Annotated in this window: 49 protein-coding genes, 1 tRNA gene and 1 riboswitch (2 of these 51 only partly in view); of the genes, 32 read left to right on the top strand and 18 right to left on the bottom strand. The window is 72.7% G+C overall.

What is annotated here, in order from left to right:
• A protein-coding gene (locus OIE12_RS13415; RefSeq protein WP_329135039.1) for a sensor histidine kinase crosses the window boundary here: on the top strand, positions 1-161 show its 3' end. It extends 1,225 nt beyond the left edge of the window; only the last 161 of its 1,386 coding nucleotides appear in the window; the start codon falls outside the window, past its left edge; it ends in the stop codon at positions 159-161.
• Positions 162-257: 96 nt separating this feature from the next.
• Here the strand turns inward: OIE12_RS13415 and OIE12_RS13410 are convergent, their stop codons facing one another.
• The gene (locus tag OIE12_RS13410) at positions 258-752 is read right to left on the bottom strand and encodes an SUKH-3 domain-containing protein (RefSeq protein WP_329135037.1); all 495 of its coding nucleotides are present in this window, start codon (positions 750-752) and stop codon (positions 258-260) included.
• Positions 753-912: 160 nt separating this feature from the next.
• Positions 913-1,425, bottom strand: a complete 513-nt coding sequence (locus OIE12_RS13405) for a YwqJ-related putative deaminase (RefSeq protein WP_329135034.1) — start codon at positions 1,423-1,425, stop codon at positions 913-915.
• A gap of 274 nt (positions 1,426-1,699) precedes the next feature.
• Between OIE12_RS13405 and OIE12_RS13400 the strand changes: the two genes are divergently transcribed.
• The 6 genes from OIE12_RS13400 (at position 1,700) to mfd (ending at position 14,131) form a co-directional block, all read left to right on the top strand.
• Positions 1,700-2,722, top strand: coding sequence for an SMI1/KNR4 family protein (locus OIE12_RS13400; protein WP_329135032.1), 1,023 nt, complete (start codon positions 1,700-1,702; stop codon positions 2,720-2,722).
• A 9-nt stretch (positions 2,723-2,731) separates the two neighbouring features.
• Positions 2,732-5,485, top strand: coding sequence for an SUKH-4 family immunity protein (locus OIE12_RS13395; protein WP_329135030.1), 2,754 nt, complete (start codon positions 2,732-2,734; stop codon positions 5,483-5,485).
• Between the two features lie 256 nt (positions 5,486-5,741).
• Positions 5,742-6,614, top strand: a complete 873-nt coding sequence (locus OIE12_RS13390; RefSeq protein WP_443054042.1) for a cellulose-binding protein — start codon at positions 5,742-5,744, stop codon at positions 6,612-6,614.
• Positions 6,615-6,980: 366 nt separating this feature from the next.
• A complete protein-coding gene (locus OIE12_RS13385) occupies positions 6,981-7,769 on the top strand; it encodes an ABC transporter ATP-binding protein (protein WP_329135026.1) in 789 nt (262 codons plus the stop codon).
• Positions 7,766-10,345, top strand: coding sequence for an ABC transporter permease (locus OIE12_RS13380; protein ID WP_329135024.1), 2,580 nt, complete (start codon positions 7,766-7,768; stop codon positions 10,343-10,345). The genes OIE12_RS13385 and OIE12_RS13380 overlap by 4 nt, the downstream gene beginning before the upstream one ends.
• Before the next feature lie 255 nt (positions 10,346-10,600).
• A complete protein-coding gene (gene mfd, locus OIE12_RS13375) occupies positions 10,601-14,131 on the top strand; it encodes a transcription-repair coupling factor (RefSeq protein WP_329135022.1) in 3,531 nt (1,176 codons plus the stop codon).
• Between the two features lie 100 nt (positions 14,132-14,231).
• On the opposite strand, the gene OIE12_RS13370 is transcribed toward mfd, so the two are convergent.
• Positions 14,232-14,417 (bottom strand): antitoxin, encoded by a 186-nt coding sequence (locus OIE12_RS13370; protein WP_030377491.1) that lies wholly within the window; start codon positions 14,415-14,417, stop codon positions 14,232-14,234.
• A gap of 171 nt (positions 14,418-14,588) precedes the next feature.
• Here OIE12_RS13370 and OIE12_RS13365 point away from each other — a divergent pair, with 171 nt between their 5' ends.
• Complete coding sequence (locus OIE12_RS13365; RefSeq protein ID WP_329135020.1) at positions 14,589-15,317, top strand: HNH endonuclease family protein; 729 nt, start codon at positions 14,589-14,591, stop codon at positions 15,315-15,317.
• A gap of 78 nt (positions 15,318-15,395) precedes the next feature.
• On the opposite strand, the gene OIE12_RS13360 is transcribed toward OIE12_RS13365, so the two are convergent.
• Entirely contained in the window at positions 15,396-16,085 is a 690-nt protein-coding gene (locus OIE12_RS13360) for a hypothetical protein (RefSeq protein WP_329135018.1), read from the bottom strand.
• A 211-nt stretch (positions 16,086-16,296) separates the two neighbouring features.
• Here OIE12_RS13360 and OIE12_RS13355 point away from each other — a divergent pair, with 211 nt between their 5' ends.
• The 4 genes from OIE12_RS13355 (at position 16,297) to OIE12_RS13340 (ending at position 21,519) form a co-directional block, all read left to right on the top strand.
• The gene (locus OIE12_RS13355) at positions 16,297-18,324 is read left to right on the top strand and encodes an N-6 DNA methylase (protein WP_329135016.1); all 2,028 of its coding nucleotides are present in this window, start codon (positions 16,297-16,299) and stop codon (positions 18,322-18,324) included.
• A gap of 150 nt (positions 18,325-18,474) precedes the next feature.
• Positions 18,475-19,110: a hypothetical protein gene (locus OIE12_RS13350; protein WP_329135014.1), complete on the top strand. Its 636-nt coding sequence runs from the start codon at positions 18,475-18,477 to the stop codon at positions 19,108-19,110.
• Between the two features lie 65 nt (positions 19,111-19,175).
• The gene (locus OIE12_RS13345; protein WP_329141925.1) at positions 19,176-20,666 is read left to right on the top strand and encodes a serine/threonine-protein kinase; all 1,491 of its coding nucleotides are present in this window, start codon (positions 19,176-19,178) and stop codon (positions 20,664-20,666) included.
• A 223-nt stretch (positions 20,667-20,889) separates the two neighbouring features.
• Entirely contained in the window at positions 20,890-21,519 is a 630-nt protein-coding gene (locus OIE12_RS13340) for a SurA N-terminal domain-containing protein (protein WP_329135011.1), read from the top strand.
• Here the strand turns inward: OIE12_RS13340 and OIE12_RS13335 are convergent.
• Positions 21,516-22,469: an IS481 family transposase gene (locus OIE12_RS13335; protein ID WP_329135009.1), complete on the bottom strand. Its 954-nt coding sequence runs from the start codon at positions 22,467-22,469 to the stop codon at positions 21,516-21,518. The two genes, OIE12_RS13340 and OIE12_RS13335, sit on opposite strands and share 4 nt — an antisense overlap.
• A gap of 176 nt (positions 22,470-22,645) precedes the next feature.
• Here OIE12_RS13335 and OIE12_RS13330 point away from each other — a divergent pair, with 176 nt between their 5' ends.
• From OIE12_RS13330 to OIE12_RS13280, 11 genes are all read left to right on the top strand, one after another.
• Entirely contained in the window at positions 22,646-23,881 is a 1,236-nt protein-coding gene (locus OIE12_RS13330) for an IS701 family transposase (RefSeq protein WP_329131397.1), read from the top strand.
• A 340-nt stretch (positions 23,882-24,221) separates the two neighbouring features.
• The gene (locus OIE12_RS13325) at positions 24,222-25,214 is read left to right on the top strand and encodes a nucleoside triphosphate pyrophosphohydrolase (protein ID WP_329135007.1); all 993 of its coding nucleotides are present in this window, start codon (positions 24,222-24,224) and stop codon (positions 25,212-25,214) included.
• 176 nt (positions 25,215-25,390) lie between these two features.
• Entirely contained in the window at positions 25,391-26,698 is a 1,308-nt protein-coding gene (locus tag OIE12_RS13320) for a cytochrome P450 family protein (protein WP_329135005.1), read from the top strand.
• Positions 26,699-26,887: 189 nt separating this feature from the next.
• On the top strand, positions 26,888-27,910 hold the full coding sequence (locus OIE12_RS13315) for a transglycosylase family protein (protein ID WP_329135003.1): 1,023 nt from the start codon (positions 26,888-26,890) through the stop codon (positions 27,908-27,910).
• 257 nt (positions 27,911-28,167) lie between these two features.
• Positions 28,168-28,357: riboswitch (cyclic di-AMP (ydaO/yuaA leader) on the top strand.
• Between the two features lie 4 nt (positions 28,358-28,361).
• Positions 28,362-29,075 (top strand): transglycosylase family protein, encoded by a 714-nt coding sequence (locus OIE12_RS13310; RefSeq protein WP_329135001.1) that lies wholly within the window; start codon positions 28,362-28,364, stop codon positions 29,073-29,075.
• Positions 29,076-29,428: 353 nt separating this feature from the next.
• Entirely contained in the window at positions 29,429-30,709 is a 1,281-nt protein-coding gene (eno, locus tag OIE12_RS13305; protein WP_329134999.1) for a phosphopyruvate hydratase, read from the top strand.
• 111 nt (positions 30,710-30,820) lie between these two features.
• A complete protein-coding gene (locus tag OIE12_RS13300) occupies positions 30,821-31,300 on the top strand; it encodes an FtsB family cell division protein (RefSeq protein WP_329134998.1) in 480 nt (159 codons plus the stop codon).
• Positions 31,301-31,386: 86 nt separating this feature from the next.
• On the top strand, positions 31,387-31,953 hold the full coding sequence (locus OIE12_RS13295; protein ID WP_329134996.1) for a DUF501 domain-containing protein: 567 nt from the start codon (positions 31,387-31,389) through the stop codon (positions 31,951-31,953).
• Positions 31,950-32,894 carry a Ppx/GppA phosphatase family protein gene (locus OIE12_RS13290; protein WP_329134994.1) on the top strand — a complete coding sequence of 315 codons (945 nt, stop codon included), beginning with the start codon at positions 31,950-31,952 and terminating at the stop codon, positions 32,892-32,894. The genes OIE12_RS13295 and OIE12_RS13290 overlap by 4 nt, the downstream gene beginning before the upstream one ends.
• Positions 32,895-33,011: 117 nt before the next feature.
• Positions 33,012-33,920, top strand: a complete 909-nt coding sequence (locus tag OIE12_RS13285; protein WP_329134992.1) for a PRC and DUF2382 domain-containing protein — start codon at positions 33,012-33,014, stop codon at positions 33,918-33,920.
• 573 nt (positions 33,921-34,493) lie between these two features.
• Positions 34,494-35,882, top strand: a complete 1,389-nt coding sequence (locus tag OIE12_RS13280; RefSeq protein WP_329134990.1) for an NAD(P)/FAD-dependent oxidoreductase — start codon at positions 34,494-34,496, stop codon at positions 35,880-35,882.
• Positions 35,883-36,048: 166 nt separating this feature from the next.
• Here OIE12_RS13280 and OIE12_RS13275 read toward each other — a convergent pair.
• Positions 36,049-36,135, bottom strand: a tRNA-Leu gene (locus tag OIE12_RS13275).
• Positions 36,136-36,543: 408 nt separating this feature from the next.
• On the opposite strand from OIE12_RS13275, the gene OIE12_RS13270 reads away from it, so the two are divergent.
• Positions 36,544-37,314, top strand: a complete 771-nt coding sequence (locus OIE12_RS13270) for an ABC transporter ATP-binding protein (RefSeq protein WP_329134988.1) — start codon at positions 36,544-36,546, stop codon at positions 37,312-37,314.
• A 95-nt stretch (positions 37,315-37,409) separates the two neighbouring features.
• On the top strand, positions 37,410-39,938 hold the full coding sequence (locus OIE12_RS13265; RefSeq protein WP_329134986.1) for an ABC transporter permease: 2,529 nt from the start codon (positions 37,410-37,412) through the stop codon (positions 39,936-39,938).
• Between the two features lie 81 nt (positions 39,939-40,019).
• On the opposite strand, the gene OIE12_RS13260 is transcribed toward OIE12_RS13265, so the two are convergent.
• Positions 40,020-41,312 carry a class I SAM-dependent methyltransferase gene (locus tag OIE12_RS13260; protein ID WP_329134984.1) on the bottom strand — a complete coding sequence of 431 codons (1,293 nt, stop codon included), beginning with the start codon at positions 41,310-41,312 and terminating at the stop codon, positions 40,020-40,022.
• An 84-nt stretch (positions 41,313-41,396) separates the two neighbouring features.
• Complete coding sequence (locus OIE12_RS13255; protein ID WP_329134982.1) at positions 41,397-42,317, bottom strand: helix-turn-helix transcriptional regulator; 921 nt, start codon at positions 42,315-42,317, stop codon at positions 41,397-41,399.
• A 177-nt stretch (positions 42,318-42,494) separates the two neighbouring features.
• Between OIE12_RS13255 and OIE12_RS13250 the strand changes: the two genes are divergently transcribed.
• From OIE12_RS13250 to OIE12_RS13240, 3 genes are all read left to right on the top strand, one after another.
• Positions 42,495-43,187 carry an SDR family oxidoreductase gene (locus OIE12_RS13250; protein ID WP_329134980.1) on the top strand — a complete coding sequence of 231 codons (693 nt, stop codon included), beginning with the start codon at positions 42,495-42,497 and terminating at the stop codon, positions 43,185-43,187.
• 119 nt (positions 43,188-43,306) lie between these two features.
• Entirely contained in the window at positions 43,307-44,482 is a 1,176-nt protein-coding gene (locus OIE12_RS13245; RefSeq protein WP_329134978.1) for a 4-hydroxybenzoate 3-monooxygenase, read from the top strand.
• Between the two features lie 136 nt (positions 44,483-44,618).
• Positions 44,619-45,515, top strand: a complete 897-nt coding sequence (locus OIE12_RS13240; RefSeq protein WP_030377515.1) for a Bax inhibitor-1/YccA family protein — start codon at positions 44,619-44,621, stop codon at positions 45,513-45,515.
• Between the two features lie 121 nt (positions 45,516-45,636).
• Here the strand turns inward: OIE12_RS13240 and OIE12_RS13235 are convergent, their stop codons facing one another.
• Positions 45,637-45,867 (bottom strand): DUF4287 domain-containing protein, encoded by a 231-nt coding sequence (locus OIE12_RS13235; RefSeq protein WP_030377516.1) that lies wholly within the window; start codon positions 45,865-45,867, stop codon positions 45,637-45,639.
• Between the two features lie 101 nt (positions 45,868-45,968).
• Here OIE12_RS13235 and OIE12_RS13230 point away from each other — a divergent pair, with 101 nt between their 5' ends.
• A complete protein-coding gene (locus tag OIE12_RS13230; RefSeq protein ID WP_329134973.1) occupies positions 45,969-46,280 on the top strand; it encodes a hypothetical protein in 312 nt (103 codons plus the stop codon).
• A 59-nt stretch (positions 46,281-46,339) separates the two neighbouring features.
• Here OIE12_RS13230 and OIE12_RS13225 read toward each other — a convergent pair whose 3' ends face one another.
• From OIE12_RS13225 to OIE12_RS13215, 3 genes are all read right to left on the bottom strand, one after another.
• On the bottom strand, positions 46,340-47,128 hold the full coding sequence (locus tag OIE12_RS13225; protein WP_329141923.1) for a hypothetical protein: 789 nt from the start codon (positions 47,126-47,128) through the stop codon (positions 46,340-46,342).
• 311 nt (positions 47,129-47,439) lie between these two features.
• Entirely contained in the window at positions 47,440-48,660 is a 1,221-nt protein-coding gene (locus OIE12_RS13220) for an acetyl-CoA C-acetyltransferase (RefSeq protein WP_329134971.1), read from the bottom strand.
• A gap of 424 nt (positions 48,661-49,084) precedes the next feature.
• A complete protein-coding gene (locus OIE12_RS13215) occupies positions 49,085-50,107 on the bottom strand; it encodes an SGNH/GDSL hydrolase family protein (RefSeq protein WP_329134969.1) in 1,023 nt (340 codons plus the stop codon).
• Between the two features lie 182 nt (positions 50,108-50,289).
• Here OIE12_RS13215 and OIE12_RS13210 point away from each other — a divergent pair, with 182 nt between their 5' ends.
• Positions 50,290-51,681: a cystathionine beta-synthase gene (locus OIE12_RS13210; protein WP_329134967.1), complete on the top strand. Its 1,392-nt coding sequence runs from the start codon at positions 50,290-50,292 to the stop codon at positions 51,679-51,681.
• A gap of 319 nt (positions 51,682-52,000) precedes the next feature.
• Here OIE12_RS13210 and OIE12_RS13205 read toward each other — a convergent pair whose 3' ends face one another.
• Positions 52,001-52,411 (bottom strand): hypothetical protein, encoded by a 411-nt coding sequence (locus OIE12_RS13205; protein ID WP_329141921.1) that lies wholly within the window; start codon positions 52,409-52,411, stop codon positions 52,001-52,003.
• Between the two features lie 167 nt (positions 52,412-52,578).
• On the opposite strand from OIE12_RS13205, the gene OIE12_RS13200 reads away from it, so the two are divergent.
• Together OIE12_RS13200 and OIE12_RS13195 are read left to right on the top strand one after the other, a co-directional pair.
• A complete protein-coding gene (locus OIE12_RS13200; RefSeq protein ID WP_329134964.1) occupies positions 52,579-53,424 on the top strand; it encodes a MurR/RpiR family transcriptional regulator in 846 nt (281 codons plus the stop codon).
• Positions 53,425-53,625: 201 nt separating this feature from the next.
• Positions 53,626-54,147 carry a hypothetical protein gene (locus tag OIE12_RS13195; protein ID WP_329141919.1) on the top strand — a complete coding sequence of 174 codons (522 nt, stop codon included), beginning with the start codon at positions 53,626-53,628 and terminating at the stop codon, positions 54,145-54,147.
• Positions 54,148-54,206: 59 nt separating this feature from the next.
• On the opposite strand, the gene OIE12_RS13190 is transcribed toward OIE12_RS13195, so the two are convergent.
• The 5 genes from OIE12_RS13190 to OIE12_RS13170 all read right to left on the bottom strand — a co-directional run.
• A complete protein-coding gene (locus OIE12_RS13190; protein WP_329134962.1) occupies positions 54,207-54,581 on the bottom strand; it encodes a hypothetical protein in 375 nt (124 codons plus the stop codon).
• A 64-nt stretch (positions 54,582-54,645) separates the two neighbouring features.
• Positions 54,646-55,245, bottom strand: a complete 600-nt coding sequence (locus tag OIE12_RS13185; protein ID WP_329134960.1) for a roadblock/LC7 domain-containing protein — start codon at positions 55,243-55,245, stop codon at positions 54,646-54,648.
• Positions 55,246-55,283: 38 nt separating this feature from the next.
• Complete coding sequence (locus tag OIE12_RS13180) at positions 55,284-56,213, bottom strand: hypothetical protein (RefSeq protein WP_329134958.1); 930 nt, start codon at positions 56,211-56,213, stop codon at positions 55,284-55,286.
• The gene (locus OIE12_RS13175) at positions 56,210-56,608 is read right to left on the bottom strand and encodes a hypothetical protein (protein WP_329134956.1); all 399 of its coding nucleotides are present in this window, start codon (positions 56,606-56,608) and stop codon (positions 56,210-56,212) included. The genes OIE12_RS13180 and OIE12_RS13175 overlap by 4 nt, the downstream gene beginning before the upstream one ends.
• 143 nt (positions 56,609-56,751) lie before the next feature.
• Positions 56,752-57,671: the 3' portion of a diaminopimelate decarboxylase gene (locus OIE12_RS13170; RefSeq protein WP_329141917.1), read on the bottom strand. The gene runs 514 nt beyond the window's last position; the window shows 920 of its 1,434 coding nt (coding positions 515-1,434); its start codon lies beyond the right edge, outside the window; its stop codon occupies positions 56,752-56,754.

The raw sequence follows: 57,671 nt of genomic DNA, 5'->3' as shown, positions 1-57,671 counted from the left end.
CGGGCGCGGTGGACGCGGCCCGGTTGCCGAGCGGGGGGAACGGGCTGGTGGGGATGAAGGAGCGGGTGAGCGCGCTGGGGGGCGTGTTCGTGTCCGGTCCGACGGATGCGGGGGGTTTCCGGGTGTCGGCGGTGATCCCGGCGGGGGCGGCGTCGGCGTAGGGCGGGGTCCGCGGTGTCTGTCCGGTGGTCCGCGGCGCCCGCCGTTGCTGTCCGGTGGCTGCGTGGGCCGGCCGGATGCGGTCCGTGCCGTCCCGTTCAGGCCGTCGTGAGGCGGACCGGTGTCATGCCGGTGAGCAGGGTGGTGAGGCCCTGGTCGAGGTCGGCGCCGAGGTACCAGTCGCCGGTGTGGTCGAGGGCGTAGGTGCGGCCTTCGGCGTCGATGGCGAGGAGGGCGCGGCTGTCGGTCTCCTCGCCGAGGGGGCAGAGTTCGGTGCCGAGGGCGCGGCCGAGGTCGCCGAGGGTGCGGGCGAGGTGGAGGCCGTGCAGGGGGTCGAGGTGCAGGGGCGCGGGGGCGAGCTGGCGTCCGGCCTCCTGTGCGGTGAGCCGCAGGCCGCCGAATTCGGCCCAGGCCTCGACGGCGGCGGGGAAGACGGTGTGCCGGTGGCCGCCGGGCGTGGTGTGGTCGCGCAGGGTGTCGGCCCAGATCTCGGCCTGCTTTATGTCCCAGCGTCCCGGGGTCCAGCCGGCGGTGCGCAGCGCGGCGTCCACGGGGACGGCGAAGCGGGTGGTGGAGGTGCGGTCGGTGTGCATCTGCCTCTCGTTCGTCGAGGACCGGGACATCGGCGCGGGGGAGGGGCGGGGTGTCCGCCGCCGCGTGCGCCGTCGTGCGGTGTGCGTGTGCGTGTGCGTGCGTGTGTGGTGCGGTGTCGGTGGGTCTGCCGCCGGGCAGGCGTGCTTGCTGTGCGTGGCGTCAGTCCTGCTGGGTGGAGTCGACGACGCGGACGCCGAAGTGGGCGCTGAGCGCGGTGCAGGCGTGGCAGGGGGTGGCGAAGCTGCCGTGCAGGGGGTCGCCGTCCTCGCGGATGCGGCGGGCGGTGAGCTTGGCGTGCTTGAGGGCTCTGCGGGCCTCGCCGTTGGTCATGGGTTTGCGGGCGGCGCGCTTGCTGCGGGCGGCGTCGGCGGTGGCGAGGTGCCGGGAGATGAGGAGCGTCTCGGCGCAGCGTCCGGTGCGCCGGTCGCGTTGCCCGGTGGTGAGGGTGTCGAGGAAGTCCTGGACCAGGGGGTGCAGGGTGGGCGGCTGGTCGCCGCGGGCGGCGGTGCCGGTGAGGGTGGTGCCGCGGACGGAGAGGGCGGCGGCGATGGTGGGGAGGATGCCGTCGCGACGGTGGAGGAGGGCGGGGGCCTGTGGTGCCGCGGTGGCGCTCCAGCCGATGCGGGGATCTCCGGACGGGTTCGTCCGGTGTTCCGTCTGTGTCGCGTTCATGGTGGTGTACCCCTCCCTCGCATCCCCCCAACGGGACACAGATTGCCAAACGGTGGGGCCGCTGTGGAAGCTGGGGCGGTGTGACACGCCCGTGTCTCGTCGCAGGGTCACGACGGGGTGACGGCTGGTCACGGTCGGGGCCTTCTCCTCGATTCGCGTCGTCCGCCCCGAGGGCGGGCCGGGCGGAGCGCCGGTGACCGGTGTCGTCGTACCGCATAGGCTGTTGCGACAACGAGCCAGTGCATCACACAGATCGCCGCAGGGGGCTATCGCCATGACGACAGGTCGGCCCGGGCTGGGGGTTTCACCCGGTGGCCACCAGGTGCGGGGACACGCCGTGCCGCCGAACGTGGCCTACGCGGGGCAGGTCGTGCGGTTCCCGGATCCGGTCCGGGCCGCGCGGCACCCCGGTGGGGTGCGGGTGGACGGGCAGGGTTATCCCGACTTCTCGCCGTACGCGCGGGCGGCCGCGGAGATCGCGGAGCCGCCGGAGGGTTTCGGCGTGGACGAACTGCGGCTGACGGACTACGTGTCGGCGAACGCGGCGCTGGCGGCGTCGGGGCACGAGCTGTGGGACACGGTTCCGAACGTGGCGACGCCGCACGGCTGGACCTGGCACCACGTGCGGGGCGGCCGCCGGCTGGAGCTGGTGCCGGTCGAGGTGAAGGCGCTGCTGCGGCACCACGGCGGGATCGCGACGGCGCGGGTGGAGCAGGACAAGCGCGGGACACGGCCGTTGCAGGAGACGCGGCCGGCCCACTTCGGGCTGCCGAAGTCGGCGGTGGCGGTGACGGAGCAGGAGGTGCTGGGGGTCGAGGAGGACCTGGGGTACCGGCTGCCGGGCGCCTACCGCTCGTTCCTGAAGGCGGCGGGCGGGTGCGCGCCGGTGGGCACCGCGCTCGACGCGGAGCTGGGGCTGCTGGTCGACCAGCCGTTCTTCACGGTGCGGGACGAGGCGGCGGTGAACGACCTCGTGTACGTCAACAAGTGCCTGCGGGACCATCTGACCAAGGACTACCTGGGGGTGGCCTTCGTGCAGGGCGGTCTGCTGGCGGTGAAGGTGAAGGGCGAGCGGCTCGGCTCGGTCTGGTTCTGCGCGTACGACGACGCCCGGGACGTGGATCCGTCGTGGTCGCCGGCGGAGCGGGTGGAGCGGTTGCTGCTGCCGTGCGGGGACGACTTCGACGCGTTCCTGGGGCGGTTGGCGGGTTCTCCGCCGGAGTTGGAGACGGTGGCGAATCTGATGGTGGACGGCGGGTTCGCGCGTGCCGTTCCGGTGTCTTCCGCGGGGGAGTGAGGTCGGACGATGGTGACCTACGCGCAGGCGCAGGAGCGCGCCGAGGAGTGGATCAACGGCGACGTGCCCGCGTACCAGCACCGTGAGGTGCGGGTGCGGGAGTTCGAGCTCGGGTTCGTGGTGTGGGCGGAGGACCGGGCGGACGGGCCCCGTTCGGACGGGGGCGGTCAGCGGCTGGTGCTCGCGCGGGACAGCGGGGAGGCGACGCTGTGGCCGTCGCTGCCGGTGGGTGAGGTGATCCGCCGGTACGAGGAGGAGTACGGCCGGCCGGACGCGGTCCCGGCGGACACGCCGGCGGCGCCGCCGGCCCGGATGGACCTGAACCAGACGTCGTTCCTGCTGACCCCGCCGGAGTGGCTCCAGGAGGCGGCGGACCGCCTCGGCATCCCGGACCAGCGGAGGGATCGGACGGGGGGTGCGGGCGCGGCGGCACCCCCGCCTCCGGCGGATGGCCCGCCGGGGGACGACGGTTCCCGGGCGCCGGGCGCCGGGCGTGCCGTGGGGTCGGATGCGCCGGAGGCGCCCGGTGGGGGCACGCAGTGGCCCGCGCCCGTCCCCGGTGACGTACGGGGCTCGGGTGCGCAGGGCCAACTGCCGGGCGCGCCCCCCGGGGCGACGCCCTGGACCGGTACGGACATCACCGCCGACGCGGACGACGACCGTTCGGTCGCGCTGCCGGCGACGGTGTTCGCCCCGCCGCTGAGCGGAGCGGACGACGGCGACGCCGCGCCGGGGCCGGTGGCGGACGCCAAGACCGCGCTGATGTCGGGCGGCAGCGGCCTCCCGCCGACGACGGTGGCTCCCGCGCTGGACACCGACCCGCAGGGCCCGGGGGCCCCGCCGTCGTACGGGTACCCCGCGCAGACCCCCACCGGGGGCGCCCCCGACGCCGCGACGGGCGATCCCGCCGCGGCACAGCCGCCTGGTGCCCCCGGCGCCGGTGCGCCGCAGGCGCCCGGTGGTACGCCCGCCGGTGGTGTGCACCATGCGGCCACCGTGCTCGCCGGTCCGTCCATCGGCGGCCCGGGCGCGCCGCCTCCGCCGGGCGGGCCGGGCGGGCCGGGCAGTCCTGGTGCACCGCAGGCGTCGGGTGACCCTGGCGCCGTGGGTGGTCCTGGTGCGCCGAGTGCTTCCGGCGGTCCGGCCGGACCTGGCGTACCACCTCCGCCGGGTGCTCCGGGTGCTCCGGGTGCCCCGGCCGGTGCCGGTGTGCCGCAGGCGCCGGGTGGTACGCCCGCCGGTGGCGTGCACCACGCCGCCACCGTGCTCGCCGGTCCGTCCGTCGGCGGTCCCGGGGTTCCGCCCCCGCCCGGCGCTCCGGGCACCCCGGGCGCCCAGCCCGGTCCCGGCGCCCCGCAGCCGCCGGGTGCCCCCGGGGTTCCGGGGGCCGGTGCGCCGCAGGCGCCGGGTGGTACGCCCGCCGGTGGTGTGCACCATGCGGCCACCGTGCTCGCCGGTCCGTCCGTCGGCGGCCCCGGGGTTCCGCCCCCGCCGGCGGCCCCGGGAGCTCCCGGCGCTCCCGGCGCTCCCGGCGCTCCCGGCGCCCCCGGCGGCCCCCGTGCCCCCCAGCCGCCCGGCGCGCCGGGCACCCCCGGTACCCCCGGTGCCGTCCACCACGCCGAGACCGTGCTCGCCGGACCGTCCGTCGGCGGGCCCGGCATGCCGCCGCTCCCGGGCGCCGTGCCGCCCCCGCCGGGCGCCCCGGGCATGCCCGGCGGGCCGGTCGGTGGTCCCGTGCCCGGTGGGCCGGGCGCACCCGGCGGTGCCTACGGTTACCCCCCGCACGGGCAGCCCACCGTCGGGCCCGGGTACCAGGCCGTGCTGCGCTACCGCGCGCAGGACGGGTCGGAGCAGCAGATCATCCGGCGTTCCGCGCCGGGCACCCCGCACCCGGAGTGGCAGATCTTCCACGAGCTGCGCGGTCTGAACGTGCCGCCGGACCAGGTGCTGGAGCTGCACACGGAGCTGGAGTCCTGCCACCTCCCGGGCGCCTACTGCGCCCGGATGATCGGCGAGCAGTGGCCCAACGCCCGGATCACCTCCATCGCCCCGTACGGCACCGACCACGCTTCCCGCCAGCAGGGTATGCAGCAACTTCTCGCGCACCAGGGGGAGTTGCACCAGGTCGCGGACGGCCCCGCCCGCCCCGCCCCCGTGCGGGCGCCGATCCCGCCGGTGCCGCCCGCCCCGCCGATTCCCCCGGAGGGCATCGCACAGGAGCTGGCCGCGGCCTTCGGCCCCGGCATCTTCCGCTTCGACCAGACGGCGGTCTCCCGCGAGGGCGTCCCGCCGGTCGTGGCGCACACGCTCGTCGTCGCGGGGCTGCCGGTCGACATGGGCCCGTTCTTCTGGGCGCAGGCCCAGCCGGGCCGCCCCGTCCCGACGCTGGCGGAGCTGGCGCAGGAGCGCGGGGTGCGGCCGGCCGCCGACGCCGGCTCGTACCTCGTGATGGGCAGCGACTTCGGCAAGGCGCTCTGCGTGCAGTACGGCACGGCGAACATCGTCGCCGTACCGGTGGAGGCGGGCCCGAACGGGCAGTCCGCACCGCCGCAGTTCGTCAACACGGGACTGCCCGAGTTCGCGCGCTGCCTCGCCCTCCTCGGGCGGATGTGGCGGCTGCGCTACGGCCTGAACCAGGAGCAGGCGGGCCGCTGGACCGTCGACTTCCAGGCGCAGCTCGCCGCGCTGGACCCGGCGGCGCTGAACTCGCCGGAGAGCTGGTGGTCGGTGCTGCTGGAGCAGATGTGGGACGGCCTGCTGTGAGCTGACCGCACCCCGTCCACACGCGGTTGACGTCGCGTCAGGGCCGGGTGGGGGCGTACGACTCGTACGCCCCCACCCGGCCCTTCGTCGTGCCGCCACGCGCCCCTTTGTGACCCTTCTCCCCGGAGTGTCGCGTTGTCCCCGTCTCCGTCCGATCCACCAAGATATGCGCCAGATACGTGCGGAATCATTTCTGATTTCCCGTTCGTCATCTTGTCAGATGGGTCGGGCGGAGAGGAGTTCCCCAGTGAGCAGCCTGAGCGGTCCGCCGGCGGTGCCGTACGAGTTCGACGTCGTACGGCGCGGCTACCGCCCCGACCGGGTCGACGCCTTCGTCGGGGACCTCTCACGGGACCGCGACGCCGCCTGGGAGCGGGCGGCGCGGCTGACCGTGCTGGCCCGGGAGATGGACGAGGAACTGGCGCCGCTGCGGGAGGCGGTGGCCGGCCTCGCCCCGCAGACGTACGAGAGCCTCGGCGAGGGCGCGCGACGGCTCTTCGAGTCCGTGCGCGAGGAGGCCGAGGCCGTACGGGAGTCCGGGCGCCGGGAGGCGGAGCGGCTGGCCGCCGAGGCAGAGGCGGAGGCCCGGCGCCTCGCCGAGGCCGCGCGGGCGTACGCCGACGGGGTGCTGGCCGAGGCGGAGGAGCAGGCCGGACGGCGGCTGGCGGCGGCCCGCGCGGAGGCCGACGAGGTACGGATCGCCACCCGCCGCGAGGTGAAGGCGGGCCGCGGCGAGTCCCTCGCGGCGGTGCGGGAGGCCCGGGAGCGGACCCAGGCGCTGCTGGACGACCGCGAGCGCGAGCGGGCGGAGCGGTTCGCCGAGGTCGACCGGGCCGCCGCCGAGCGGACGGCGGAACTGGACGCGCGGTACGCCGAACGGACCGCCGAGGCCGAGGCCGGACTCGCGGAGGCGGAACGGGCGCTGGCCCGCGCGGCGGAGGACGCCGAGCGCGAGGAGGAGGCGGCGCGCACGCGGGCGGAGGAACTGGTGGCCGAGGCCAGGGCCCGCGAGGAGCGGATCGCGCGCGACACGGAGCGGGTGCTGCGGGAGCACGGGGAGCGCTGGGACGACGTACGGGCCCGGATCGACCAGGTCCGGGCCAGCCTGCTGGCCCTCAGGGGAGGCTGAGCGGAGCCCAGGGGGGTGGAGCGGTGACTCCACCGACGGGTGGACGGCCCCTAGGGGATCCTCCGTAGTAGGGGTGGGGGCACAGTCGTCCCGGCGGAGGACGAGGAAGGACGCCGCCGTTCCTTAGGCTGGCTTTACGCCGCTGGGGAGCGGGCGGGACGTACGGGGGGTCGTACGGACCGCAGGCAAGGGGGTGGGGTTTTCCCCAGGGGAAGACGGGGCTCGGCACCAGCGCGCCCGAGGGGGCGCCGGCGCCAGACTCATGGTCGTACCGCTTCGGGCCGCGCACCGCACCGCCCGCCGGTCACCTCACCACCGCACCGCACGGCACCGCGTATACGCATAGACCTGCATAGGAGACATACCGTGACATCGGCTGTGACCATTCCCAGGCACGGGGGTACTGGAGGGCGTACGGCCGTTGCCGCGCGGGCGCGGCAGGTCGTGAAGGCCTACGGCTCCGGGGAGACCCGTGTCGTCGCGCTCGACCACGTCGACGTGGACATCGCCCGTGGCCAGTTCACCGCGATCATGGGCCCCTCGGGGTCCGGCAAGTCCACCCTGATGCACTGCCTCGCCGGTCTCGACACCGTGACCGAGGGCCAGATCTACCTGGACGAGACCGAGATAACCGGGCTGAAGGACAAGAAGCTCACGCAGCTGCGCCGGGACCGGATCGGGTTCATCTTCCAGGCGTTCAACCTGCTGCCGACGCTGAACGCGCTGGAGAACATCACGCTGCCCATGGACATCGCGGGCCGCAGGGCGGACAAGGAGTGGCTGGGCCGGGTCGTGGAGACCGTGGGCCTCGCCGAGCGGCTCAAGCACCGTCCCAGCCAGCTCTCCGGCGGCCAGCAGCAGCGCGTCGCCGTGGCCCGCGCGCTGGCCGCCCGCCCCGAGATCATCTTCGGCGACGAGCCGACCGGAAACCTCGACTCCCGGGCCGGCGCGGAGGTCCTCGGCTTCCTGCGCACCTCCGTCGACGAGCTGGGCCAGACCATCGTGATGGTCACGCACGACCCGGTGGCCGCCTCGTACGCGGACCGGGTGCTCTACCTCGCCGACGGCCGCATCGTCGACGAGATGCGGCAGCCCACCGCCGAGCAGGTCCTGGACCGCATGAAGGACTTCGACGCCCGGGGACGTACGTCATGACCGTCCTGAAGACCTCGATGCGCAACTTCTTCGCGCACAAGGGACGCATGGCGCTGTCGGCCGTGGCGGTCCTGCTGTCGGTGGCGTTCGTGTGCGGCACGCTCGTCTTCACCGACACGATGAACACGACGTTCGACAAGCTGTTCGCCGCGACCTCCTCCGACGTGACGGTCTCCCCGAAGGACGCCTCCGACAGCGGCGAGACCACCTCCGACACCGGGAAGCCGCCGGTCCTGCCCGCCTCCGTGGTGGCCAAGGTGCGCGGCGCGGAGGGCGTGAAGTCGGCCGAGGGCACGGTGTTCTCGTCCTCGGTGACCGTCGTCGACGCCGACAAGGACAGCCTGTCGCCCACCAGCGGGGCGCCGACCATCGTCGGCGGATGGAACGGCAACGACGCCCGCACCATGAAGATCACCGACGGGGCGGCGCCCAAGGGCGCGGACCAGATCATGGTGGACGCCGACACCGCCGACAAGCACCACCTCAAGCTCGGCGACGAGATCTCCGTGATCAGCGCGGTGGGCACGCACCCGGCGAAGATCTCCGGGTTCGCCGCGTTCACCGTCACCAACCCCGGTGCCGCGATCTTCTACCTCGACACCGCGACCGCGCAGAAGACGCTGGTCGGCGAGAGCGGCGTCTACACCACCGTCAACGTGACGGCGGCCGCCGGGGTGAGCGACGCGGCGCTGAAGAAGAACGTCGCGGGCGCGCTCGGCACCGGCTACAAGGTGCAGACCGCCAAGGAGGTCTCCGACGCCAACCAGAACGAGATCGGCAGCTTCCTGGACGTCATGAAGTACGCGATGCTCGGCTTCGCCGGGGTCGCCTTCCTCGTCGGGATCTTCCTGATCATCAACACGTTCTCCATGCTGGTCGCCCAGCGCACCCGGGAGATCGGGCTGATGCGGGCCATCGGCTCCTCGCGCAAGCAGGTCAACCGGTCGGTGCTGGTCGAGGCGCTGCTGCTGGGTGTGTTCGGCTCCGTGCTCGGGGTCGGGGCGGGCGTCGGCATCGCGGTCGGGCTGATGAAGGTCATGGGCGCGGTGGGCATGGAGCTGTCCACCGACGACCTGACCGTCGCCTGGACCACGCCGGTGGCCGGCATCGCGCTCGGCGTCATCGTCACCGTCCTCGCCGCGTATCTGCCGGCCCGGCGGGCGGGCAAGGTCTCGCCGATGGCCGCGCTGCGCGACGCCGGGGCCCCGGCGGACGCCCGCGCCGGACGCGTCCGGGCCGTCCTCGGCCTCCTGCTCACCGGTGGCGGCGTGGCGTCGCTGTACGCGGCCGGGGCGGCGGCCAAGGCGACCGAGGGGTCGCTGTGGCTGGGGCTCGGCGTGGTGCTCTCGCTCGTCGGCTTCGTCGTCATCGGTCCGCTGCTGGCGAGCGGGGTGGTACGGGTCCTGGGCGCGGTGCTGCTGCGGATGTTCGGGCCGGTCGGCCGGATGGCCGAGCGCAACGCGCTGCGCAACCCGCGCCGTACGGGGGCGACCGGTGCGGCCCTGATGATCGGGCTCGCCCTGGTGGCGTGCCTGTCGGTGGTCGGCTCCTCGATGGTCGCCTCGGCCACGGACCAGCTCGACAAGACCGTCGGCACGGACTTCATCATCCAGTCCGACAGCGGGCAGCGGATCACGCCCGAGGCGGTCAAGGCCGTCAAGTCGGTGCCGGAGCTGGAGCGGGTCACCGAGTACCGGGTGACCGACGCGGACTACACCACGCCCGACGGCGAGACCCTCAAGGACACCGCCATCACGGCCGCCGACCCGACGTACGCGCAGGACCTGCGCACCAAGACGGTGGCCGGTGACATCGCCGATGCGTACAAGCCAGACTCGATGTCCGTCCACGAGAAGTTCGCCAAGGACCACGGGATCCACCTCGGCTCGAAGATCAAGGTGGCCTTCAAGGACGGCTCGACCGCGCGGCTGACCGTGCGCGCCATCACCAGCGACGACGTGGTGATCGACAAGGGCGCGATGTACACGTCCGTCGACACCGTGGAGAAGTACGTCCCCGCGAAGCGGATGCCGCTGGACATGCTGCTCTTCGGCACGGCGAAGGACGGGCAGCAGGACGCCGCGTACAAGGCGCTCAAGGCGGAGCTGCACGACTTCCCGCAGTACACGGTCCGCGACCAGACCGACTACAAGCAGGAGCTGAAGGACCAGATCGGGCAGCTCCTGAACCTGATCTACGGGCTGCTGGCGCTGGCGATCATCGTGGCGGTCCTCGGCGTGGTCAACACGCTGGCGCTGTCGGTGGTGGAGCGCACGCGGGAGATCGGCCTGATGCGGGCGATCGGCCTCTCGCGGCGACAGCTGCGCCGGATGATCCGCCTGGAGTCGGTGGTGATCGCCCTCTTCGGCGCGCTGCTCGGCCTGGGCCTGGGCATGGGCTGGGGCGCCACGGCCCAGCAGCTCCTGGCCCTGGAGGGCCTGAAGGTCCTGGACATCCCGTGGCCGACGATCACGGGCGTCTTCATCGGCTCGGCCTTCGTGGGCCTCTTCGCGGCCCTGGTCCCGGCGTTCCGCGCGGGCCGGATGAACGTGCTGAACGCGATCGCGACGGAGTAGCTGCCCCTAAAAGGGGCGCGGGGAACTGCGCATCTTTTGGGGGTCCGGGGGCTTGCCCCCGGGGACGGGAAGGGTAGGGGCGGCGGGGGCGAAGGAATCCGGCCGCCCCCGCCGGCGCGAGGAAACCGCACGGTGCACCCCGGAGGGGCGACGTACCCTGGACAGGACCCCCGGCCCGCCCCGCGCGTCGGGTCGTTCGCGTTGCACACCGCCCCCGGGGCGGCCCCCTCAGCCGGGATGGATGGAAAGCCCTTCATGAGCCTGCACGGTCTGCTCGACGCCGTCGTCAAGGACCCCGCCCTCGCGGAGGCGGTCACCGCCGCCGCGGACGGCAACCGCATGCACGTCGACCTCGTCGGCCCCTCCGCCGCCCGCCCCTTCACCGTCGCCGCCCTCGCCCGCGACACCGGCCGCCCCGTCCTCGCCGTCACCGCCACCGGCCGCGAGGCCGAGGACCTCGCCGCCGCGCTGCGCACGCTCCTGCCCCCGCAGGGCGTCGTGGAGTACCCCTCCTGGGAGACCCTCCCGCACGAGCGCCTCAGCCCCCGCAGCGACACCGTCGGCCGCCGCCTCGCCGTCCTGCGCCGCCTCGCGCACCCCCGCGCCGACGACCCCGAGACCGGCCCGGTCTCCGTCGTCGTCGCCCCCGTCCGCTCCGTGCTCCAGCCGCAGGTCAAGGGCCTGGGCGACCTCGTCCCCGTGGCGCTGCGCAGCGGTCAGAACGCCGACCTCGGCGACGTCGTCGCCGCGCTGGCCGCCGCCGCGTACTCCCGCGTCGAGCTGGTGGAGAAGCGCGGCGAGTTCGCCGTCCGCGGCGGCATCCTGGACGTCTTCCCGCCCACCGAGGAACACCCCCTGCGCATCGAGTTCTGGGGCGACGACGTCGAGGAGATCCGCTACTTCAAGGTCGCCGACCAGCGCTCCCTGGAGGTCGCCGAGCACGGCCTGTGGGCGCCCCCCTGCCGCGAACTGCTGCTGACCGACGACGTGCGGGAGCGGGCCGCCGCGCTCGCCGAGGACCACCCGGAGCTGGGCGAACTCCTCGGGAAGATCGCCGAGGGCATCGCGGTGGAGGGCATGGAGTCCCTCGCCCCCGTCCTCGTCGACGACATGGAACTCCTCCTCGACGTGCTGCCCAAGGGCGCGATGGCCGTCGTCTGCGACCCCGAGCGGGTGCGCACGCGCTCCGCCGACCTGGTGGCGACCTCGCAGGAGTTCCTCCAGGCGTCCTGGGCCGCCACCGCCGGCGGAGGCGAGGCGCCGATCGACGTGGACGCCGCCTCCCTGTGGTCCCTCGCGGACGTCCGGGACCGGGCGCGCGAGCTGGACATCATGTGGTGGTCGGTCTCCCCGTTCGCCGCCGACCTCGAGCCGGACGCCGACACCCTCAAGCTCGGCATGCACGCCCCCGAGACCTACCGCGGCGACACCGCGAAGGCGCTCGCCGACACCAAGGGCTGGCTCGCCGACGGCTGGCGCACGGTGTTCGTCACCGAGGGGCAGGGCCCCGCCTCCCGCACGGTCGAGGTGCTCGGCGGCGAGGGCGTCGCGGCCCGGCTCGACGTCGACCTCGGCGACATCTCGCCGTCGGTCGTGCACGTCGCCTGCGGCTGCATCGACCACGGCTTCGTCGACCCCGCGCTCCGGCTCGCCGTCCTCACCGAGACCGACCTGACGGGGCAGAAGGCGGCCGGCCGCGAGGGCGCCCGGATGCCCGCCCGCCGCCGCAAGACGATCGACCCGCTCACCCTGGAGGCGGGCGACTACATCGTCCACGAGCAGCACGGCGTGGGCCGCTACATCGAGATGGTGCAGCGCACCGTGCAGGGCGCCACCCGCGAGTACCTGGTCGTCGAGTACGCCCCCGCCAAGCGCGGCCAGCCCGGCGACCGCCTCTACATCCCCACCGACCAGCTGGAGCAGATCACCAAGTACGTCGGCGGCGAGGCCCCCACCCTGCACCGGCTCGGCGGCGCCGACTGGACGAAGACCAAGGCGCGCGCCAAGAAGGCGGTCAAGGAGATCGCCGCGGACCTCATCAAGCTGTACAGCGCGCGCATGGCCGCGCCCGGACACGCGTTCGGCGCCGACACGCCCTGGCAGCGCGAGCTGGAGGACGCCTTCCCGTACGCCGAGACCCCGGACCAGCTCACCACGATCGCCGAGGTCAAGGACGACATGGAGAAGTCGGTCCCGATGGACCGGCTGATCTGCGGCGACGTCGGCTACGGCAAGACGGAGATCGCGGTCCGGGCCGCGTTCAAGGCGGTGCAGGACGGCAAGCAGGTCGCCGTCCTCGTCCCCACCACGCTGCTGGTGCAGCAGCACTTCGGCACGTTCTCCGAGCGCTACGCCCAGTTCCCCGTCAACGTGAGGGCGCTCTCCCGCTTCCAGACGGACACCGAGGCGAAGGCGGTCCTGGAGGGGCTGCGGGAGGGTTCGGTGGACGTCGTCATCGGCACCCACCGGCTGTTCTCCTCCGAGACCAAGTTCAAGGACCTCGGCCTGGTCATCGTCGACGAGGAGCAGCGCTTCGGCGTCGAGCACAAGGAACAGCTGAAGAAGCTGCGCGCCAACGTGGACGTGCTGACCATGTCCGCGACCCCGATCCCCAGAACCCTGGAGATGGCGGTCACCGGCATCCGCGAGATGTCCACGATCACCACGCCCCCCGAAGAGCGCCACCCGGTGCTCACCTTCGTCGGACCGTACGAGGAGAAGCAGATCGGCGCGGCGATCCGCCGCGAGCTGCTGCGCGAGGGCCAGGTCTTCTACATCCACAACCGGGTGGAGTCCATCGACCGCGCGGCGGCCCGGCTGCGCGAGATCGTCCCCGAGGCACGCATCGCCACCGCGCACGGGCAGATGTCGGAGCAGGCACTCGAACAGGTGGTCGTCGACTTCTGGGAGAAGCGGTCCGACGTCCTCGTCTCGACGACGATCGTCGAGTCCGGCATCGACATCTCCAACGCCAACACCCTCATCGTCGAGCGCGGCGACAACTTCGGCCTCAGCCAGCTCCACCAGCTGCGCGGCCGGGTGGGCCGCGGCCGTGAGCGCGGGTACGCCTACTTCCTCTACCCGCCGGAGAAGCCGCTCACGGAGACCGCGCACGAGCGGCTCGCGACGATCGCCCAGCACACCGAGATGGGCGCGGGCATGTACGTCGCGATGAAGGACCTGGAGATCCGCGGCGCCGGCAACCTGCTCGGCGGCGAGCAGTCCGGGCACATCGCGGGCGTCGGCTTCGACCTGTACGTCCGCATGGTCGGCGAGGCGGTCGCGGACTACAGGGCCTCGCTGGAGGGCGGCGTGGAGGAGGAGCCGCCGCTGGAGGTCAAGATCGAGCTCCCGGTCGACGCGCACGTCCCGCACGACTACGCCCCCGGCGAGCGGCTGCGCCTCCAGGCGTACCGGGCGATCGCCTCCGTCAACACGGAGCAGGACATCGCCTCCGTACGCGAGGAACTCGTCGACCGCTACGGCAAGCTGCCGGAGCCGGTGGAGAACCTGCTGCTGGTCGCGGGTCTGCGGATGCTCGCCCGCGCGTGCGGCGTCGGCGAGATCGTCCTCCAGGGCACGAACATCCGCTTCGCTCCGGTGGACCTGCGCGAGTCCCAGGAACTCCGCGTGAAGCGCCTCTACCCGGGCGCGGTCCTCAAACCCGCCACCCACCAGATCCTGATCCCCCGCCCCAAGACAGCCAAGATCGGTGGCAAGCCACTGGTCGGCAGGGAACTCCTGTCATGGGTGGGCGAGTTCTTGACGTCGGTACTGGACTCGTAGGGGACTGCGCCCCGAGTCCGCCGCAGGCGAAAGGTCCGTCCGCCGAGGGGAACCCCAAGGCGGACGGACCCAACCCGCTGAGACCGTCGTAACCCGCCGGCTACGACTCGTCGCGCTTCATGCCCAGCCGGTCCTCCATCTGCTGCTGGGCCTGATCGACCTGGTCGGTGTACTTGCCGCCGGTCTTGTCGTTGACACGACGCTCCGCCTGGTCCGACATCTTCTCGGACATCTTCCGGCCCTTGCTGCTCTGCGCCGCGCTCTTGAATCGGTCGAAGATACCCATCCAGAGGCTCCTTCCGGAGGAGGGACGTGCAGGTGCCTCACCACCGACCATACGCCCGGCGTGCACCTGTTGCCCGTTGAGTGGTGGTATGCGCATGACACCCCGCTCGCTACGGTGGAACCGCACGGCTGAACGTGCGCACATCAACGCAGAGCGAGGGAAGGACGTCCCGTGAGGCGATGGAGGGGTGGGGTCGCGGTCGCCGCCCTGGCGCTGGCCACCGTGAGCGGCTGCAAGGTGGACGACACGGGGACGGGCTCCCCGGGCCAGGAGCCGAAGGAGACGGCGGCGGCCCACGGCAGCGCCCTCGCCGCCGCCGACGCGCTGACCGTCAAGGGCAGGGCGCCCAAGACCGGTTACAGCAGGGAACGCTTCGGCAGCGCCTGGGCCGACACCGACTCCAACAGCTGCGACACCCGGGACGACATCCTGCGCCGGGACCTGGAGGACGTGAAGTACACCGACGGGGACTGCAAGGTCGCCTCGGGCGAGCTGGACCCCGACCCGTACAGCGGGAAGGCGGTGACGTTCACCCGGGGCCGCAGCCAGGTGGACATCGACCATCTCGTGGCGCTGTCCGACGCCTGGCAGAAGGGCGCCAAGTACTGGGACCCGGCCAAGCGGATAGCGCTGGCCAACGACCCGCTGAACCTGCTCGCGGTGGGCGCCACGCCCAACCGCAGCAAGGGCGACGGCGACACCGCGACCTGGCTGCCGCCGTACAAGAAGTACCGCTGCACGTACGTCGCCGCGCAGGTGGCGGTGAAGAAGAAGTACGGCCTGTGGGTGACGTCGGCGGAGAAGTCCGCGATGAAGAAGGTCCTTTCTGCCTGCCCCGACCAGAAACTCCCCACCGGCGGCAACCCCACCAACGCCCCGTCCCGCTTCCACGCCGACTGACGCCGACTGACGCCAGCTGACGACGACGCCGGCCGGCACTGGGGGTGCCGGCCGGCGCCGAGCGGGAGGGAGCCGTCCTCAGCCCGCCTTCTTCCAGTCCGCGCAGCCCGCGGTCTTGAAGTAGGCGTCCCCCGAGCCGATCGTCACGACCGCCGTGCCCGTGACGTTGTCGTTGGCGAGGATGGAGTCCATGCCGTGGAGGGCGTCCTTGTCGCGCTCCCAGTAGCACTGGTCGTCGGTGTTGCCGGTCGAGCGGTAGGTGCCCGGGGCGATGTCGACGCCCACGCGGAGCATGCCGCCGTCGCCCTTGAAGCCGGCCGTGGACGGCTTGCCCTTGGCCTTCGGGTCGACCGCCTCCCAGTCGTGGCAGCCCTCGGACTTGAGGAGCTTGTCGCTCGCCTTGACCGTCACGTAACTCGAGCCCGTGACGTTGTCGTTGGCCAGGATCGAGTCCATGTCGCCGGAGGCGTCCTTGGCGCGCTCCCAGTAACACATGTCGTCCGTGTTGCCCGTCGTGCGGTAGGTGCCCGGCTTGACGTCCTTGCCGACCTGGTAGGTGCCGTCGCCGCCGAACGCCGCCTTCTTCTCGGCGTCGGCCTTCTTGGCGTCCCCCTTGCCGGAACCGGAAGCGGAACCGGAGTCCTGCTTCGCCGACGCCGACGTGCCCTTGCCGCCGTCGCCGTCGTCGCCCCCGCCGGCGGTCGAGACGACGCCGATGACGACGACTCCGACGACCACACCCAGCGCGATCTTGCCCTTCATGCCCATGGTGATCTTCCTCCCCCTCGGTTGTCCGGACACGGGCGACCGCCCCCCTCCGGCGGTCGCCCGTTGCGGGGTCAATCACAGCAGAGCTTGTGAACCGAGTCAACCAGGAACTCATCAGGCGGTGTGTACACGACCGTGAATGCCGGTCTTACGGATGCGTCGGTATCATCGGCGCCACAGACGGCCGGAGGCCGAGGAGGGTGGGGGTCTCGTGCAGGACAACGCCACAGAGGTGACCGCCGCCGGCATCGCGCGGCTCGCGGGCGTCGGCCGCGCCGCCGTCAGCAACTGGCGCCGCCGCCATGCGGACTTCCCCAAGCCCGTCGGCGGCACCGAGAACAGCCCCGCCTTCGCCCTCGCCGAGGTCGAGGAATGGCTGCGCGGCCAGGGCAAACTCGCCGAGGTCCCGCTGCGCGAGCGGGTCTGGCAGCAGCTCGCCGGCCACCCGGAGGGCCCCGTCACCGGCCTGCTGCACGCCGGCTGCGTCCTGCTGCTCATCCACACCCGGCCCACCGTCTGGCTGGAGACCTCCGCCGGCTCCGACGACCGGCTCGCCCGCCTCCTGCCCGGCCACCTCGAACAGGTGCTCACCGCCCGCTTCGGCGCCCTGCGCACCCCCGCCGTCCGCGTCCCCGACGCCGCCGCGCTGCGCCCGTCCGCCCCGCTGCTGCGCTCCACCGTCGACCTCGCCGCCGAACTGGGCGCCCGGCAGACGTACGAGTTCCTGCTCGGCCGGCACCTGGACGCGGGCCCGCGCCAGTACACGCTCACCCCGGCCGGTCTCGCCGCCCTGATGGCCGAACTGGCCGGGCCCGCCCGCACCGCCCTGGACCCCGCCTGCGGCACCGGCGCCCTGCTCCGCGCGATCGCCCCCGCGCCCGAGCAGACCCTGTACGGCCAGGACGCCGCCCCCGAACTCGCCGCGCTCACCGCGCTGCGGCTCGCCCTGCACGGCCGCGCGGTCGTCCGCGCCGCCGCGGGCGACAGCATCCGGGCGGACGCGTACGACAGCCTCCGGGCCGACGTCGTGCTGTGCCACCCGCCGTTCAACGAGCGCAACTGGGGCCACGAGGAACTCGCCTACGACCCGCGCTGGGAGTACGGCTTCCCGGCCCGCACCGAGTCCGAACTGGCCTGGGTGCAGCACGCGCTTGCCCGGCTGAAGGACGGCGGCACCGCCGTGCTGCTGATGCCGCCCGCCGCCGCCTCCCGCCGCTCCGGCCGCCGCATCCGCGCCGATCTGCTGCGCCGGGGCACCCTGCGCGCGGTGGTCGCGCTGCCGGTCGGGGCGGCGCCGCCGCACGGCATCCCGCTGCACCTGTGGGTGCTGCGCCGCCCGGACCGGGCGCCCGCCCAGCCGCGGGTGCTGCTCGTGGACACCGGCGCGGCCGCCGCCGAGGGACGCGGCGGCCCCGACTGGCAGGCGGTGCGCGAGGCCGTCCTGGACACCTGGCACGACTTCGACCGCACCGGCGCCGCCGCGGAGCGGCCCGGCGTCAGCCGCGCGCTGCCCGTCGTCGAACTCCTGGACGACGACGTCGATCTGGCCCCCGCCCGCCATCTGCCGCCGCCCGCCCCGGACGGCGGCGCCGCACACCTCACCGAGGTCCGCAGACGTCTCGGCCAGACCCTGCGGCTCACCGCCGACCTCACCCCGCCCGCCGCCGACAGCGCCGAACCCGCCCGCTGGCCGCTCACCACCGTCGGCGAACTCGCCCGCGGCGGCGCCCTGGTGCTGCGCACCGGCGGCACCGGCGGCCCCCACGCACGCGTGCTCACCGACCACGACGTCCTCGCGGGCGACGCCCCCTCGGGCACCCTCCCGGACGCCACGGAGGAGCCGGTGCTGCTGGCCGCCGGGGACGTCGTCGTCCCGGTGCTCGGCGGCGGCCCGGTCGCCCGCGTCGTCGACGAGAGGGCCGCGGGCGCCGCGCTCGGCCGCAACCTCACCCTGCTGCGGCCCGACCCCGCCGCCCTCGACCCCTGGTTCCTCGCCGGATTCCTGCGCGGCACCGCCAACCACCGCCAGGCCAGCAGCTACGCCTCCACCTCCGCCCGGCTCGACGTACGCCGGCTGCAACTGCCCCGGCTGCCACTGGAACAGCAACGCCCCTACGGCCGGCGCTTCCGTGAACTGGCCCGGTTCGAGGAGGAGTTGCGGCAGGCGGGGCGCCTCGGCGCCCAGCTCGTACGCGGGATGCACGACGGACTGACCGACGGGAGCCTGCTGCCGGAGTGACGGCCCGCCAGGGGGCGCGCGGGAGCGCGAAGGCCATCGGTGGCACAACGGTTACGCGCAACCCGTGACCGGTTGTCCGAGGCGGGTTATACGCTCTGACTCCGAAACCCGTACCGTCCGTCGGTATCCCGCCCGGTCCCAGGAGCAGTCATGTACGGCCACGGCATGCAGCCGCCCGCCCGCACCCCGGGCTCGGTCATCGCCATTCGCGTGCTGGTCTTCCTCGGCAGCTTCTTCTCCATCGGACTGCTCTCCTTCCTGCCGCTGTTCCGCATCGCCGTGCTGAGCCGCCGCGCGCGGGACTGGCTGTTCGCGGTGGTGAGCGTGCCGCTGATCATCACCTGCTTCGCCGTCGTCGGCTCGCTCCCGGAATCGAACCCCCTCACCGACGTGGGGATCATCGTCCTGCTGCTCCTCGGCGCGGGCAGCGGCACCTACTACATCCTCTTCGACATGCGGCGCAGGCAGTCCCCGCTGTACGGGCCGGGCCCGCAGACCGGCGCGGTGTACCCGCCCGGACCCCGGCAGGGCTACGGCTACCCGGCCCCGCCGCAGCAGCCCTACGCGAACCGGCAGACCCCGATACCGCCGCAGCCGTACGCCGCCACCCAGGCCGCCCCGGCGCCGCAGCCGCAGCCCCCGTACCAGCCCGGCCCCGCCTCCACGCCGATACCCAACTCCGCCGAGAACACCGCGGGCCGGCCAGGACCGGCCCGGATCGACCAGGTCCGCGCCGAACTGGACGAGCTCAGCGACTACCTGCGCAAGCAGGAGGGTGACAGGTGAGTGTGGCCACCCCCGGCACGGGCACCGGCACCGGAACCGGGCGGATAGTCGCCGGCCGCTACGAGCTGTCCACCCTCATCGGGCAGGGCGGCATGGGCCAGGTCTGGACGGCGTACGACCGCCGCCTCGACCGGCGCGTGGCGGTCAAGCTGCTGCGGCCCGACAAGGTCGCGGGCCAGGAGGCCGACGAACTGCGCCGCCGGTTCGTGCGCGAGTGCCGGGTCACCGCCCAGGTCGACCACCCGGGCCTGGTCACGGTGCACGACGCGGGCAGCGAGGGCGAGGAGCTGTTCCTCGTCATGCAGTACGTCGACGGCGCCGACCTCGCCGACCACCTCGCCGAGCACGACCCCTACCCCTGGCAGTGGGTGGCCGCCGTCGCCGCGCAGCTGTGCGCCGTGCTCTCCGCGGTGCACGCCGTGCCGATCGTCCACCGCGACCTCAAGCCGCGGAACGTGATGGTCAAGCAGGACGGCACGGTCACCGTGCTCGACCTCGGCGTCGCGCACGTCATGGACACCGACACCACCCGCCTCACGCACACCGGTTCGCCCATCGGCAGCCCCGCCTACATGGCGCCCGAGCAGGCGATGGGCGGCGCCGTCGGCCCGTACACCGACCTGTACGCACTCGGCGTGCTGATGCACGAACTGCTCAGCGGCAACGTGCCGTTCACCGGCACCACCGCCCTCGGCGTCCTCCACCGCCACCTCTACGAGCCGCCGCTGCCCGTGCGCCGGCTGCGCCCGGAGGTCCCCGAGGCGATGGAGACGCTGGTGCTGCGGCTGCTCGCCAAGGACCCGCTGCACCGGCCCGCCTCCGCGCAGGAGACGTACGAGGCGCTGCTGCCCCTGCTCCCGGCGCGCGGCCTGCCCACCGGTGCCCCGCTCGACCCCACGCGCCCCTTCCTGCGTCCGCACGCCCCCTGGCCGGACCGCGCGCGCACCCCCGCGTCCCAACCGCAGGCCACGCCCGCTGCGGAGAACGTCGAGAAGCCCGATGTCGCGGGCGCCGTCGACGAGGTCAAGCGGCTGCTCGGCGAGGGCCGCATCACCCAGGCCGTCGACATCCTCGGCTCGATCCTCCCGGCCGCCGCCGCCGAGCACGGCGAGCACTCACCCGTCGTCCGCACCCTGCGCAAGCAGTACGCGGCCACGCTCATGGACGACGGGCAGTACCGCCGCGCCCTGCCCGAGCTGCGCCGCCTCGCCGACGAACGCGCCGCCGAGGCCGGCCAGGCCGACACCCAGTCGCTGCGCTTCCGCTACGAGGCCGCCCAGTGCCTCGAACAGCTCGGCGAACCCGCCGCCGCGCTCGCCGAGTACCGCGCGCTGCTGCCGTACTACGAGAACAGGTACGTCGGCGGCGACCCCGCGACCGCGCTCGAACTCCGGCGCCGCATCGGGCACCTGCTGCTCGCCCTCGGCGACCGCGGCGCCGCGCACGACATCCTGGGCCGCCTCCTGGCCGACGTCGAACGACAGCACGGCCCGGGCCACCCCCTGGCCGCGGAGATCCGCCGCACACTCCAGTGGCTGGGGCAGGTCCGCGGCTGACGGCCGGGGGGCTGCTCGTGCGGGCGCGCGGTGCCCGGTCGTAAGGGGGCGGGCGGTGCCCGAAGTCGTCGCGAATCGTTGGTCCAATGCCTTGGCCGCAGCTCGGCCACTGCCTACCATCGATCACCGCAAGACCTTGTGCGCCCGCCCGTCGCCCGACCACCACCCCTCAAGGAGACGCTGCGCGTCGCACCTGGCATGCACAACCTCCGGGAGGCCCACCTTGCACCGCCGTCGCACCGCGATCGCCCTCAGCGCCGCCCTTCTCGCGGCCCCCGTCCTCACCGCCTGCGGAAGCGACTCCCACCCAGGTGCCGCGGCCGTCGTCGGCGGACAGCGGATCACGGTCGCCCAGCTGGAGAACAGGGTGGAGGAGGTGCGCACCGCCCAGCGGACCGCCACCGGGGACCAGACCCAGTACGCCCAGGAGGTCGCCCGCACCAGCAGCCTCACCCGGGACACCCTGCACACCCTCGTCCTCGACCGGGTCCTGAACCGGGCCGCGAAGGACGCGGGCGTCACGGTCACCGACCGGGACGTGCAGACGATGCGCACCTCCCTGGAGCAGCAGGCCGGCGGCGCCCAGGAGCTGCGCACCGCCTGGCTGCGGCAGTACGGGGTGGCGCCCGCGCGGCTCGACGAGAGCCTGCGCACGGAGGTGCGGGCGCAGAAGCTGGCCGCGGCCCTCGGTGCCGACATGAACACCAGCACCGGCAAGGCCGTCTTCTGGAAGTCGCTCTCCGACGCCTCCAAGTCGCTCGACGTCGACATCAACCCGCGCTACGGCAGCTGGGACGTGCAGAAGAGCAGCCGGGTCGACGCCAAGACCCCCTGGGTGCGGGACGTGAGCTAGTTGTACTGACCCGTGAGGTTGGGGACGCGGCTGGCGGGTGGTTGGCCCTTCAGCGCGGTGTGTCCGCGGTGGTGATTGTAGGTGTGCAGCCAGCCGGGGAATGCCTCCCGTCGTTCGGTCTCCGATCGGTAGGTGCGGGCGTAGGCCCACTCGTCGAGCAGGGTGCGGTTGAAGCGTTCGACCTTGCCGTTGGTCTGCGGCCGGTAGGGCCGGGTTCGTTTGTGGACGATCCCGGCCGCCGCGAGAGCGTCGCGCCAGTGGCGTGAGCGGTAGCAGGAGCCGTTGTCCGTCAGCACCCGCTCGATGGTGATCCCGTACTCGGTGAAGAAGGTGTGGGCCCGCTGCCAGAAGCCGGTGGCGGTCTCCTTCTTCTCGTCTGCGTGGATCTCGCTGTAGGCGAGGCGGGAGTGGTCGTCGACGGCGGTGTGCAGGTAGCTGTAGCCGGCGCCCGCGCGGTTCTTGCGCCCGGCCTGGCGGCCCAGCACCTTGTGGCCACCGCCGTCGGGGATGTTGCCGAGTTTCTTGATGTCCACGTGGACCAGCTCGCCGGGCCTGGCGCGTTCGTAGCGGCGGATGACGCGGCCCGTTGCCCGGTCCAGGTGGGTGAGGCGGGCCAGGCCGAAGCGGGTCAGGACGCGGTGCACGGTCGAGGGCACCAGGTGCAGCAGGTGGGCGATGCGGGCCGGTCCCCAGCGGCGCAGGACGCGGACCTTGATGATCCGGCGTTCGGTGCGGGTCGGGGTGCGGCGCGGGCTGGTGTGCGGACGGGAGGAGTGGTCGCTCATGCCCGCCTCGCCGTGTGTGCGGTAGCGGTCGGCCCAGCGCTGGGCCGTGGTGGGTGAGACCTGGAAACGTTCCGCGGCGCGTCGAAGGGGCCAGTTGTCCTCGACCACGCAGCGGGCCAGGCGCAGCCGTCCAGTCTCGGTCAGGGGTGCATTACGGTGGGGCACGAGGGCCTTTCGGTCAGGTGTAGACGTCGCAATCCACACCGAACCGGAAGGCCCTCACCTGTTCAAGATCCCTCAGCCGAGACCTGGCTCACCCGTCCACAACCTCCCCGGACAGAACAGCTAGTAGTGCTTCGTTACGTTGAGTGATCTCGGCTGGTGGTGGGCAGCCTCCCAGGATGAGGCTGGGGGAGGTGGAACGGCTCCGGGGCGAGTTGGCGGGGTTCGTTGCCGATGTGTTCGGGTCGTTGCCGCGCCGGGATCAGCGGCGGTGGGGCGAGTGTTATCTGCGGGGCCTGATGCTCGACGGCCGGCGCAAGTCGGTCCAGCCGATGGCCGAGCGGCTGCCGGACGGGAACATGCAGGCCCTGCAGCAGTTCGTGAACCAGTCGCCGTGGGATCCGCTGCCAGTCAGGCAGCGGATCGCTGAGCGGCTGTCCGAGGTGATCACTCCTGAGGTGTGGGTGATCGACGACGTGTCGTTCCCCAAGTGCGGCAAGGCGTCGGCCGGGGTGGCCCGCCAATACTGCGGAGCGGTCGGCAAACGCGCGAACTGCCAGGTCGCGGTCAGCGTCCATGCCGCCACCGACACCGCGTCCTGCCCGCTGAACTGGGAGTTGTATCTGCCGCGCGAGTGGACGGACGAACCGGACCGCTGCCGCCGGGCCGGAGTCCCCGACGACGTCGTCCACCAGGAGAAGTGGCGTCTCGCGCTCGGCCTGCTCGACAGCCTGACCGACTGGCGGTTGAAGGCGCCGGTCGTGGTCGCCGACGCCGGCTACGGCGTCAGCACCCCCTTCCGCCTCGGCCTCGAGAAGCGAGGACTGTCCTACGTCCTCGCGCTGACCGGCAAGGAAGTCGCCCACCCGGAGGAGGTCGAGCCGCACCAGCCCGTCTACGGCGGGCTCGGACCGCCGACCCTGCCCCGCTACCGCACCCCACCCCGAGCCGTTTCCGCCCTTGCGGCGCGGGCCAGTGCCAGCCGGTTCACCGAGGTGACCTGGAGGCAGGGCAGCAAAGGCGCGATGACCTCACGGTTCGCGGTGCTGACAGTGCGGCCCGCGGGCAAGCAATGCCTGGCCGCTGCCCAGGAGGCGGGCGGCGGCCGCAACCACTGGAACGGAGTCCTGCCCTCCCAGACCCTGCTGGTCGAATGGCCGGACGGCCAGGACGCTCCGACCGGCTACTGGATATCAAACCTGCCCGCCACCACCCCGGTCGCTGACCTGGTGCGGTGGGCGAAGATGCGCTGGCGCATCGAGCACGACTACCGCGAGCTCAAGCACGGACTCGGGCTGGACCACTTCGAAGGCCGCACCTGGCGCGGCTGGCACCACCACGTCACCCTCGTCACCGCCGCCCAGGCCTTCCTCACCCTCCGGCGGCTCGACCCAAAAGCCCACATGCCGGCCTGACCCTCTACCAGGTCCTCGATGTCCTCCAGGACCTGCTGAGGTGCTGGACCGGCACCTGCACCACCTGCGGTCGACCACTCACCACACGCAGAATCAGACCCAGAACCTAACGAAGCACTACTAGGGCCTGTCGTTTGGATCAGGTCGCAGGGGGCCGACGGTGCCGTTCTAGCGCCGGTGAGCGGGGTCTGGTGCGTGCAGCTGCAAGGCGGAGGAGGGAGTCGACGCGGAGCGTCGGCGACCGACGACAACGCCGCAGATGTGCGTGCCAGACCCCGCGTCTGCGAGCTGAGCCAAACGACAGGCCCTAGGCCGGGGCCTGACGGGTTACGTTCGAGGGGTGAACGCAACCAGTCCCGAGGCCACCGCGGCCGACGCCCCCGGGCGCATAGTCCTGCTCACCACCAGCCACCGGGTCGCCCCCGGGCTGCTGTCCTGGCCCGCCTGGCAGCTGCTGCGCACGGCCGACCGGGTGCTGTGCGCGGACGGCGCGCATCCGCAGCTGCCGTATCTGCGGGAGGCCGGCGTCACGGTGGACGAGGCCGCGCCGGACGCCGGTGAACTGGTCGACGCGTGCGCCGGCGGGCGGACGGTGGTCGTCGTCGCGACCGGCGAGGGCGAGCCGCGGCTGACCGACGGGCTGGCCCGGCTGGCCGGCTCCGGCCGGGTCCGGATGCCCGACCTCGAACTGCTCCCCGCCTCCTACGACCTCCCCGGCGCCCGGCTCCTCGACCTCGTCCAGGTCATGGACCGCATCCGGCGCGAGTGCCCGTGGTCCTCGCGGCAGACCCACGAGGGGCTGGCCAAGTACGCGATCGAGGAGGCGTACGAACTGGTCGAGGCGATCGAGGACGGGGACCGGGAGGAACTGCGGGAGGAACTGGGGGACGTGCTGCTCCAGGTCGTCTTCCACGCGCGGATCGCGGAGGAGGACGCGGAGGAGCCGTTCTCCGTCGACGACGTCGCCGGGGGGATCGTGGCGAAGCTGATCCACCGGCATCCGCATGTCTTCGGGGAGGAGAGCGCGAGTACGCCGGAGGAGGTCAAGGCGCACTGGCTGCGGACGAAGGCGGAGGAGAAGCGGCGGGCGTCGGTGACGGAGGGGGTGCCGGTGGGGCAGCCCGGCCTCGCGCTCGCGGCCAAGCTGGCCTCGCGGGCGCGGGGGGCGGGGCTGGCGGTGCCGTTGCCGACGGGGGAGGGCGTGGGCTACGAGCTCCTCGCCCTCGCGGCGTCGGCGGAGGCGGCCGGCGTGGACCCCGAGGCGGCGCTCCGCGCCGCGGCCCGCACGTACCGCGATGCGATCCGCGCGGCGGAGTCGGGGGCCCGTCCCTGACCCCGGGTGCGCCCGGGATTTTCCTCGCGTCCCTTTTAGGGGCGCGGGGAACTGCGCGAGAAGCCCCACCCACCCGCACGTCCGGGGTCGAAGGGGCGGAGCCCCTTGAGGACGGGACGGGTAGGGGCGGCGGGGGCGAGAGAAATTCGGTGGGCCCCGGCCGTTAAGGTCGCCCCATGCACGGCGAGCCCTCGCCGCCCCCGGCGGCGCCCACCCTGTTCGACTGGGCGTTCGCGGCGAACCCCTACCCCGCCTACGCCTGGCTCCGCCAACACTCACCCACCCACCGCACCCGCCTCCCCAGCGGCGTGGAGGCCTGGCTCGTCACCCGCTACGCCGACGCCCGCCGCGCCCTCGCCCACCCCCACCTCTCCAAGAACCCCGCCCACCACGACGAACCCGCCCACGCCAGAGGCAGAACCGGCATCCCCGGCGAACGCAAGGCCGAGCTGATGACACATCTGCTCAACATCGACCCCCCGGACCACACCCGCCTGCGCCGCCTCGTCAGCACCGCGTTCACCCCCCGCCGCGTCGCCGAGTTCGCCCCCCGCGTCCAGGAGCTGACGGACCGCCTGATCGACGACTTCGCCGCCCGAGGCGAGGCCGACCTGATCCACGAGTTCGCCTTCCCGCTCCCCATCTACGCCATCTGCGACCTCCTCGGTGTCCCGCCCGAGGACCAGGACGACTTCCGCGACTGGACCGGCATGATGTTGCATCTTCCCGGGGGCACGCCCCCGGACCCCCAGGGTCACGGCAAGGGCCCCCGCGGCGGTGTCGCCCGCTCCGTCAAGAAGATGCGCGGCTACCTCGCCGAGCTCATCCACCGCAAGCGCGAGGCGCTCCCCGCCGAACCCGCCCCCGGCGAGGACCTCATCTCCGGTCTCATCCGCGCCTCCGACGAGGGCGAGCACCTCACCGAGAACGAGGCCGCCGCGATGGCGTTCATCCTGCTCTTCGCCGGCTTCGAGACCACCGTCAACCTCATCGGCAACGGCACCCACGCCCTGCTCACCCACCCCGAGCAGCGCACCCGGCTCCAGGACTCGCTCGCCGCCGGGGAGCAGGGGCTGCTGGAGACCGGCGTCGAGGAACTGCTGCGCTTCGACGGCCCCGTGGAGCTGGCCACCTGGCGGTTCGCCACCCGGCCGCTGACCCTGGGCGGCCAGGACATCGCCGCCGGCGACGCCGTCCTCGTCGTCCTGGCGGCCGCCGACCGCGACCCGGAACGGTTCGCCGACCCGGACGTGCTCGATCTCACCCGCCGTGACAATCAACACCTGGGATACGGCCACGGCATCCACTACTGTCTCGGTGCCCCGCTCGCCCGCCTGGAGGGCCGGACCGCGCTCGCCACCCTCCTGACCCGCCTGCCGGACCTCCGACTCGCGGTGGATTCCACCGAATTGCGGTGGCGCGGAGGCCTCATCATGCGCGGATTGCGCACGCTGCCCGTGGAGTTCGCACCCGTCCCGAATTGAGGCGGCATCGGTTCCGCGTAAACACGGACGACCAGGTAAAGGTGACAGTTCCTCAGCTCTGTGATCTTCACGTGATCTGCGCTGCATTAACTTGTAACCGGTGTTGCTCTGGCTATACGTTCACGCATCAACAAGGCGGTTCCCACGGCCGCCGCGTTGGGTCACCGCTGTCGTGTGAAAGGCTTCCGCATGCTCTCCGGGAACGGTCGTCACCGTCGCCCCCGTCAGGCTCCGGCCCTCCTCGTCGCGGCCGGCGTGACCGGCTCCGCCATCGCCATCCCCCTGCTCGGCGCCACCGGCGCGAGCGCCGCCAGCGGTACCACCTGGGACCAGGTCGCGGAGTGCGAGAGCGGCGGCTCCTGGAGCGCGGACACGGGCAACAACCTGTACGGCGGCCTCCAGTTGTCGCAGGACGACTGGAACAACTACGGCGGCCTCGACTACGCGGCCAGCCCGGACAAGGCCAGCCGTTCGCAGCAGATCGCCGTCGCGGAGAAGATCCTCGACGCCGAGGGCGTCGCCGCCTGGCCCACCTGCGGGCCGCTCTCCGGCCTCTCCAAGGACACCGGTTCCGCGGACGTCGACACGGGCGTCGGCAAGGGCTCCTCGGGCGAATCCGGTGATTCCGACTCCGGGCTCGACCTCGGTCTGGACAACTCGTCCGGTTCGTCCGACTCGTCGTCCTCCTCTTCCGGTTCGTCCGATTCCTCGTCCTCCGGCACATCCGGCGGGAATTCCGACGGCACGTCCACCGGGAAGTCCGGCGACGACTCCGACGGAAAGGCGAGCGCGAGCCCCAGCAAGAAGGCGAAGCATTCCTCGGACGACTCCGACGATTCCCGCTCCGGCGGCGATTCCGCCCGTTCCGCGGAATCCGGCGACAAGTCCGGCAGTTCGTCGGCCGACGGGTCGAAGGGGGGCGAGTCGGACCAGTACCGGCAGAGCCCGGCCTCCTCCGCCCTCGTCGACACCGGCAGCGTCGACGGGACGAAGGGTGCCAACACCCTCATCGCCGACGGAACCGGCCGGCACCGCGGCGGCAGCGCCGAGGAGGGCTCCACCTACACGGTCCGCGACGGCGACACCCTCGGCTCCATCGCCGACTCCCTTGGCGTCGACGGCGGCTGGCGGGCCCTCTACGACGACAACAAGGACGCCATCGGCAGCGACCCGAGCGTCATCCACCCCGGTCAGAGCCTCGTCGTGGAGTAGTCGAGCGGCTGTCGAAAACGTGTGGGACGGCAGGGGAACAATCGGACGTACGGTGCCGAACTGCACGGAAAATCGGGGGAGTTTGGTCCGTGGATCACCCGGGATGTCCGGTTCGGTGAAAGTGTGGGATGAGTCTCATAAGCCGTGATCGTCTTTGAAATCCGGCGGATCCCGTGTCTACGGTCATCACCGCTCGCCACCGCGGGCCCCGACGGTCGCCACGCCGAATCCTGCCAGTGGCCGTACGGGAACAGTCGTCGCGTCAAGCGCCGTAGGCAGGAGCGGGGGACCCAGGTAAGTGCCGGGTCCGGCAGCCGGGCCACAGTGTGGCTCCGGACGGCCGGATGCGGCTTGGGGTGAAGTCGTGCGCCGGAGACGGCGTACGACCGGGCAACTCAACCGGCCCGAACCCGACAGCTCACCTCGCAGGCGTCGGTGAGGGGATCTCTCCATGCTGTTTTCCGGCAAGGGCAAGCACCGTCGTCCGTCCAAGGCCACCCGTGTCGTCGCGCTCGCCGGCGTCACCGGTGCCGCCGTCGCCGCCCCGCTGATGGCGGCCGGCAACGCCTCCGCCGCCACCGCCTCCCAGTGGGACGCCGTCGCGCAGTGCGAGTCCGGCGGCAACTGGTCCATCAACACCGGCAACGGGTTCTACGGCGGGCTGCAGTTCACCAACTCCACCTGGGCCGCGTACGGCGGCACCGCGTACGCCGCGCGGGCCGACCTGGCCTCCAAGTCGGCGCAGATAGCCGTCGCCGAGAAGGTCCTCGCGGGGCAGGGCAAGGGCGCCTGGCCGGTGTGCGGCAAGGGGCTGACGAGCGCCGCGTACGACGGGGCGGCCGCGTCGTCGGCCGGCGGCTCGTCCTCCAACGGCTCCAGCAGCTCCAGCAGCGCCGGTTCCTCCAGCAGCTCCTCGTCCTCGACCGAGCAGCACGCCTCCCGGTCGCAGGAGCGGCCGGCCGCGAAGAAGACGGTCACCACGCCGACCGGCAAGAAGGTCGAGAAGGGTGACGGCGAGTACAAGGTCGTCAAGGGTGACACGCTGAGCGGGATCGCGGCGGAGCACGATGTGGCGGGCGGCTGGCAGAAGCTGTTCACGCTGAACAAGGACATCGTGGACGACGCCGACGTCATCTACCCCGGCCAGCAGCTCCACCTGAGCTGACGCTCCCCTCTACTCCCCACCCCCGCCGCGTCTCCCCCGTACGCGGCGGGGGTGGGGTATTTCTCGCGGGGTGCGTTGTCGGCCGACGGCCGGTGGGGCGACGAGCCACGACGCACCCGCACCCGCCCACGTACCGTTCACCCCGAGCTCTCAGGCGCTCCCTTGTGCTCCACCCCGCTCATTTTGTTCCGCCAGGAAACAATTCACCCACACTTCTGCCCACGGAGTGGGCCGCACACCTGCCCCGCCGTCGGAGACAGCTAGGCTCGGGTCCGCGAGCCACCCCGGCCTCGCACCCCGCGTCGGGCCCCGCGGCCCGGCGTACCCGCGTCACATCCCAGAAGGAGATGCTCGTGCCGTCCATCGACGTCGTCGTAGCCCGGGAAATCCTGGACTCCCGAGGCAACCCCACGGTCGAGGTCGAGGTCGGCCTCGACGACGGCAGCACGGGTCGTGCCGCCGTCCCCTCCGGTGCCAGCACCGGCGCCTTCGAGGCCATCGAGCTCCGTGACGGCGACCCGAGCCGCTACCTGGGCAAGGGCGTCGAGAAGGCCGTCCTCGCCGTCATCGAGCAGATCGGCCCGGAGCTGGTCGGCTACGACGCCACCGAGCAGCGCCTGATCGACCAGGCCATGTTCGACCTGGACGCCACCGACAACAAGGGCTCGCTCGGCGCCAACGCCATCCTCGGCGTCTCCCTCGCCGTCGCCCACGCCGCCTCCGAGGCGTCCGACCTGCCGCTCTTCCGCTACCTGGGCGGCCCCAACGCGCACCTGCTGCCGGTGCCGATGATGAACATCCTGAACGGCGGCTCGCACGCCGACTCCAACGTGGACATCCAGGAGTTCATGATCGCCCCGATCGGCGCGGAGTCCTTCTCCGAGGCCCTGCGCTGGGGCGCCGAGGTCTACCACACGCTGAAGAAGGTCCTGAAGAACAAGGGCCTGGCCACCGGCCTCGGCGACGAGGGCGGCTTCGCCCCGAACCTGGACTCCAACCGCGCCGCCCTCGACCTCATCCTGGAGGCGATCAAGGAGGCCGGTTACACCCCCGGCGAGCAGATCGCCCTCGCCCTCGACGTCGCCGCCTCCGAGTTCTACAAGGACGGTAAGTACCTCTTCGAGGGCAAGGAGCGCTCCGCCGCCGAGATGACGGAGTACTACGAGGAGCTCGTCGCGGCCTACCCGCTCGTCTCCATCGAGGACCCGCTGTTCGAGGACGACTGGGCCGGCTGGCACGTCATCACCGAGAAGCTCGGCGACAAGGTGCAGCTCGTCGGCGACGACCTGTTCGTCACCAACCCCGAGCGCCTGGCCCGCGGCATCGAGGAGAACTCGGCCAACGCCCTGCTGGTCAAGGTCAACCAGATCGGCTCGCTGACCGAGACCCTGGATGCCGTCGAGCTGGCCCAGCGCAACGGCTTCAAGTGCATGATGTCCCACCGCTCCGGCGAGACCGAGGACGTCACCATCGCCGACCTGGCCGTCGCCACCAACTGCGGCCAGATCAAGACCGGCGCCCCGGCCCGCTCCGAGCGCGTCGCCAAGTACAACCAGCTGCTGCGCATCGAGGAGATCCTCGACGACGCGGCGGTGTACGCCGGCCGCTCGGCGTTCCCCCGCTTCAAGGGCTGACCCGCCCCCTGTAGGCAGCGTCGTCCGTACGTCCCCGTACCCGGTCCCGTACCGTGTGCGGGGACGTACGCGCGAGACGGGCGCGCGCGACCGCGACGGGAGGCGGAGGACATGGCCGCGAAGGACCGGGACCGGTTCTCGACCGCGACCAGGCTGCGGCTGCTCGGCGAGCAGACGGCGGCCCGGGTCTACCGCTCGCAGACCCGGCGCCAGGCCCGCCGTTCCCGGCTCACCGGCCGCGCGGCGCTGCTCGCCCTGGTGCTGTGCACGATGATCGTGGCGCTGGCGTATCCGATGCGGCAGTACGTCTCCCAGCGGGCCCGGATCGCCGACGAGGAGCGCAAGCAGCAGCAGGCCCGCGAGCGGGTGGAGCAGCTGCGCGACCTCAAGGCCCGCTGGCAGGACGACGCCTACGCCGAGCAGCAGATCCGGCTGCGGCTGCACTACGTGCTGCCGGGGGAGACCGGCTACGTCGTGGCCGACCCCAGCGCCGTCACCCGCACGCGCAGCGACGGCGGCGCGGCGGCGCGCCCCTGGTACGCCAACCTGTGGGACGGCGTCGACCGGGCGGACGCGGCCGTCCGCCGGTGAGACCGTACGGTTCTCGTACGGCAACAGCGGGCCCCGGACCGAACCGGGCCCGTGGCATCACGGAACAGAGAGACTCTTCGACGCGCATGGACACCCCTCCGCCGACCACCCCGCGCACCGCACCCACCGACGCCGACGTGGAGGCGTTCCGGCAGCAGCTCGGCCGGCCGCCGCGCGGGCTGCGCGCGATCGCGCACCGGTGCCCGTGCGGGCAGCCCGACGTCGTCGAGACGGCACCGCGGCTGCCCGACGGCACGCCGTTCCCGACGCTGTACTACCTGACGTGTCCGCGGGCGAACTCCGCGATCGGCACGCTGGAGGCCAATGGCGTCATGAAGGAGATGACCGAACGCCTGGCCGAGGACCCGGAGCTGGCGGCGGCCTACCGCGCCGCCCACGAGGACTATCTGCGGCGCCGGGACGAGATCGAGGAGCTGACGGGCTTCCCCAGCGCGGGCGGCATGCCCGACCGGGTGAAGTGCCTGCACGTCCTGGTGGCGCACGCGCTGGCCGCGGGGCCCGGCGTCAACCCGCTGGGCGACGAGGCGCTGGCGATGCTGCCTCAGTGGTGGCGCAAGGGGCCGTGCGTGACGGTTCCCGGGTCCGGTGACGCACAGGACGCGCACGCCGCACACGAGGAGGACGCCAAGTGACCAGGGTCGCCGCCGTCGACTGCGGTACCAACTCCATCCGGCTCCTCGTCGCCGACGCGGACCCCGCGACCGGTGAACTCACCGATCTGGACCGGCGCATGACGATCGTGCGGCTCGGCCAGGGCGTCGACCGCACCGGCCGGCTCGCCCCCGAGGCGCTGGAGCGTACGTTCGCCGCGTGCCGCGAGTACGCGGCGGTGATCGAGGAGCACGGCGCCGAGCGGGTGCGCTTCGTGGCCACCTCCGCCTCCCGGGACGCCGAGAACCGCGAGGAGTTCGTGCGCGGGGTGGTGGACATCCTCGGCGTGGAGCCGGAGGTCATCACCGGCGACCAGGAGGCCGAGTTCTCCTTCACCGGCGCCACCAAGGAACTCACCGGCCGCACCGACCTCGACCGGCCCTACCTGGTGGTGGACATCGGCGGCGGCTCGACCGAGTTCGTCGTCGGCGACGACTCCGTGCGCGCCGCGCGCTCCGTGGACATCGGCTGCGTACGGATGACCGAGCGGCACCTCCTGGTGGACGGCGCCGTCACCGATCCGCCCACCGAGGAGCAGATCCGGGCCATGCGGGCCGACATCGAGGCCGCCCTCGACCTCGCCGAGGAGACGGTCCCGCTGCGCGAGGCCCGCACCCTGGTCGGCCTCGCGGGCTCGGTCACGACGGTCTCCGCGATCGCCCAGGAGCTGCCGGAGTACGACTCGTCGGTCATCCACCACTCCCGGATCACCCGGGAGCGGGTGCGGGAGATCACCGAGCACCTGCTCCGCTCCACCCACGCCGAGCGCGCGAGGATCCCCTCCATGCACCCCGGCCGCGTGGACGTCATCGGCGCGGGCGCCCTCGTCCTCCTGTCGATCATGGAACGCGTCGACGCGCAGGAGGTCGTGGTCAGCGAACACGACATTCTGGACGGTATCGGCTGGTCGATCGCCCGCTGAGCCGCGGGGACCGGCCGCTCGGAAAAAAATGCGGCGATTGTTCCTTTTGTGTCGTTTGGTGTCTTCCGTGGCGGTGAACTCGGCAAGGGAATCGCTCCGGAAGGAGGGTGACCAAACATGATCACCAGAGAACAGATCCCGACCGTCCTGGACCACCCGGTCTTCGACGACGGTGGTAACAAAATCGGCGAGGCCGCACACGTCTTCCTCGACGACGCCACCGGGCGCCCGGAGTGGGTGACCGTGAAGACGGGCTGGTTCGGCAGCAGCGAGTCCTTCGTGCCCATCCGTGACGCCTCGATGGTCTCCGACCACATCGAGGTTCCGTTCGCCAAGGGCAAGGTCAAGGGCGCGCCGCACGTCGACGTGGACGCCGGTGGTCATCTGTCCGTGGACGAGGAGCACCGCCTCTACGACTACTACGGGGTCCCCTGGGAGGTCCCGGCGGCCGGCACCGGCCGGACACCGGGCGGCACGACGGGCACCGCGGGTACGGCCGGCACGGCCGGGCGCGCGGCGGCCGGGCGTACCGAGCCTGCGGGGCGTACCGAGGCTGCGGGGCGTACTCCGACGGCCGGCGGACGGGCCGCGGCCGGCGACCGGTTCCGGCACGACGACGACGCCATGACGCGCTCCGAGGAGCACCTGCGGGTCGGCGTCGAGCGCCGTGCGACCGGCAGGGCGCGGCTGCGCAAGTACGTGGTCACCGAGGACGTGGAGCAGACCGTGCCGCTGCGCCATGAGGAGGTGCGGATCGAGCGGGAGCCGATCACCGAGGCCAACCGCGGCGACGCGCTCGCCGGTCCGGAGATCGGCGAGGCCGAGCACGAGGTGATCCTGCACGAGGAGCGTCCGGTGGTGGAGACCGAGGCCGTACCCGTCGAACGGGTCCGGCTGACCACCGAGGAGCACACCGAGCAGGAGACCGTCCACGGGCGCGTCCGCAAGGAGCGCATCGAGGGCGACGCGGAGCGGATCGACACGGCGGAGGGCCGTGACGACAGGGGTGAGGGCCGCCGTCGCTGAGCAGGGTTCGCGGTGTCGCGCCCCCTTGCTTCGGGGGTGCGGGCCGCGGAAGAGCTCGGGAGGTGCGGGCGCGTCGGCGGGTGCGGCTCCGTCGTGGTTGCTCGCGCAGTTCCCCGCGCCCCTGAAGACCTGGCGGCGCCCCCTGTTTTCCAGGGGCGCGGGGAACTGCGCGACCAGCCACGCCCTGCCCGCACTCGCCGAACGACCCCGCCCCCCCCATGCTCCGCGGCGCCCTCTCCGAAGGAAGTTCGTGAAGTTCTTCACAAGGATTTCGGCCCTGGTGGGGGACACCGGGCGGCGCCAGGGCCGTTCGGGTGGCTCACCGGGCCACCCGGCCCGCTCGCCCGAGCGTCCCGGAGGGGGCCGACCGACGCCGCACGCAACCCTTGTTCGCACCCTGTGGAGGCTCAAGTGGCTGCTCACGGGCCCTTGACAACGTCCGCCGGTATACCGTGGTTCCCGTTCCGGCCCATGGTGTGGGTCACGTGGGCGGCGCAGTGTAGCAGAGACCCCGGGCAAGCTTGTGAAGGGGCGCACGAGCGACCCCCCTGGGCTGGGTGGATACTCGATGGCATGAGCACCACGGAGCGTCCCAGGATCCTCGTAGTAGGCGGTGGGTACGTAGGCCTGTACGCAGCTCGGCGCATTCTCAAGAAGATGCGCTACGGCGAGGCGACCGTCACGGTCGTCGACCCCCGGTCGTACATGACCTACCAGCCCTTCCTCCCCGAAGCCGCCGCCGGCAGCATCTCCCCCCGGCACGTCGTCGTCCCGCTGCGGCGCGAACTGCCGAAGGAGGCGGAGGTACTCACCGGCCGGGTCACGTCCATCGACCAGGACCGCAAGGTCGCCGCGATCTCGCCGCTCGTCGGCGAGGCGTACGAGCTTCCGTTCGACTACCTGGTCATCGCGATGGGCGCGGTCTCCCGCACCTTCCCGATCCCCGGCCTCGCCGAGCAGGGCATCGGCATGAAGGGCATCGAGGAGGCCATCGGCCTGCGCAACCACGTCCTCGAGCAGCTCGACAAGGCCGACTCGACCACCGACGAGGAGGTCCGCCGCAAGGCGCTCACCTTCGTCTTCGTCGGCGGTGGCTTCGCCGGCGCGGAGACCATCGGTGAGGTCGAGGACATGGCCCGGGACGCGGCCAAGTACTACCGCAACGTCTCCCGCGAGGACATGCGGTTCATCCTCGTCGACGCCGCCGACAAGATCCTCCCCGAGGTCGGCCCCAAGCTCGGCCTGTACGGCAAGGAGCACCTGGAGGGCCGCGGGGTCGAGGTCTACCTCTCGACCTCCATGAACTCCTGCGTGGACGGCCACGTCGTCCTGAAGAACGGCCTCGAGGTCGACTCCAACACCATCGTGTGGACCGCCGGCGTCAAGCCGAACCCGGTGCTGTCCCGCTTCGGGCTGCCGCTCGGCCCGCGCGGCCACGTCGACTGCGCCCCCACCCTCCAGGTGCAGGGCACGGACTACATCTGGGCCGCCGGCGACAACGCCCAGGTCCCGGACCTCGTCGGCCGCAAGGCGGGCAACGAGAACGCCTGGTGCCCGCCGAACGCGCAGCACGCGCTGCGGCAGGCCAAGGTCCTCGGCGACAACGTGATCTCCGGCATGCGGGGCTTCCCGCAGAAGGACTACGAGCACGCCAACAAGGGCGCGGTCGCGGGTCTGGGCCTGCACAAGGGCGTCGCGATGATCGTCATGGGCAAGATGAAGATCAAGCTCCGCGGCCGGCTGGCGTGGTACATGCACCGCGGCTACCACGGCATGGCGATGCCGACGTGGAACCGCAAGATCCGCGTCTTCTCCGACTGGACCCTCGGCATGTTCCTCAAGCGCGAGGTCGTGTCCCTGGGCGCCATGGAGACGCCGCGCGAGGAGTTCTACGAGGCCGCGAAGCCGGCCCCCGTGGCCGCGGCGGCCGCGAAGCCGGAGGAGAAGGCCAAGGCGTCCTGACGCCACGGCACTTCCGGCACCACGCAGTACCCCCGAAGGGGCCGTCCGCCATCCGTGGTGCGGACGGCCCCTTCGCCGTGCCCGGACACCGGCGCCACCGCAGGGGGGAGAAGGAGAGGAAAGCGCCGGACGCACGGGCGTCGTCGGCGCTGGGTGGTGACGGGGATGGTGCCCGGAGCCGGACTTGAACCGGCACGCCCGCGTACGGGCAGCGAGGTTTAAGCTCGCCGTGTCTGCTTTCCACCATCCGGGCAGGCCGTGGGCTCCGCATAGAGTGCTCCGAGCCTATCGGGACGCGTCACTCGAACAGCGGCCGGGGAAGGCCATGTTGTCTTATTTTATTGGCGCCTGAGGGAGCATCAGCACCCGGTACGGGCCATCCGCACTTGCCACCAGCCTTGTCGGCGGGCGTCGGCGAGGCAGACGGAATGACGTAATTTCACCGCCGCGAGGGACGGGTTCGCAGGGCCGCGCGAGGCCCCGACGACAGGGTGAGCAACCGCTTTCCCGGGGGCCGGGTCGTTCTGAGGTATGACGCCGGGCCGCCGGGTCAGCCCAGAGGGGGCCACGAGAACCGGACGGGCGGGGGACTCCACGGGGCCGCGCGGAACGGAGCATGGAGGAGTACCCCTCGCCGCCGTCCCGACAGGAGCACCCTCCCGTGACCACCTTCCCCCTCGCCGACCGGACCACCGGTGTGGCCGCCCGCGCCACGGAACTGTCGAAGGTCTACGGACAGGGCGAGACCCAGGTGGTCGCCCTGGACCGGGTCACCGTCGACTTCGCGCAGGCCCGGTTCACCGCGATCATGGGCCCCTCCGGGTCCGGCAAGTCCACGCTGATGCACTGCGTGGCCGGCCTCGACTCGTTCAGCAGCGGTTCCGTGCGCATCGGCGAGACCGAACTGGGCTCGCTCAAGGACAAGCAGCTCACCCGGCTGCGCCGGGACAAGATCGGGTTCATCTTCCAGGCGTTCAACCTGCTGCCCACGCTGAACGCGCTGGAGAACATCACGCTCCCCATGGACATCGCGGGCCGCAGGCCCGACAAGGAGTGGCTGGACCGGGTCATCGAGATGGTCGGCCTGTCCGGGCGGCTCGGGCACCGGCCCAGCCAGCTCTCCGGCGGCCAGCAGCAGCGCGTCGCGGTGGCCCGGGCACTCGCCTCCCAGCCGGAGATCATCTTCGGCGACGAGCCCACCGGCAACCTCGACTCCCGCTCGGGCGCCGAGGTGCTGGGCTTCCTGCGCAACTCCGTGCGCGAACTCGGGCAGACGGTGGTCATGGTCACGCACGACCCGGTGGCCGCGGCCTACGCGGACCGGGTCGTCTTCCTGGCCGACGGACGCATCGTCGACGAGATGCGGGAGCCGAGCGCGGACGCGGTGCTCGACCGCATGAAGCGGTTCGACGTCAAGGGCCGCACGAGCTGACGCCGGTGCACCCGCGCGCCCCGCGCGCGGGCCCGCGCCGCCGGCGCGCGCCCCCCCGTCCTGCCCCACTCCCCTCTACTGGACTGAGTAGCCCCATGTTCCGTACCGCCCTGCGCAACGTCTTCGCGCACAAGGCGCGGTTGCTGATGACCGTCCTCGCCGTGATGCTCGGCGTCGCCTTCGTCTCCGGCACCCTCGTCTTCACCAACACCATCTCGGACGCCTACCAGAAGAGCTCCGCCAAGGGCTTCGACCAGGTCGACGTCGCCGTCCGGGCCGAGGGCCGCGAGGACAGCGGCGACACCCTCGCCAAGCAGCCCGAACTGACGGACGCGCTTCTGAAGAAGGCCGCCGGCGTGGACGGCGCCCGCTCCGCGACCGGCGTCGTCAGCGGCTTCACCGCCCTCGCCGACAAGGACGGCGACCTCATCGGCAACGGCTTCCAGTCCCAGGGCGGCAACTACTGGGGCACCGACGACCCCCGCTACCCGCTGACCGAGGGTCGCGCCCCGCGCGGCGCGAACGAGATCCTCGTCGACTCCGAGACCGCCCGCCGGGCCGGCTACCACGTCGGCGACACCGTACGGATGTCGGTCGACGGCCCCGTGCTGACGCCGCGCATCACCGGCATCTTCACCACCGACGACGGCAACGTCGCCGCCGGCGGCAGCCTGACCCTCTTCGACACCGCCACCGCCCAGAAACTCTTCGGCAAGCCCGGCACGTACGACGAGATCGACGTCAGGGCCGCCGCCGGCACCAGCCAGACGCAGCTGCGCGCCGCCCTCGACGCGGCGCTGCCCGCCGACACCGTCGAGACCACCACCGGCAAGAAGCTCGCCGACGACCAGGCGGAGGCGATCGCCTCCTCGATGAGCGGGCTCAAGCAGGGGCTGCTGGTCTTCGCCGGGATCGCGCTGTTCGTCGGCACGTTCATCATCGCCAACACCTTCACCATGCTGGTCGCCCAGCGCACCAAGGAGCTCGCGCTGCTGCGCGCGGTCGGCGCCTCCCGCCGTCAGGTCACCCGCTCGGTGCTGATCGAGGCGTTCGTCGTCGGCCTGGTCGCCGCCGTGACCGGGCTGCTCGTCGGCGTCGGCATCGGGGCCGGGCTGCGCGCCCTGATCGGCACCTTCGGCGCCGCCGTCCCGGACGGCCCGCTGGTGATCACCTCGGGTACGGTCGGGGCCGCGCTGGCCGTCGGTGTCCTCGTCACCATGGTCGCCGCCTGGCTGCCCGGCCGCCGGGCCGCGAAGATCCCGCCGGTCGCCGCGATGAGCAGCCTGCACGCCAAGGCCACCACCAAGTCCCTCGTCGTCCGCAACACCCTCGGCTCGCTGCTGGCCGGGGCCGGCATCGCGACCGTGCTCTACGGGACCACCCTGAGCGGCTCCGACGGCCAGGCCCCCATGGGGCTCGGCGCCGTCCTGCTGGTGATCGGTGTCTTCGTCCTCACCCCGCTGCTGTCCCGCCCGCTGATCGCCGCCGCGGCCCCGGTGCTGCGCGTCTTCGGCATGGCGGGCAGGCTGGCCCGCCAGAACTCGGTGCGCAACCCGCGTCGCACCGCCGCCACCGCCTCCGCGCTGATGATCGGACTGACCCTCATCACCGGCATGACGGTGATAGCGGGCAGCGTGCAGAGCGCGATCGACAAGATGGCGTCCTCCTCGATCCGCGCGGACTACGTCGTCTCCCTGGCCAACGGCAACATGCTCTCCCCGGACGTCGAGAAGAAGCTCGGGTCGGCCGACGGCGTCACCGGCGTCAGCCCGCTGCGCAACGTCCCCGCTCGCGTCGACGGCCACACCGAGGACCTCACCGGCGTCAACGGCGCCACCATCGGCAAGCTCACCGACCTGACCATGGAGAGCGGCACCTTCCGGGTGGACGGCACGCACATCGTCATCGACGACGACAGCGCCAAGGAGCACGGCTGGAAGACCGGCTCGCGCCTTCCCGCCGGCTTCGAGGACGGCACCAGGCAGACGCTGACCGTGGCCGGGGTCTACCAGGGCAACGAGATGTTCAGCGACATCATGGTGGACGACGCCACCGTCACCCCGCACCTGGACGACGTCTCCGACACGCTGGTCATGGTCAGCACCTCCGGTGGTGCCTCGGACGGGGCCAAGGACCGGCTGGAGAAGACGCTCGGCGACAACCCCGGCATCCAGGTCCAGGACAAGAAGGACATCTCCGACGGCATCGCGCAGATGTTCACCCTGATGCTGAACATGCTCTACGGGCTGCTCGCCATGGCCGTCATCGTCGCCGTCCTCGGCGTCATCAACACCCTGGCCATGTCGGTCTTCGAGCGCTCCCAGGAGATCGGCATGCTGCGCGCGATCGGCCTGGACCGGCGTGGCATCAAGCGCATGGTCCGGCTGGAGTCGCTCGTCATCTCGCTCTTCGGCGGGGTGCTCGGCATCGGGCTCGGCGTGTTCTTCGGCTGGGCGGCCGGACAGTTGTTCAGCACCAGCATGCCGACGTACGAACTGATCCTGCCCTGGGGCCGGATGGCGGTCTTCCTGCTCCTCGCGGGCCTGGTCGGCATCCTGGCCGCGCTGTGGCCGGCCCGCCGCGCGGCCCGGCTGAACATGCTGACGGCGATCAAGTCGGAGTAGCCCGCACGCGCGCGTGCACGGCGCACGGCGAAGGCCGCTCCGGAGGAACCCGGGGCGGCCTTCGCCGTGTACCGCTCGCGCTCAGTTCCAGGTGCGGGCCCGCAGCGGCATCCCCGAGTCGCCGGAGTCGGGGGTGCGCACGGCGAGGACCTGGTTGACCCCGATGCGGTTGCGTTCGAACGCCAGCGCGGAGGCGGCCATGTACAGCCGCCAGACGCGGGCCCGGCCGGGGCTGGTGAGCTCCTTGGCCCGCACCCACTGGGCCTCCAGGTTGGCCACCCAGCGGCGCAGCGTGAGGGCGTAGTGCGCGCGCAGCGACTCCACGTCGCGGACCTCGAAGCCGGCCCGCTCCAACTGCGTCACCGTGGTGCCGATCGGGGCGAGTTCGCCGTCGGGGAAGACGTAGGCGTCGATGAACTCGTCGACGTCGTACGCCGACTCGTCGCGCAGCGGGCGCCGGGCGATCTGGTGGTTCAGCAGCCGCCCGCCGGGCGCGAGGAGCGCGTACAGGTCCTGCGCGTACTCCAGATACCGCTTGGCGCCCACGTGTTCGGCCATACCGATGGAGGAGATGGCGTCGTACGGGCCGTCCTTGACGTCCCGGTAGTCCTGGACGCGGATCTCCACGCGGTCGGTGAGGCCCTCGTCGGCGACGCGCTTGCGGGCGTGGGCGGCCTGCTCCTGGGAGAGGGTGACGCCGACGACGTGCACGCCGTGCTCGCGGGCGGCGTGCACCGCCATCGAGCCCCAGCCGCAGCCGACGTCCAGCAGCCGCTGACCGGGCTTCAGGGCGAGCTTGCGGCTGACGAGTTCGAGCTTGTCGCGCTGGGCCAGCTCCAGGGTGGAGTCGGGGGACTCCCAGTAGGCGCAGGAGTAGACCATGGAGGGGCCGAGGACGAGTTCGTAGAAGTCGTTCCCGACGTCGTAGTGGTGGCTGATCGCCTGGCGGTCGCTGCGCTTGGTGTGCAGATGGCCGCGGACCCGGCGGACCTCCTCGCGGGGCGGGGCGGGCGGCGGCAGCGGCCCGGCGAGCGCGAACAGCCCGCGGGCGGCGGACCGGAACTCGGGGTCGCGCAGCGCCTGGGCGAGCGTACGGGCGTCCTCGCCGCGCTCCCAGAGGAGGCCGGAGAGCAGGCCGAGCGCGGTGTAGAGGTCGCCGTCGACGCCGAGGTCGCCGGAGACCCAGGCGCGGGCGAGGCCCAGCTCACCGGGTTTCCACAGCAGACGGCGCAGGGCGCGGCGGTTGCGGACGACGAGGGCGGGGGCGTCGGGCGGGCCGGCCTCCGAGCCGTCCCAGGCACGGATACGGATGGGGAGCGGGGTGGCAAGCAGTTGTTCGATGAGGCCCTTCAGCCGCGACGCGGCGTCTGCCATGGCGTGCACCTCCGTGAGTCCGGTCCCGGAACGACGAACACCACGTAAACACCGGACGGGCTCAGACACACTCCCGCGTTGGAGTTATGTCTCGGCAAAATACGTGTACCGGCCATGATTCACGCCGGCGAGGAGTCCGAGGCGTTCCTCCGAGGGGGTTCCGGGCTCGGCGGCGTAGATGATCAGGTCGTACACCGCCCGCTGGGGCAGGGGCAGGTGCAGATCGCGGAAGGTCAGCTCCAGCCGGCCGGCCCGGGGATGGTTCAGCCGCTTGACGCCCTCGTGACGGATCCGGACGTCGTGACTGGCCCACATGGTGCGGAAGTCCGGGCTGAGCGTGGACAGTTCGCCGACGAGCTCGCGCAGGGCCCGGTCGTGGGGGTTCCGCCCGGCCTCGGCGCGGAGCACGGCGACCGTGGCCCGCGCGCCCTCCTCCCAGTCGACGAAGAAGTCGGCGGAGCCGGGGTCGAGGAAGAAGTAGCGGGGGAAGTTGGCGCGGCCCCGCTCCCCGGTGGTGCCGCTGTCGAACATCGGCGCGTAGACGGCCCTGCACAGGGCGTTGCTCGCGACGATGTCCAGCCGGCCGCTGCGCACGAAGGCGGGGGCCATGGTCATGGAGTCCAGCATCCACTGGACGGAGGGCGGGAGCGTGACGTCCGCGCGGTGTCGCGGCGCGCGGCGGGCGGGGCGGGCCGCCCTGGCCAGTTCGCGCAGGTAGGTGCGCTCGTCCTCGTCGAGGAGCAGCGCCCGCGCGACCGCTTCCAGCACCTCCTCGGAGACGCCGCCGATGTGGCCCTTCTCCAGCCGGGTGTACCACTCGGTGCTCACGCCGGCCAGGGCCGCGACCTCCTCGCGCCGCAGTCCGGGGACCCTTCGGCGCCGGCCGGTGGGCAGTCCGAGCCGCTCGGGCAGGAGCTTGGCGCGTCGGCTGACGAGGAAGTCGCGGATCTCCGCGCGGTTGCCGGCGGCGGGATCACCGGTGCGGTCTTCGGAGGGGGCGGCCATCCGTCCACGGTACTCACGCCCCGGCCGGGAGGGAGGTCGCGTCTGTACCCCCTATAAAGGCGGCCTTGTCCGCCTCCGAGGGCGCCGGTTTCGTGGGGGTCGGCGGACTTCGGCGGCGCCGCTTCGACGCGACCGCCGTCCGCCTTCACCCCCTCACACCTCATCGGGAGCACGACCATGTCCAGCAGGACCGTACTGATCACCGGCGCGACCAGCGGCATCGGCGCCCACACCGCGCGGTTGCTCCTCGACCGCGGCCACCGGGTGGCGGTCACCGGCCGCGACGAGAGCAAACTGAAGACCTTCCTGGACGAGACCGGTCACGCCGACCGGCTGCTCGGTCTGGTCGCGGACGCGGCCGACTGGGCGGCCACCGAGTCGGCCGTGGCCCGGACGGTGGAGCGTTTCGGCGCCCTCGACGCGGCGGTGGCCAACGCCGGGTTCATGACCGGTGACTCCATCGGGGCCGGCGACCCGACGTCGTGGGCGCCGATGGTCCTCACCAACGTCCTCGGCCCCGCCCTGCTCGCCCACGCCGCCCTGCCCCACCTCGAGGCGGCCGGCGGCCGGCTGGTGCTCATCGGCAGCGTCGCCGGGCTGAAGAACTCTCCCGCCAACCTCTACTCGGCCACCAAGTGGGCCACCACCGGGCTCGCCGAGAACCTGCGCCTGCACGCCACGGGTCGCGGCGTCGGCGTCACCCTCGTCAACCCCGGCATGATCGACACACCCTTCTGGCGGGGCGCCGGCGTTCCCCCCTTCGCCCTGTCCCCCCAGCCCGTCGCCGAGGCCGTCGGCTTCGCCCTCGACCAGCCGGCGGGCGTCGACCTCAACACCCTGACCGTCCGGCCCCTGGGCCAGCCCGCCTGACCGTTGACAGAAGGCGTTCCGGGCCGGAAACTCGGGTCAACTCAAGTGAAGAGAATTTCACCTGGCGAACAGGACCGTTCCGCCCACCCGACCCGTCCCGCCCCCGAAGGGAACGCCCGATGCGCACCACCGTCGGCATCATCGGAGCCGGCCCCGCCGGTCTCCTCCTCGCCCGTCTGCTCCACAACGCCGGCATCGCCTCGGTCGTCCTCGAAAGCCGCGACCGCGCCTACGTCGAGCAGCGCCAGCGCGCCGGCATCCTCGAACAGGGCACCGTCGACGTGCTGCGCGCCGCCGGGGCCGGGGCGCGGATGGACCGCGAGGGGCTGCGCCACGACGGCATCGAACTCCGCTTCGACCGCCGCCGTCACCGCGTGGACTTCCCCGGTCTCACCGGCGGCCGCGCGGTGATGGTCTACGCGCAGACCGAGGTCTGCAAGGACCTCATCGCACTCCAGCTCGCCGAGGGCGGCCCGCTGCTGTTCGAGGCGGAGGCGCTCGCCGTGGAGGGCGCCGACACCGACGCGCCCCTCGTGCGGTTCCGGCACGAGGGGCGCGAGGACGTCCTGGAGTGCGACTACGTCGTCGGCTGCGACGGCTTCTGGGGCGTCGCCCGCAAGGCGATCCCCGAAGAGCTGACCCGGGTGTTCGAACGGACGTACCCCTTCGGCTGGCTCGGCATCCTCGCCGACGTCGCCCCCTCCCACGACGAGCTGGTCTACGCCCGCCACGACCGCGGCTTCGCCCTGCTGAGCATGCGCTCCCCCTCGGTCTCCCGGCTCTACCTCCAGGTCCCCGCGGACACCGACGCCGCCACCTGGACCGACGAGGCGATCTGGGACGAGCTGGAGCGCCGCTTCGAGACCGCCGACGACTGGCGGCTGGAGCGCGGGCCGGTCACCCAGAAGTCCGTCACCCCGATGCGCAGTTTCGTCCACGAGCCCATGCGCCACGGCCGCCTCTTCCTCGCGGGCGACGCCGCCCACATCGTGCCGCCGACCGGCGCCAAGGGGCTCAACCTCGCCGTCGGCGACGTCGTCACCTTCGCCCGCGCCCTCGTCCACCAGCGGGACACCGGTTCGAGCGAACGGCTCGACGCCTACTCCGAGACCTGTCTGCGCCGGGTCTGGCAGGCCGAGCGGTTCAGCTACGACATGACGACGCTGCTGCACCCGGCCCCCGGCGCCACCCCCTTCGAGAACCGCCTCCAGGTGGCCCGCCTCGACCGGATCGCCGGCTCCCGCGCCGCCGAGACCGATCTGGCGGAGGCCTACACGGGCTTCCCGTTCGACTGACCGCCCCTGCGATGTCACACCCGGCGCGTACGGTGACAGCGCGGGGGAAAGATCCTCCCCAAGCAGTAGAGTCAATCTTTTGCGAAGCCATTACCCTTGAGGCCAAGGCCGCGCAGGGTGGCCATGGAGGAGTGAAATGAGGAGCAGCAACCCGGTCTTCTCGCGACGGGGGTTCAGCCGCGACAACGGCTACGCCGGCTTCAACACCGCGCCGCAGGCCGGGGGCCCCGCTGTCGGCACGCAGGCCAACCCCTACGCGCAGGGCAACCCGTACGCCCCGCAGGGCGGCAACCCGTACGCCCAGAACCCCTACGCCCAGCAGTACGGCCAGGGCGCCCCGCCGCAGGCCCCGGCCGCCCCCGGCCGGATGACGATGGACGACGTCGTCTCGCGCTCCGCCCTGACGCTCGGCACGGTCGCCGTCGGCGCCGCGCTCGCCTGGGCCCTGCTGCCGGTCTCCACCACCAGCTACGGCCTGGCGATCGGCTCCGCGCTCATCGCCTTCGTCCTGGCGATGGTGCAGTCCTTCAAGCGCAAGGCCTCGCCCGCGCTGATCCTCGGGTACGCCGCCTTCGAGGGCGTCTTCCTCGGGGTGTTCAGCGAGATGTTCAACTCGCGCTGGAGCGGCGCCCCGTTCCAGGCGGTGCTCGGCACCATGGCGGTCTCCGGCGCCACGCTGCTCGTCTACAAGGCGGGCTGGATCCGGGTCACCGCGCGGTACGCCCGGATCGGCATGGCCATCGCCGTCGCCTTCATCGCGGTGTTGGCGGTCAACCTGCTGCTGGTCGCCTTCGGCGTCGCCGAGGACGGCGGGCTGCGCAGCTTCGGTCCGCTCGGCGCGATCGTCGGCATCATCGCGATCCTGCTCGGCGCGTTCTTCCTGACGCTCGACTTCAAGCAGATCGAGGACGGCATCGCCTACGGCGCCCCGCGCGAGGAGTCCTGGCTGGCCGCGTTCGGCCTGACCATGACCCTGGTGTGGATCTACATCGAGATGCTGCGGCTGGTGGCGATCTTCAGCAGCAGCGACTGACGCGCGGCACACCGCGCCGACGCGCGGCACAACGCGCCGAAGGGCTCCGTACGGTCGAAGCGACGACCGTACGGAGCCCTTCCGTATGCGGCGGTGGCGGGGAGCGGGGACCGGCGGCGGGTCAGAGCAGTCTGCGCGCGGCCCGGCGCAGGTCGTACTCGTGGACGAGCGCCTTGGCGTGGCCGTAGGCGAGGTTGTGCTCACTGCGGAGCCAGCTGACCTTCTCCTCGAAACGGACGAGGGCGGGGCCTTCTTCGACGGTGCGCAGCCAGTCGGCGACCTCACGACCGGTGCAGTGGGGGATACGGGCGAGCAGATTGCGATGGGTCTCTGCGGAGAAGACTTGGGACATCGGCGCCTCCGGACGCGAGCGATGAATCCGGTCCTTCAGGTCACCGTGCCTGAGCGTTCGCCCGTTGGCAACAGTCCCGTCCGGACGCGTACGCTCGCGCCGTGCTTGATACGACGCCTTTGACGCGGGCTGTGGACCACTTCGCCGACCGGCTGCGGGCCGCCCCGCAGAGCCGGCTCCAGCGCGGGGCGGCGGCCGAGGCACTGGGGCTGGCCAGGGAACTGGCACGGCGTGCCCAGCTCCTGGAGGAGCCCTCGGCGACCCCCCGGGAGATGCCGGACGCGGGCATGTTCGCGGCGGCGGACCAGATCACCGTCGCCGGACAGGATCTGGCCCTCGTACTGGAGGACGAGGAGGCGCTGGACCGGGCGATGACCCTGGTGGCGGAGGCCCAGCAGCGCGCGGGGGTGTGAAGCGGTGCGGCGGGGCGTGAGGGAGCGCGCGGGCGCCCCCGAAGCGCTCAGAGTGAGGCTCAGAGGGAAGCGATGACCCGGTCGGCCAGGATGTACACGCTCTCCTCGCCGCACTCGAACGTCAGGCTGTACGCGCCCGAGACGCCCGAACCGCCGAGCAGCACCGGGGTCCCGCCCGCGTGCAGCGCGACCGCCAGGCGCTCCGCGGTCTCGCGGTGGCCCGGGGTCATGCACAGCGTCGTCCCGTCGGCGAAGACGTAGACGTCCAGGGTGCCCAGCGGGCCCGGGCGGACGTCGGCCAGCGCGGTACGGGAGGCGGCGAGCTCCTCCAGACACGCGACCGTGCGCTCGTGGTCGCCGACGACGGGCGAGGGGCCCGGCACGAAGTCCGGGTGCGAGGGGTGGCGGCGGCGGGCGGCGGCCAGCTCGGCCGGATCGACGGCCGGTTCGCCCTCCTCCAGCGGGGGCTCGGTCACCGGCTCCAGCGCCTCGTGCTCCAGGCCGGCGAGGTCCGCCTGGCGGGGCAGGAACAGCTCACCGCCGGGCAGTCCGCCCAGGATCGGGGGCGCGTCGATGTCACGGGCCTCCTGGGCGGCCCAGAAGGCGCGGGCCTCGGCCAGCTCCCGCTCCCGCTCCTCGGCCAGGGCCTCGGCCACGGCGGCGCGTATCTCGTCGGTGTCCGCCGCGGTGCGCGCGGCCGGCACGACGGCCGACGCGTGCGCCGCACGGCTCTCGGCGAGTTCGGTGTGCAGGGCCGCGACCTGCCGGCGCAGCGACTTGAGGCTGCGCAGGGCGGCGACACCCACGGCCGCGGTGGTGGCCGTGGTGAGCAGCAGAGCAATCGGCATGGCGCTCACGGACGTACTCCCGGTTCGGTCGACCCCCGACTTCCTACATCAGCTTGAAGGGCGGACTATCGAGCTGTCAGTGCGTAACGTCACGAACCGGACAACTCATGGGGCGCCCGGGGACTCTGGGGCAGCGTGCCGACCGCTGTGACCTGGGGGTATCTCTCACAGGAGCGAGATAGGTCACATCATGGGGGAGATTGGATCACAAAACGGCCCGGAGCCGTGTGGAAGCGGAACTCCGGGCCGTACGTGCGCGGGCGCGTGACGGCGTGCGCGGGGGTGGCGGGGCGCAGTGCGCGCCCCCCGTCTCAGCTGAGGCGCTCGATCACCATGGCCATGCCCTGGCCGCCGCCGACGCACATCGTCTCCAGGCCGAACTGCTTGTCGTGGAACTGGAGCGAGTTGATCAGCGTGCCGGTGATGCGGGCACCCGTCATGCCGAACGGGTGGCCGACGGCGATGGCGCCGCCGTTGACGTTCAGCTTGTCCAGGTCGATGCCCAGGTCGCGGTAGGAGGGGATCACCTGGGCGGCGAAGGCCTCGTTGATCTCGACGAGGTCGATGTCGTCGATGCCGAGACCCGCGCGCTTGAGCGCCTGGTTGCTGGCCTCGACCGGGCCGTAGCCCATGATCTCGGGGGAGAGACCGGAGACGCCGGTGGACACGATCCGGGCCAGCGGGGTCAGGCCCAGCTCGCGGGCCTTGGTGTCGCTCATGATGACGACCGCGGCGGCGCCGTCGTTGAGCGGGCAGCAGTTGCCGGCGGTGACCAGGCCGTCGGGGCGGAAGACCGGCTTCAGGCCGGCGACGCCCTCCATGGTGACGCCGGGGCGGGGGCCGTCGTCCTTGCTGACGACCGTGCCGTCCGGGAGCGTCACGGGGGTGATCTCCCGCTCCCAGAAGCCGTTGGCGAGGGCCTGCTCGGCGAGGTTCTGCGAGCGGACGCCGAACTCGTCCATCTCCTCGCGGGTGATGCCCTTGAGGCGGGCCAGGTTCTCGGCGGTCTGGCCCATCGCGATGTACGGGTCGGGGACCAGGCCGTCCTCGCGGGGGTCGTGCCAGGTCGCGCCCTCCTGCTCGGCGGTGGCGGCGGTGCGGGCCTCGGCCTCGGCGAACAGCGGGTTGTGCGTGTCCGGGAGGCTGTCGGAGTTGCCCTTGGTGTAGCGGGAGACCATCTCGACGCCGGCCGAGATGAAGACGTCGCCCTCGCCGGCCTTGATGGCGTGCAGGGCCATGCGGGAGGTCTGGAGCGAGGAGGAGCAGTAGCGGGTGACGGTGCAGCCGGGCAGGTGGTCCATGCCCATCTGTACGGCGACGATGCGGCCGAGGTTGTTGCCCTGTTCGCCGCCGGGGAGGCCGCAGCCGAGCATCAGGTCGTCGATGTCCTTCGGGTCGAGACCCGGGACCTTGGCGAGGGCGGCCTGGATGACGGTGGCGGTGAGGTCGTCGGGGCGGAGGTCCTTGAGGGAGCCCTTGAAGGCGCGGCCGATGGGGGAGCGGGCGGTCGAGACGATGACGGCTTCGGGCATCACGGCTCCATTGGCTTCACGGGGGTGGGCGGGCAGGGCTGATTGGGAAGCTACCCGTCCGTATGGCTGAGGTCACGGTTGCCGGCGTGTGACACGGGCCGCACTTTCCAAGCGCTTGCTTTGGCTGCCGGTGAGTTTCTTCACCCCCGCCGCCCCTACCCTTCCCGTCCTTCACCCGGGGGGGGAGGTGGAGGGGGTGGGTGGGTCGGTGAGGGGTGGGGTGGGGTGGGCGGGGTTGTCGACCGAGTGCGGACCGGTGCGGCTTGCTCGCGCAGTTCCCCGCGCCCCTAACGGGGCGCCCCGTTAGGGGCGCGGGGCTGTGTTGGATCTGCCGGCTCCGCCGCGCGGGCGCGACCAACCACCACGGACCCGCACCTGCCCGCCGGACGCAGTCCCCCCTTCCCGGGGCCCGGAGGCGGAGCCCCTAGTGGGGGGCCTCGGCCGGGGTGGGGTCCGGGGCGGGCACCCGGCGCCGGCGGCGGCGCTTGAGGAGGGCCCACGGCCCCCGTGGGCCGACCGGCATCGCCGCCGCGACCTCCGTGCCCGCCTCCGACGCCGCCTCCGCCGCCGCACGGGCGACCGGCAGGAACCCCTCGCGCCGGCTCGCGTCCGGCCGCTCCTCCTCCGGCCACAGCCCCAGCGCCGCGCACACCGTCGGCAGTACCGCCATCGCCGCCGTCGCGTACCCCTCCACCGAGGGGTGGTAGTTGTCGGGGCCGAACAGCTCCCGCGGGTTCGCCTCGAACTCGGGGCCCAGCAGATCGCCCAGCGACACCGTGCGGCCGCCCTGCTCCACCGTCCCGATCGTCTGCGCCGCGGCCAGCTGCCGCGAGGTCCGCCGGGCCAGCCACCGCAGCGGCTGCTGCACCGGCTCGATGGTCCCGAGGTCGGGACACGTGCCGACGACGACCTCCGCCCCCGCCGTCCGCAGCCGCCGCACCGCCGCCGCCAGGCACCGCACCGAGCGGGTCGGCGGCACCCGGTGGGTGACGTCGTTCGCGCCGATCATGATCACGCACACGTCGGGCACCCGCGCCGGGTCGTCCAGCGCCCGCCCGACCTGCCGTTCGAGGTCGTCCGACCGCGCCCCCGTCACCGCCACGTTGCGCAGCTCCACCGGCCGCTCCGCCACCGCCGCGAGCCCGGCCGCGAGCAGCGAGCCCGGCGTCTGCCGCGCCCGGTGCACGCCCTGCCCCGCCGCCGTGGAGTCGCCGAGCATGGTCAGCCGCAGCGGGGGCTCACCGGGCACGGTGAACGCCCGCCCGTAGAGCCCGTCCGCGCTCGGCGGAGGCGCGCTCTGCCCGTTGCCCACATGGCGCTTGGCGAGCTGCATCTCCGCCAGCACCAGGCCCACCGCGGCCGCGCCGACCAGCCCGACGCCGCCACCGCCGTACGCCGCGCCGGCCGCGATCCGCCGGGCCACCCGCGCCCTCGACATGCTCGTCATGCTCCGCAGCCACCTCCTCATAGCCGTACACCCACTGCTTGCCCCGTACGGCCGGTCGGCCAATCTCGACGGGAGGTGGACAGACGGTGAGCACTGGCTGCGGGCAACCTCCTGACCAGCGGAGCGCTTACGCTGGCGGGACCATCACGACCATTTCCCCATCGCTGCGACCGGAGACAACGGTGCGATACCACGACTCGATGATCAGCCTCGTCGGCAACACCCCCCTGGTGCGGCTCAACAGCGTCACCGTCGGCATCGAGGCGACCGTCCTCGCCAAGGTGGAGTACTTCAACCCGGGCGGCTCGGTGAAGGACCGCATCGCGCTGCGCATGATCGAGGCGGCCGAGCAGAGCGGCGAGCTGAAGCCGGGTGGCACGATCGTCGAGCCGACCAGCGGCAACACCGGCGTCGGGCTCGCGATCGTGGCGCAGCAGAAGGGGTACAAGTGCGTCTTCGTGTGCCCCGACAAGGTGAGCACCGACAAGATCAACGTGCTGCGCGCGTACGGCGCCGAGGTCGTCGTCTGCCCGACCGCCGTCGACCCCGAGCACCCGGACTCGTACTACAACGTCTCCGACCGCCTGGTGCGCGAGACCCCGGGCGCCTGGAAGCCGGACCAGTACTCCAACCCGCACAACCCGCTCTCGCACTATCACTCGACCGGCCCCGAGCTGTGGGAGCAGACGGAGGGCCGGATCACCCACTTCGTGGCCGGCGTCGGCACCGGCGGCACCATCTCCGGCACCGGCCGCTACCTCAAGGAGGCGAGCGAGGGCCGGGTGACGGTGGTCGGCGCCGACCCCGAGGGCTCGGTCTACTCCGGCGGCTCCGGGCGTCCGTACCTCGTCGAGGGCGTCGGTGAGGACTTCTGGCCCGAGGCGTACGACCGCGGTGTCGCCGACGAGATCGTCGCCGTCTCCGACAAGGACTCCTTCCAGATGACCCGCCGGCTCGCCAAGGAGGAGGGGCTGCTGGTCGGCGGCTCCTGCGGCATGGCGGTCGTGGCGGCCCTGAAGGTCGCCGAGCGGCTCGGCCCGGACGACGTGGTCGTCGTCCTCCTCCCGGACAGCGGCCGCGGCTACCTCAGCAAGATCTTCAACGACGAGTGGATGGCGGACTACGGCTTCCTGGACGACTCCGGCCCCAGCGCCCGCGTCGGCGACGTGCTGAACCACAAGGAGCACGGCCACATCCCGTCCCTCGTCCACATGCACCCGGACGAGACGGTCGGCCAGGCCATCGACGTGCTGCGCGAGTACGGCGTCTCGCAGATGCCGATCGTGAAGCCGGGCGCGGGCCATCCGGACGTCATGGCCGCCGAGGTCGTCGGCTCGGTGGTCGAGCGGGAGCTGCTCGACGCGCTGTTCGCGAAGCGGGCCTCCCTGGAGGACCCGCTGGAGAAGCACATGTCCGCCCCACTGCCGCAGGTCGGCTCGGGTGAGCCGGTGGCCGACCTGATGACCGTGCTCGGCGCGGCGGACGCGGCGATCGTGCTGGTGGAGGGCAAGCCCACCGGAGTCGTCAGCCGGCAGGACCTGCTGGCCTTCCTGGCCACGTCGGGCAAGCAGTAGCGAACAGGGGGCGGGGGCGCCCGGCTCGCGGTCTTCGCGGAAGTGGTACGCGGGCGTCACGTCCGCGCAGTACCCGCTTAACACGCGAGGGGCACAGTGGTGGATGTCGGCAAGGGGCGGGAGCGGCTCCCCGCCCGGGCCGGCACCGTACGGCGTCCCGAGCTTCCGGAGCGGCTCCCGGACCTCCATGGCGCCACGGACGCGCGGCCCGTTCTGACCGGCTGCCGCCGTCCCTCGCGGGGACCGCCGTCGTCCCGCCCCCCGGGTCGCCCGGGGGTGTTGGCGGTCCCCGCGCAAGCTTTCGCCCTGCGAAAGGCTTCTAGTCGTCCCGGGAGGACCGGCGACGGCCGAAGAGGCCCGGCTGGGTGCGCAGCACCTGCGCCACGTTGACGCCCACGATGCCGATCCACGCCGTGACCAGCCCCGGCAGATGGCCGACCCCGCCGCCGATCGCCGAGAGCGGGATCGCCAGCACCAGCGAGACCACCCCGAAGCCGAACCGCTCCCCCCAGGAGTCCGTGGGCCGCGGCCGGCCCGACCCGCGCGCCACCACGAGCTGCTGCTCGCCCAGATGGCGCCGCACCCGCCGGTCGACCGTGCTGTCGATGCGCTGGTCGACCTTCTCCAGGAACGAGTCGACCAGTGCGGACTCGTACTCCTCGCCGAGCTCCCTGCGCGCGTGCAGGGTGGCGTCGAGTTCCTTCTTCAGTTCTGCGTCGCGCGCGTCCATACCGCTCATGGGGACCACGGTAGGGAGCGCGGGCCGCCGTGACACTGGGGAGAACCCCCCAGTGCCGGATCGGGGTGGCCGCCCCCCGGCGGCCCTCCTTGCCGCCCCTGCATACGTTCATGCAGAATTCCAGGGACCTGAATAGGACGCGGCGAGGGGACCACACCATGAGTGGCGCGACCGACAGCCCCGCCGCGCGGCTGCAGACGCTCTTCGAGGGGCACCGGCTGACGCCCACCCAGCGGCGCATCGCCCACAGCATGGTCCGCCGCGCCGCCGAGGTGCCGTTCCTGTCCAGCGTGGAGCTGGCCGAGCTGGCCGGGGTCAGTCAGCCCTCCGTCACCCGCTTCGCCGTCGCCCTCGGCTTCGACGGCTACCCGGCGCTCCGCCGCCATCTGCGCGAGGTCGCCCCCGCCGAGGCGCCCGCGGGGAGCGCCTCGTACAACGAGTACCAGCAGGCCGTCGAGGCCGAGATCGAGAACCTGCGGCATCTCGCCGAGGTGCTCGCCGACCCCGGACCGGTGCGCGAGGCGGGCCGGCTGCTCGCCGCGAGCCGCCCGCTGCCGGTGCTCGGACTGCGCGCGGCGGCGGCGCAGGCGTACGGCTTCACGTACTTCGCCGCCAAGGTCCATCCGGACGTACGGCTGCTCGACGAGGGCGGCACGATGGTCCACGACCGCGTCGACGCCGCCGTCCGCGCCGGCGCCACCACGCTGCTGTGCTTCGCGCTGCCCCGGCATCCGCGCGAGGTCGTCGACACCCTCGCGTACGCCAGGGAGGCCGGGCTGACCGTCGTGACCGTCGCCGACTCCGCGTTCGCGCCGGTCGCCAAGGTGTCCGACCTACTGCTGCCCGCCGCCGTCGGCACCGGGCTCGCCTTCGACACCGCGTGCGCGCCGATGCTGCTCGGCCGGGTGCTCCTGGAGGCGATGTGCGACGGGCTGCCGGAGGCCCAGGCGCGCCTGGAGGAGTTCGACGTGCGGGCGGCCCGGCGGGGCCTGTTCGTCGAGTAGGGCTCTTTTTCAGGCCGTTCTCACGTTGTCCCACTAGCCTGCGGTGCCGGACATCCCCTTGGTACGGACGGACGGGAGGACGGCGTGGCGCGCGCGGGACGGGAAGGCCGGGAGAAGCGGGAAGGGCGGGGCGGACGCGAGGGGCGCGGAGGCCACGGGCTGGCCCGGGTGGCCGTCGTCGTACGGGCCGGGGCCGCGCCGATGTGGTGGCTCGGGGTGTGCGCGGCGGGCATCGGCGTACTGGTGCCGGGGCTGACCGGACGCCGGATCGGCGTCATGGCCGGGGCCGCGCTGTATCTCGTGAGCGTCGCCGTCGTCGCCCTGCGCGGCCGCAAGGGGTACCGGGCCCTGGCCCGGGGTGCCGCCCGGGCCGGCAAGTACGACGTGCTCCAGGACCGTGCGGTCACCGTGCGGAACTGGCGCCGCGGGCACCGCTGGTGGCTGCTGCTCGGCTTCCTCCTCGCGCTCGGCGCCGCCTTCGTCGTGCCCGCCGCCGGCGGCATGCTGCTCGCCGGGCTCGGCACCGGGCTGCGGCTCAAGGCGGCCTGGCTCGGCCGCCTCGAACGCGGTGGCGACGGGCTCCTGTGGGTGCGCGTCGACTGGCTCGGCCGGGGCGCCGGCGCCCCGGCGGGCCGGACCGTCAGGGGCTACCGGCGCACCGGCATCGCGGCGGGCGACGCGGCCCCCGGAGGGGCGCGCCGCCGCACCGCCGCGCTGGTCTGACGGCCGGGCCGGCCGGTGCGGCCGGTGCGGCCGGTGCGGCCGGTGCGGCCGGTGGCGGCTCAGACCTCGAGGGACTCCTCGATCCGCTTCAGCTGGTGCCGGGCCATCGCCAGGTTGGCGCGCTTGGCGTCGAGCACCAGGTAGAGGAAGAGGCCGTTGCCGCCGCGCCCGGTCAGCAGCCGGATCATGTGGTACTGGTCGGACAGGGTGATCAGGATGTCCTCGATCTCGCCCTTGAGGCCCAGGTGCTCCATGGTGCGCAGCTTGGCGCGCACGACGTCGGTGTTGCCGGCGGCGGCCACGGTGAGGTCGAAGGACTTGCTGCCGCCGATCGTGCCGAGCGCCATGCCGCTGGTGTAGTCGACGAGCGCGGCGCCGGTGGAGCCCTCGATCGAGGCGAGGATTTCCTTCAGCGCGGTTTCGGTGTTCGCCATGACGGGGTGATCCCTTTCGGTTGCGGTTTTCGTTGGGTGTTCGCTCAGGAGAGGTGTCGGTCTGTCAGTTCTCCGCGGTGTTCCGCACGGTGTTCTCCGTGCCGTTCTCCGTGGTGTTCTCCGTGGCGCTCTCCGCGGTGCGCGCGTTCGCCGTGGAGCGTGGAGCGTTCGCGGGCGGGCGCGGGGTGCGGGTCCGCGCGGCGGCGGACCTGGCGGTGGGCCTCATGGGGGGCTTGGCGGGGAGCTTGTCCGGCGGCCCGGCCGGGGGCGGCGGTGCCGCCTCGGCGCGGACCGCGGCGGCGTCGACCAGCTCCCCGATACGGGCACTGGCCCGGCGCCCCTCCAGATGCAGCCGGCCGACGTTGACCCGGTCCTGGGCGAGCAGCGTCACCACGGCGGAGCGCCCGGCGGCGTAGGTGGCGACGTAGCCGTACACGCCGCGCACCAGCAGCTCGCGGAAGTCGCCCTGCGCGGTGGCGTCCGTCATGCGCACGGCGACGCCCAGCGCGGCCGCCGTCAGCGCGGCCACGCCCTCCGGTTCGACGCCGGGGGTGTCGTGGGCGAGCACGAGCCCGTCGACGCTCGCGGCGAGCGCGCCGGTCAGCTGGGGTACGCGGGACCTCAACCGGCGCAGTTCGTCGAGGACCTCGGCCTCGGCGGCCATCAGCAGTCTCCTCTCGGCACGCTGGCGAAGCGCGCGGATCACAGTGCCTCCAGGGCGTCACGGAGCCGGCGCAGCAGCGTGATGTGCGGGTCGGCGCAGGCCGTGTCCCGCGGCAGCGCCTCGGCGTACGCGGGGGGCTGCCCGCCCGGAGCGGACGGGGACGGAAGCGGGGCCACGGCCGGCGTGGACGGGCCCGTGGTCGTGTGCGGTGCGGGACGGGCGTACGCCGTGGCGGGCGGGTCCGCCGGGGCGAGCAGGCCCGCGGCGGCCAGCCGGTGCACGTCGACCAGGGTGTGGAAGGCGGGACGGCCCAGCGCGCGGGAGATGTCCGACGCCGTCCGCCGGCCGTCCACCAGGCGCAGCACCGCGGCCTGCCGGGGCGGGACGACCGGTTGGGCCGCCGGTGAGCTTCGTACCAGCGGGGCCTCGTCCGGTGCCGGGTCGGGCCAGATGCGGTGGAGCAGCGCCCGGCGGCGCAGCGTCTCGCGCTCCACGGCCGCCACCGGCACCGGGCGCACGGGGCCGAGCCAGTGGGCGTCGCCGTACCGGAAGCGGGCCGGGGCGCTGCTCGGCTCCAGGACGAAGTACGCGGCGTCGTACAGCGCCCCCAGGTGGCACAGTTCCAGCGCGCCCGTGGTCAGCCGGCCCCGGTCCACCAGGTACCGCCCCACCCGCCCGTCCTCCCCGGCCCGGGCGAACGCCTCGTGCCAGCCCTCCGCGTCCAGCGGGCCGTGCGCGGTGAGCAGGACGTCGAGGCCGGGGGTGTCCGGGCTCTCGGCGTGCACCACCTGGCCGTCGGCCAGGTAGAGCGCGCCGCGCTCCCGGATCAGCACGCCCGTGGCCCGTTCGGCGGCGAGCCGGACCAGCATCGGGGACAGGCTGCCCGCCGGTATCCGCGTGCGGTCCCGCACCGGCAGCACGGGCTGCGGCGGGGGCGGGGGCGGGGTGGGCGTCGCGACCATGGTCATTCCAGCACCAGCCGGCCCGCCATCTCACCCAGGCGTATCCGGGCCAGCGCGAGGTTGCCCTCGACGCGGGACAGCCACAGGTGGAGGAAGACGCTGCTGTCGAACGTCGTCGGGACGAAGCGCAGCAGGTGGTAGCTGTCGCTGTTGCTGACGATCAGGTCCTCGACGGGGATGCCGGGGCCGGACCAGTCGGAGCCGTCCGCCGGGGCGAAGCAGCGGTGTTCGGCGGCCAGCCGGGCGAGTTCGGCGGCCTCCGCGGCGGTCCTCTCGTGGTCGCCGCCGGGGGATTCCCCGACGACGCCCAGCGTCAGACCGCTGGTCCAGTCGACCACCGCGGCGCCTCTCGCGCCGGGCAGTCGCATGGCTTCCAGCAGGCACTCGTCGATACCGGGCACCCTGGCTCCCCTCCCGCCTCGGGTACGGATGAGTGACGCAGACGCTACGCAACGTGTGCGCGAGGGGTGACTGTTCTGGCATTTTCCGGTGGAACATGCGGAGGGGTGACTAGTGTGGGTCGGCTGTGAGTCGTGGGGGCGAGTCAAAGAGCCGTCAGCGCGCCGACGTGCGCGCCGCCCGACTCCGTGACGATGTCACGGACCGTCTGCGCCTCCCGCACCACGGCGAACCGCACCCCACCACCCCGCCCCCCGTCGGAGACGTACCCGTACACCCCCACCCGAGGCAACGCGTTGTACGCGTAATGGTGCGCGAACCCGTACGCCCCCGCGTCCGGCACCGCCACCACATCCCCCGGCTCCAGCACCGGCAACCGCCGCCCCTCGGCCAGCAGATCCCCCGCGAAGCACGCTGGCCCCGCCACGTCCTGCACCACCCGCGGCCCCTCCTTGGGCCGCCCCTTCGCGTCGTACACCGCGATCCGCACCGGCCATGCCCCCGGCGCGTACACCGTCCGCGTCGCCACCTGCACGCCCGCGTGCGTCACCGCCACCGCGCGCCCGCCCGCGCTCTTGGTGTACTCCACCCGCGCCACCACCACCCCGTGCTTCGCCAGCAGCGACCGCCCGAACTCGGTGACCAGCCCGTACCGCCCGTCCACCAGCCCCGGCACCGTCTCCGCCAGCAGCCGCGCATACTCCGCGTACGTCGGCGTCGACGCGTCCGAGCCGAAGTTCACCGGGAGCCCGCCGCCGATGTCCAGCGCCTCGACCTGCCGCCGGCCCACCCGCCGGTTGATCTCCTCGGCCAGCGCGTACACCTCGCCGACGCCCCGCGCCATCAGCGACAGCGGGATGCCCTGCGAGCCCACGTGCGCGTGCAGCCGGGTCAGCCAGGGCCGCTCGGTGTACGCGCGCAGCAGCCACTCCCGCGCCCCCTCGTCCCGCAGCGCCACCCCGAACTTCGAGGTCGCCGTCGCGGTCGACAGCGCCCCGATCGCACCGCCCCCGACCTGCGGGTTGACCCGGATGCCGAGGGGTGAGCGGGTGGGCGCGGAGCGGA

Origin of the sequence: Streptomyces sp. NBC_00670 (assembly GCF_036226765.1) — a bacterium.
In the GTDB taxonomy this organism is placed as follows: Bacteria; Actinomycetota; Actinomycetes; order Streptomycetales; family Streptomycetaceae; genus Streptomyces.
This window is presented reverse-complemented; position numbering and strand designations above follow the sequence as displayed.

Coding starts and splice junctions, on each gene's coding strand:
- OIE12_RS13410 (WP_329135037.1), bottom strand. CDS start 752: ATGCACACCGACCGCACCTCCACCACCCGCTTCGCCGTCCCCGTGGAC.
- OIE12_RS13405 (WP_329135034.1), bottom strand. CDS start 1,425: ATGAACGCGACACAGACGGAACACCGGACGAACCCGTCCGGAGATCCC.
- OIE12_RS13400 (WP_329135032.1), top strand. CDS start 1,700: ATGACGACAGGTCGGCCCGGGCTGGGGGTTTCACCCGGTGGCCACCAG.
- OIE12_RS13395 (WP_329135030.1), top strand. CDS start 2,732: ATGGTGACCTACGCGCAGGCGCAGGAGCGCGCCGAGGAGTGGATCAAC.
- OIE12_RS13380 (WP_329135024.1), top strand. CDS start 7,766: ATGACCGTCCTGAAGACCTCGATGCGCAACTTCTTCGCGCACAAGGGA.
- mfd (WP_329135022.1), top strand. CDS start 10,601: ATGAGCCTGCACGGTCTGCTCGACGCCGTCGTCAAGGACCCCGCCCTC.
- OIE12_RS13370 (WP_030377491.1), bottom strand. CDS start 14,417: ATGGGTATCTTCGACCGATTCAAGAGCGCGGCGCAGAGCAGCAAGGGC.
- OIE12_RS13360 (WP_329135018.1), bottom strand. CDS start 16,085: ATGGGCATGAAGGGCAAGATCGCGCTGGGTGTGGTCGTCGGAGTCGTC.
- OIE12_RS13350 (WP_329135014.1), top strand. CDS start 18,475: ATGTACGGCCACGGCATGCAGCCGCCCGCCCGCACCCCGGGCTCGGTC.
- OIE12_RS13330 (WP_329131397.1), top strand. CDS start 22,646: ATGAGGCTGGGGGAGGTGGAACGGCTCCGGGGCGAGTTGGCGGGGTTC.
- OIE12_RS13320 (WP_329135005.1), top strand. CDS start 25,391: ATGCACGGCGAGCCCTCGCCGCCCCCGGCGGCGCCCACCCTGTTCGAC.
- OIE12_RS13315 (WP_329135003.1), top strand. CDS start 26,888: ATGCTCTCCGGGAACGGTCGTCACCGTCGCCCCCGTCAGGCTCCGGCC.
- OIE12_RS13310 (WP_329135001.1), top strand. CDS start 28,362: ATGCTGTTTTCCGGCAAGGGCAAGCACCGTCGTCCGTCCAAGGCCACC.
- OIE12_RS13300 (WP_329134998.1), top strand. CDS start 30,821: ATGGCCGCGAAGGACCGGGACCGGTTCTCGACCGCGACCAGGCTGCGG.
- OIE12_RS13295 (WP_329134996.1), top strand. CDS start 31,387: ATGGACACCCCTCCGCCGACCACCCCGCGCACCGCACCCACCGACGCC.
- OIE12_RS13285 (WP_329134992.1), top strand. CDS start 33,012: ATGATCACCAGAGAACAGATCCCGACCGTCCTGGACCACCCGGTCTTC.
- OIE12_RS13280 (WP_329134990.1), top strand. CDS start 34,494: ATGAGCACCACGGAGCGTCCCAGGATCCTCGTAGTAGGCGGTGGGTAC.
- OIE12_RS13265 (WP_329134986.1), top strand. CDS start 37,410: ATGTTCCGTACCGCCCTGCGCAACGTCTTCGCGCACAAGGCGCGGTTG.
- OIE12_RS13260 (WP_329134984.1), bottom strand. CDS start 41,312: ATGGCAGACGCCGCGTCGCGGCTGAAGGGCCTCATCGAACAACTGCTT.
- OIE12_RS13255 (WP_329134982.1), bottom strand. CDS start 42,317: ATGGCCGCCCCCTCCGAAGACCGCACCGGTGATCCCGCCGCCGGCAAC.
- OIE12_RS13250 (WP_329134980.1), top strand. CDS start 42,495: ATGTCCAGCAGGACCGTACTGATCACCGGCGCGACCAGCGGCATCGGC.
- OIE12_RS13245 (WP_329134978.1), top strand. CDS start 43,307: ATGCGCACCACCGTCGGCATCATCGGAGCCGGCCCCGCCGGTCTCCTC.
- OIE12_RS13240 (WP_030377515.1), top strand. CDS start 44,619: ATGAGGAGCAGCAACCCGGTCTTCTCGCGACGGGGGTTCAGCCGCGAC.
- OIE12_RS13235 (WP_030377516.1), bottom strand. CDS start 45,867: ATGTCCCAAGTCTTCTCCGCAGAGACCCATCGCAATCTGCTCGCCCGT.
- OIE12_RS13225 (WP_329141923.1), bottom strand. CDS start 47,128: ATGCCGATTGCTCTGCTGCTCACCACGGCCACCACCGCGGCCGTGGGT.
- OIE12_RS13220 (WP_329134971.1), bottom strand. CDS start 48,660: ATGCCCGAAGCCGTCATCGTCTCGACCGCCCGCTCCCCCATCGGCCGC.
- OIE12_RS13215 (WP_329134969.1), bottom strand. CDS start 50,107: ATGACGAGCATGTCGAGGGCGCGGGTGGCCCGGCGGATCGCGGCCGGC.
- OIE12_RS13205 (WP_329141921.1), bottom strand. CDS start 52,411: ATGGACGCGCGCGACGCAGAACTGAAGAAGGAACTCGACGCCACCCTG.
- OIE12_RS13200 (WP_329134964.1), top strand. CDS start 52,579: ATGAGTGGCGCGACCGACAGCCCCGCCGCGCGGCTGCAGACGCTCTTC.
- OIE12_RS13195 (WP_329141919.1), top strand. CDS start 53,626: ATGTGGTGGCTCGGGGTGTGCGCGGCGGGCATCGGCGTACTGGTGCCG.
- OIE12_RS13190 (WP_329134962.1), bottom strand. CDS start 54,581: ATGGCGAACACCGAAACCGCGCTGAAGGAAATCCTCGCCTCGATCGAG.
- OIE12_RS13185 (WP_329134960.1), bottom strand. CDS start 55,245: ATGGCCGCCGAGGCCGAGGTCCTCGACGAACTGCGCCGGTTGAGGTCC.
- OIE12_RS13180 (WP_329134958.1), bottom strand. CDS start 56,213: ATGACCATGGTCGCGACGCCCACCCCGCCCCCGCCCCCGCCGCAGCCC.